This window comes from Leisingera sp. ANG1 (genome assembly GCF_000203975.2).
Taxonomy (GTDB): domain Bacteria; phylum Pseudomonadota; class Alphaproteobacteria; order Rhodobacterales; family Rhodobacteraceae; genus Leisingera.
Map to the genome: position 1 here is coordinate 1 of NZ_AFCF02000014.1, position 55,662 is coordinate 55,662.

At 62.5% G+C, this 55,662-nt stretch carries 55 protein-coding genes and 1 tRNA gene (1 of these 56 only partly in view); 27 read left to right on the plus strand and 29 right to left on the minus strand.

Annotated elements, in window-relative coordinates; all coding sequences use genetic code 11:
• Positions 1-105 precede the first annotated feature (105 nt).
• Positions 106-729, minus strand: a complete 624-nt coding sequence (msrQ, locus tag GC1_RS19925) for a protein-methionine-sulfoxide reductase heme-binding subunit MsrQ (protein ID WP_019295076.1) — start codon at positions 727-729, stop codon at positions 106-108.
• Between the two features lie 17 nt (positions 730-746).
• The gene (msrP, locus tag GC1_RS19930; RefSeq protein ID WP_019295077.1) at positions 747-1,652 is read right to left on the minus strand and encodes a protein-methionine-sulfoxide reductase catalytic subunit MsrP; all 906 of its coding nucleotides are present in this window, start codon (positions 1,650-1,652) and stop codon (positions 747-749) included.
• A gap of 276 nt (positions 1,653-1,928) precedes the next feature.
• Here msrP and GC1_RS19935 point away from each other — a divergent pair, with 276 nt between their 5' ends.
• A complete protein-coding gene (locus tag GC1_RS19935; RefSeq protein ID WP_019295078.1) occupies positions 1,929-2,495 on the plus strand; it encodes a hypothetical protein in 567 nt (188 codons plus the stop codon).
• A 16-nt stretch (positions 2,496-2,511) separates the two neighbouring features.
• On the opposite strand, the gene GC1_RS19940 is transcribed toward GC1_RS19935, so the two are convergent.
• Complete coding sequence (locus tag GC1_RS19940) at positions 2,512-3,402, minus strand: helix-turn-helix domain-containing protein (RefSeq protein WP_019295079.1); 891 nt, start codon at positions 3,400-3,402, stop codon at positions 2,512-2,514.
• 171 nt (positions 3,403-3,573) lie between these two features.
• On the opposite strand from GC1_RS19940, the gene GC1_RS19945 reads away from it, so the two are divergent.
• Positions 3,574-3,864, plus strand: a complete 291-nt coding sequence (locus GC1_RS19945; RefSeq protein ID WP_019295080.1) for an antibiotic biosynthesis monooxygenase — start codon at positions 3,574-3,576, stop codon at positions 3,862-3,864.
• Between the two features lie 38 nt (positions 3,865-3,902).
• Positions 3,903-4,145 (plus strand): hypothetical protein, encoded by a 243-nt coding sequence (locus GC1_RS22560; protein ID WP_152614072.1) that lies wholly within the window; start codon positions 3,903-3,905, stop codon positions 4,143-4,145.
• A gap of 61 nt (positions 4,146-4,206) precedes the next feature.
• Here GC1_RS22560 and clpB read toward each other — a convergent pair whose 3' ends face one another.
• On the minus strand, positions 4,207-6,825 hold the full coding sequence (gene clpB / locus GC1_RS19955) for an ATP-dependent chaperone ClpB (protein WP_019295082.1): 2,619 nt from the start codon (positions 6,823-6,825) through the stop codon (positions 4,207-4,209).
• Between the two features lie 338 nt (positions 6,826-7,163).
• Between clpB and pyrF the strand changes: the two genes are divergently transcribed.
• Entirely contained in the window at positions 7,164-7,880 is a 717-nt protein-coding gene (pyrF, locus tag GC1_RS19960) for an orotidine-5'-phosphate decarboxylase (protein ID WP_029204701.1), read from the plus strand.
• A gap of 396 nt (positions 7,881-8,276) precedes the next feature.
• Here the strand turns inward: pyrF and GC1_RS19965 are convergent, their stop codons facing one another.
• Positions 8,277-8,699, minus strand: a complete 423-nt coding sequence (locus GC1_RS19965) for an NUDIX hydrolase (protein WP_019295084.1) — start codon at positions 8,697-8,699, stop codon at positions 8,277-8,279.
• A gap of 91 nt (positions 8,700-8,790) precedes the next feature.
• Between GC1_RS19965 and GC1_RS19970 the strand changes: the two genes are divergently transcribed.
• Positions 8,791-10,044, plus strand: a complete 1,254-nt coding sequence (locus tag GC1_RS19970) for a DNA polymerase IV (RefSeq protein WP_019295085.1) — start codon at positions 8,791-8,793, stop codon at positions 10,042-10,044.
• 11 nt (positions 10,045-10,055) lie between these two features.
• On the opposite strand, the gene GC1_RS19975 is transcribed toward GC1_RS19970, so the two are convergent.
• On the minus strand, positions 10,056-10,916 hold the full coding sequence (locus tag GC1_RS19975; RefSeq protein WP_019295086.1) for an N-formylglutamate amidohydrolase: 861 nt from the start codon (positions 10,914-10,916) through the stop codon (positions 10,056-10,058).
• Positions 10,917-11,079: 163 nt separating this feature from the next.
• Here GC1_RS19975 and GC1_RS19980 point away from each other — a divergent pair.
• The 4 genes from GC1_RS19980 to GC1_RS19995 all read left to right on the plus strand — a co-directional run bounded on the left by GC1_RS19980 (position 11,080) and on the right by GC1_RS19995 (position 13,689).
• Positions 11,080-11,154, plus strand: a tRNA-Val gene (locus GC1_RS19980).
• A 79-nt stretch (positions 11,155-11,233) separates the two neighbouring features.
• Positions 11,234-11,359, plus strand: a complete 126-nt coding sequence (gene ykgO / locus GC1_RS19985) for a type B 50S ribosomal protein L36 (RefSeq protein ID WP_005648635.1) — start codon at positions 11,234-11,236, stop codon at positions 11,357-11,359.
• Positions 11,360-11,591: 232 nt separating this feature from the next.
• Positions 11,592-12,608, plus strand: a complete 1,017-nt coding sequence (locus GC1_RS19990; RefSeq protein ID WP_019295087.1) for a Fe(3+) ABC transporter substrate-binding protein — start codon at positions 11,592-11,594, stop codon at positions 12,606-12,608.
• Between the two features lie 220 nt (positions 12,609-12,828).
• Positions 12,829-13,689 (plus strand): CobW family GTP-binding protein, encoded by an 861-nt coding sequence (locus tag GC1_RS19995; protein WP_019295088.1) that lies wholly within the window; start codon positions 12,829-12,831, stop codon positions 13,687-13,689.
• A gap of 72 nt (positions 13,690-13,761) precedes the next feature.
• Here the strand turns inward: GC1_RS19995 and GC1_RS20000 are convergent, their stop codons facing one another.
• From GC1_RS20000 to GC1_RS20025, 6 genes are all read right to left on the minus strand, one after another.
• Entirely contained in the window at positions 13,762-15,441 is a 1,680-nt protein-coding gene (locus GC1_RS20000; RefSeq protein ID WP_019295089.1) for an ABC transporter permease, read from the minus strand.
• Between the two features lie 155 nt (positions 15,442-15,596).
• Complete coding sequence (locus tag GC1_RS20005) at positions 15,597-16,814, minus strand: phenylacetate--CoA ligase family protein (RefSeq protein ID WP_029204702.1); 1,218 nt, start codon at positions 16,812-16,814, stop codon at positions 15,597-15,599.
• 17 nt (positions 16,815-16,831) lie between these two features.
• Positions 16,832-17,680, minus strand: coding sequence for an ABC transporter ATP-binding protein (locus tag GC1_RS20010; protein ID WP_019295091.1), 849 nt, complete (start codon positions 17,678-17,680; stop codon positions 16,832-16,834).
• 117 nt (positions 17,681-17,797) lie between these two features.
• Positions 17,798-19,081: an ABC transporter substrate-binding protein gene (locus GC1_RS20015; RefSeq protein WP_019295092.1), complete on the minus strand. Its 1,284-nt coding sequence runs from the start codon at positions 19,079-19,081 to the stop codon at positions 17,798-17,800.
• Between the two features lie 92 nt (positions 19,082-19,173).
• Positions 19,174-20,250 (minus strand): branched-chain amino acid ABC transporter permease, encoded by a 1,077-nt coding sequence (locus GC1_RS20020; RefSeq protein WP_019295093.1) that lies wholly within the window; start codon positions 20,248-20,250, stop codon positions 19,174-19,176.
• A 74-nt stretch (positions 20,251-20,324) separates the two neighbouring features.
• Positions 20,325-20,588 (minus strand): hypothetical protein, encoded by a 264-nt coding sequence (locus GC1_RS20025; protein WP_019295094.1) that lies wholly within the window; start codon positions 20,586-20,588, stop codon positions 20,325-20,327.
• A 102-nt stretch (positions 20,589-20,690) separates the two neighbouring features.
• Here GC1_RS20025 and GC1_RS20030 point away from each other — a divergent pair, with 102 nt between their 5' ends.
• Entirely contained in the window at positions 20,691-21,023 is a 333-nt protein-coding gene (locus GC1_RS20030) for an SHOCT domain-containing protein (RefSeq protein ID WP_019295095.1), read from the plus strand.
• Between the two features lie 27 nt (positions 21,024-21,050).
• Here the strand turns inward: GC1_RS20030 and GC1_RS20035 are convergent, their stop codons facing one another.
• Together GC1_RS20035 and GC1_RS20040 are read right to left on the minus strand one after the other, a co-directional pair.
• Positions 21,051-22,037, minus strand: a complete 987-nt coding sequence (locus GC1_RS20035) for a branched-chain amino acid ABC transporter permease (RefSeq protein ID WP_019295096.1) — start codon at positions 22,035-22,037, stop codon at positions 21,051-21,053.
• A gap of 102 nt (positions 22,038-22,139) precedes the next feature.
• Positions 22,140-22,958 (minus strand): ABC transporter ATP-binding protein, encoded by an 819-nt coding sequence (locus GC1_RS20040; protein WP_029204703.1) that lies wholly within the window; start codon positions 22,956-22,958, stop codon positions 22,140-22,142.
• An 88-nt stretch (positions 22,959-23,046) separates the two neighbouring features.
• Between GC1_RS20040 and GC1_RS20045 the strand changes: the two genes are divergently transcribed.
• Positions 23,047-23,232, plus strand: a complete 186-nt coding sequence (locus GC1_RS20045; RefSeq protein ID WP_019295098.1) for a hypothetical protein — start codon at positions 23,047-23,049, stop codon at positions 23,230-23,232.
• 53 nt (positions 23,233-23,285) lie between these two features.
• Here the strand turns inward: GC1_RS20045 and GC1_RS20050 are convergent, their stop codons facing one another.
• A complete protein-coding gene (locus tag GC1_RS20050; RefSeq protein ID WP_019295099.1) occupies positions 23,286-25,250 on the minus strand; it encodes an AMP-binding protein in 1,965 nt (654 codons plus the stop codon).
• 456 nt (positions 25,251-25,706) lie between these two features.
• Between GC1_RS20050 and GC1_RS20055 the strand changes: the two genes are divergently transcribed.
• The 4 genes from GC1_RS20055 to GC1_RS20070 all read left to right on the plus strand — a co-directional run bounded on the left by GC1_RS20055 (position 25,707) and on the right by GC1_RS20070 (position 29,043).
• Complete coding sequence (locus GC1_RS20055) at positions 25,707-27,608, plus strand: hybrid sensor histidine kinase/response regulator (protein ID WP_019295100.1); 1,902 nt, start codon at positions 25,707-25,709, stop codon at positions 27,606-27,608.
• Positions 27,605-28,309 carry a response regulator transcription factor gene (locus GC1_RS20060; RefSeq protein WP_019295101.1) on the plus strand — a complete coding sequence of 235 codons (705 nt, stop codon included), beginning with the start codon at positions 27,605-27,607 and terminating at the stop codon, positions 28,307-28,309. The genes GC1_RS20055 and GC1_RS20060 overlap by 4 nt, the downstream gene beginning before the upstream one ends.
• Positions 28,310-28,375: 66 nt before the next feature.
• The gene (locus GC1_RS20065; protein WP_019295102.1) at positions 28,376-28,774 is read left to right on the plus strand and encodes an MAPEG family protein; all 399 of its coding nucleotides are present in this window, start codon (positions 28,376-28,378) and stop codon (positions 28,772-28,774) included.
• Positions 28,775-28,815: 41 nt separating this feature from the next.
• On the plus strand, positions 28,816-29,043 hold the full coding sequence (locus GC1_RS20070) for a WGR domain-containing protein (protein ID WP_019295103.1): 228 nt from the start codon (positions 28,816-28,818) through the stop codon (positions 29,041-29,043).
• A gap of 72 nt (positions 29,044-29,115) precedes the next feature.
• Here GC1_RS20070 and GC1_RS20075 read toward each other — a convergent pair whose 3' ends face one another.
• On the minus strand, positions 29,116-30,315 hold the full coding sequence (locus tag GC1_RS20075; protein ID WP_019295104.1) for a hydantoinase/carbamoylase family amidase: 1,200 nt from the start codon (positions 30,313-30,315) through the stop codon (positions 29,116-29,118).
• A gap of 143 nt (positions 30,316-30,458) precedes the next feature.
• Here GC1_RS20075 and GC1_RS20080 point away from each other — a divergent pair, with 143 nt between their 5' ends.
• From GC1_RS20080 to GC1_RS20100, 5 genes are read left to right on the plus strand one after another with little or no spacing between them, the layout of a single operon-like run.
• Positions 30,459-31,109 carry a histidine phosphatase family protein gene (locus GC1_RS20080; protein ID WP_019295105.1) on the plus strand — a complete coding sequence of 217 codons (651 nt, stop codon included), beginning with the start codon at positions 30,459-30,461 and terminating at the stop codon, positions 31,107-31,109.
• A 21-nt stretch (positions 31,110-31,130) separates the two neighbouring features.
• Positions 31,131-31,745, plus strand: coding sequence for a glutathione S-transferase family protein (locus tag GC1_RS20085; protein WP_019295106.1), 615 nt, complete (start codon positions 31,131-31,133; stop codon positions 31,743-31,745).
• Positions 31,746-31,756: 11 nt separating this feature from the next.
• Positions 31,757-32,809 carry a saccharopine dehydrogenase gene (locus GC1_RS20090; RefSeq protein WP_019295107.1) on the plus strand — a complete coding sequence of 351 codons (1,053 nt, stop codon included), beginning with the start codon at positions 31,757-31,759 and terminating at the stop codon, positions 32,807-32,809.
• Entirely contained in the window at positions 32,806-33,072 is a 267-nt protein-coding gene (locus GC1_RS20095) for a SemiSWEET family sugar transporter (protein WP_019295108.1), read from the plus strand. The genes GC1_RS20090 and GC1_RS20095 overlap by 4 nt, the downstream gene beginning before the upstream one ends.
• The gene (locus GC1_RS20100; RefSeq protein WP_019295109.1) at positions 33,069-34,211 is read left to right on the plus strand and encodes a saccharopine dehydrogenase family protein; all 1,143 of its coding nucleotides are present in this window, start codon (positions 33,069-33,071) and stop codon (positions 34,209-34,211) included. The genes GC1_RS20095 and GC1_RS20100 overlap by 4 nt, the downstream gene beginning before the upstream one ends.
• Positions 34,212-34,280: 69 nt before the next feature.
• Here GC1_RS20100 and GC1_RS20105 read toward each other — a convergent pair whose 3' ends face one another.
• From GC1_RS20105 to mutL, 4 genes are all read right to left on the minus strand, one after another.
• Positions 34,281-34,604: a DUF3775 domain-containing protein gene (locus tag GC1_RS20105; RefSeq protein WP_019295110.1), complete on the minus strand. Its 324-nt coding sequence runs from the start codon at positions 34,602-34,604 to the stop codon at positions 34,281-34,283.
• Between the two features lie 87 nt (positions 34,605-34,691).
• A complete protein-coding gene (locus GC1_RS20110) occupies positions 34,692-35,996 on the minus strand; it encodes an adenylate/guanylate cyclase domain-containing protein (protein WP_019295111.1) in 1,305 nt (434 codons plus the stop codon).
• Entirely contained in the window at positions 35,997-37,379 is a 1,383-nt protein-coding gene (gene rmuC, locus GC1_RS20115) for a DNA recombination protein RmuC (RefSeq protein WP_019295112.1), read from the minus strand.
• Between the two features lie 31 nt (positions 37,380-37,410).
• A complete protein-coding gene (gene mutL / locus GC1_RS20120; protein ID WP_019295113.1) occupies positions 37,411-39,357 on the minus strand; it encodes a DNA mismatch repair endonuclease MutL in 1,947 nt (648 codons plus the stop codon).
• Between the two features lie 246 nt (positions 39,358-39,603).
• On the opposite strand from mutL, the gene deoC reads away from it, so the two are divergent.
• Positions 39,604-40,593, plus strand: a complete 990-nt coding sequence (deoC, locus tag GC1_RS20125) for a deoxyribose-phosphate aldolase (RefSeq protein ID WP_019295114.1) — start codon at positions 39,604-39,606, stop codon at positions 40,591-40,593.
• Between the two features lie 11 nt (positions 40,594-40,604).
• The gene (locus GC1_RS20130; protein ID WP_019295115.1) at positions 40,605-42,941 is read left to right on the plus strand and encodes an aldehyde dehydrogenase family protein; all 2,337 of its coding nucleotides are present in this window, start codon (positions 40,605-40,607) and stop codon (positions 42,939-42,941) included.
• Positions 42,942-43,203: 262 nt separating this feature from the next.
• On the opposite strand, the gene rpsO is transcribed toward GC1_RS20130, so the two are convergent.
• The 3 genes from rpsO to GC1_RS20145 all read right to left on the minus strand — a co-directional run bounded on the left by rpsO (position 43,204) and on the right by GC1_RS20145 (position 45,284).
• On the minus strand, positions 43,204-43,473 hold the full coding sequence (rpsO, locus tag GC1_RS20135; RefSeq protein WP_019295116.1) for a 30S ribosomal protein S15: 270 nt from the start codon (positions 43,471-43,473) through the stop codon (positions 43,204-43,206).
• A 165-nt stretch (positions 43,474-43,638) separates the two neighbouring features.
• Positions 43,639-44,649 (minus strand): calcium-binding protein, encoded by a 1,011-nt coding sequence (locus GC1_RS20140; RefSeq protein ID WP_237754650.1) that lies wholly within the window; start codon positions 44,647-44,649, stop codon positions 43,639-43,641.
• 113 nt (positions 44,650-44,762) lie between these two features.
• Positions 44,763-45,284, minus strand: a complete 522-nt coding sequence (locus GC1_RS20145) for a DUF1643 domain-containing protein (RefSeq protein WP_029204706.1) — start codon at positions 45,282-45,284, stop codon at positions 44,763-44,765.
• Here GC1_RS20145 and GC1_RS22985 point away from each other — a divergent pair.
• Positions 45,265-46,719, plus strand: coding sequence for a hypothetical protein (locus GC1_RS22985; protein ID WP_272946449.1), 1,455 nt, complete (start codon positions 45,265-45,267; stop codon positions 46,717-46,719). The two genes, GC1_RS20145 and GC1_RS22985, sit on opposite strands and share 20 nt — an antisense overlap.
• Positions 46,720-46,824: 105 nt before the next feature.
• On the opposite strand, the gene truB is transcribed toward GC1_RS22985, so the two are convergent.
• Entirely contained in the window at positions 46,825-47,751 is a 927-nt protein-coding gene (gene truB, locus GC1_RS20155; protein ID WP_019295120.1) for a tRNA pseudouridine(55) synthase TruB, read from the minus strand.
• Between the two features lie 137 nt (positions 47,752-47,888).
• Here truB and GC1_RS20160 point away from each other — a divergent pair, with 137 nt between their 5' ends.
• Positions 47,889-48,542, plus strand: a complete 654-nt coding sequence (locus tag GC1_RS20160; protein WP_019295121.1) for an RluA family pseudouridine synthase — start codon at positions 47,889-47,891, stop codon at positions 48,540-48,542.
• Between the two features lie 7 nt (positions 48,543-48,549).
• Here the strand turns inward: GC1_RS20160 and GC1_RS20165 are convergent, their stop codons facing one another.
• Complete coding sequence (locus GC1_RS20165) at positions 48,550-49,104, minus strand: helix-turn-helix domain-containing protein (RefSeq protein ID WP_029204707.1); 555 nt, start codon at positions 49,102-49,104, stop codon at positions 48,550-48,552.
• 105 nt (positions 49,105-49,209) lie between these two features.
• Between GC1_RS20165 and GC1_RS20170 the strand changes: the two genes are divergently transcribed.
• Positions 49,210-49,923 (plus strand): AzlC family ABC transporter permease, encoded by a 714-nt coding sequence (locus GC1_RS20170; RefSeq protein WP_019295123.1) that lies wholly within the window; start codon positions 49,210-49,212, stop codon positions 49,921-49,923.
• Positions 49,916-50,209 (plus strand): AzlD family protein, encoded by a 294-nt coding sequence (locus GC1_RS20175; RefSeq protein WP_019295124.1) that lies wholly within the window; start codon positions 49,916-49,918, stop codon positions 50,207-50,209. The genes GC1_RS20170 and GC1_RS20175 overlap by 8 nt, the downstream gene beginning before the upstream one ends.
• A gap of 203 nt (positions 50,210-50,412) precedes the next feature.
• Here the strand turns inward: GC1_RS20175 and GC1_RS20180 are convergent, their stop codons facing one another.
• Positions 50,413-51,852, minus strand: coding sequence for an aldehyde dehydrogenase family protein (locus tag GC1_RS20180; protein WP_019295125.1), 1,440 nt, complete (start codon positions 51,850-51,852; stop codon positions 50,413-50,415).
• 267 nt (positions 51,853-52,119) lie between these two features.
• On the opposite strand from GC1_RS20180, the gene GC1_RS20185 reads away from it, so the two are divergent.
• On the plus strand, positions 52,120-52,770 hold the full coding sequence (locus GC1_RS20185; protein WP_019295126.1) for a peroxiredoxin: 651 nt from the start codon (positions 52,120-52,122) through the stop codon (positions 52,768-52,770).
• A gap of 53 nt (positions 52,771-52,823) precedes the next feature.
• On the opposite strand, the gene GC1_RS20190 is transcribed toward GC1_RS20185, so the two are convergent.
• The 3 genes from GC1_RS20190 to pnp form a co-directional block, all read right to left on the minus strand.
• Positions 52,824-53,981 carry a rhamnan synthesis F family protein gene (locus GC1_RS20190; RefSeq protein ID WP_019295127.1) on the minus strand — a complete coding sequence of 386 codons (1,158 nt, stop codon included), beginning with the start codon at positions 53,979-53,981 and terminating at the stop codon, positions 52,824-52,826.
• A 51-nt stretch (positions 53,982-54,032) separates the two neighbouring features.
• Positions 54,033-54,911, minus strand: coding sequence for a glycosyltransferase family 2 protein (locus GC1_RS20195; protein ID WP_019295128.1), 879 nt, complete (start codon positions 54,909-54,911; stop codon positions 54,033-54,035).
• Between the two features lie 79 nt (positions 54,912-54,990).
• On the minus strand, positions 54,991-55,662 hold the end of the coding sequence (pnp, locus tag GC1_RS20200; RefSeq protein WP_019295129.1) for a polyribonucleotide nucleotidyltransferase. 1,473 nt of this gene lie beyond the right edge of the window; 672 of the gene's 2,145 nt are visible here — the last part of the coding sequence; its start codon lies off the right edge, out of view; it ends in the stop codon at positions 54,991-54,993.

Genomic DNA, 55,662 nt, shown 5'->3' on the forward strand with positions numbered 1-55,662 from the left:
ATCCACAAAACCAAAACCAGGAACCAATGAAAACAACTGCGACTCGGAAGCAAAACCGCCGCCAGGGAGGGCCGCCTCCCGGACCCCGGGACCAGATTCTCCGGACTAGGTCCGGCTGGGCGTTCCGGATGATTCCGGATGTTTGGACCGCTTCAGCACTGGCAAGCGCAGGGCCAAGAGAAGCAGGGTCAGCCCGAGGTAGATCAGCGGCTCGATCTGAAACCCTTTCGACAGCATCACAAAGTGCAGGCCCCCTAGCAGCGCAGCCGCATAAGTCAGCCGGTGCAGCCGCGTCCAGGTCCGGCCCAGCGCCCGCACGGACAGGTTATTCGAACTGAGCGCCAGCGGCAGCATCAGGACAAACGCCGCCATGCCGATGGTGATATAGGGCCGTTTCGCAATATCCGCGATGATCTGCCCCAGGATCTGCACATCCAGCACCAGCCAGACCAGCAGGTGGCACAGCACATAGAAGAAGCACAAAAGCCCAATTGCGCGGCGGAACTTCATCAGGTTCAGCCCCGCCAGCCGCCGCAGCGGCGAGACCGCCAGCGTCAGGATCATCAGCTGCAGCGCCAGTTCCCCGTATTCATGTTCCAGCGCCTTGATCGGCTCTACCCCCAGCCCGCCAGTGAGCCCTTGGTAAAACAGCCAAGGCGCGGGTAGCGCCCCGAGCAGGTAAACTGCCCAGACAGGCAGGCGGCGCAGAAGCTGATTCAGTGATCCCATCCGTTGTCGCCCCCCCATTAGAAGTATTCGGCCAGGTCCATGCCTTTGTACAGAGACGCGACCTCTTCCTCGTACCCGTTATACATCAGTGTCGGCTGGCGCTTGGCAAACAGCCCGCCGCCGATGCGGCGCTCGCTGGCCTGGCTCCAGCGCGGATGCGACACGTTGGGGTTCACATTACTGTAGAAACCGTATTCGCGCGGGTTGGCCATGTTCCAGCTGGTGGGGGGCTCCTGATCCGTCAGGGTGATCCGCACCACAGACTTGATCGACTTGAAGCCGTATTTCCACGGCACCACCAGCCGCAGCGGCGCGCCGTTCTGGTTGGGCAGCGGCTTACCGAAGATCCCGGTCGCCATGATCGACAGCGGGTGCATCGCCTCATCCAGGCGCAGGCCTTCGCGATAAGGCCATTCCAGCACCTTATAAGCCGTGCCGGGCATCTCCGACGGGCGGTAGAGGGTTTCAAAGGCAACGTACTTGGCCCCCTCCTGCACGCCTGCCATATTCAAGAGATCGGCCAGCTCAAATCCCTGCCAAGGCACCACCATCGACCAGGCCTCGACGCAGCGAAAGCGGTAGATGCGCTCCTCCAGCGTCAATTCCCCCAGGATCTGCTCAAGGGAATAGTCGCCCGGGCGATCCACCAGCCCGTCGATCTTCACGCTCCAAGGCTGGGTGGTCATCCGGCCGGCATAGGCCGCGGGATCACTCTTGCCGGTGCCGAACTCATAGAAATTGCAGTAGCTGGTCACCTCTTCCCAGCTGTTTGGCTCAAGCGCCTCTTCCGCCTGCGCACGGCCGCCCAGCGCTGCGGCCAGCCCGGCACCTGCCAGCCCGGCCATGATCCGGCGGCGGTTCCAGAAATCTGCTTCCGGGGTTGCATCGGCAAGGGTCAAGTCATTGGTCCAGCGGCGCGCCATCTGCGTCTCCTGATATTGCGGGTCTCTCCTGAGGTAACGGTCCCGGGCGCAAAACCCAAAACATATCCCGTCACGACTGCGCGAGAGATTTGTAACGTTGGAAGCCCTGCCAGTATCGAAGAAAATCCGGCCCAGGGCGCCCCTGCTGACGCAAATGTGAAGCGGCCCAGCGCCCAATGGCCGGAAAATGCGCTGTGGCCGGACATTTCCTCGCTGCACCCAGTGCACGGTTTCACTATGCTGGCTGGAAATCAAAACCGCTCCGGGCAGACTAAGATGAAATCCCTAATTGCACCGCTGATGATGCTTGCCGCCGCCGTCCTGACAGGCTGCGCCAGCGCCCCCACGGCCACCAGGACCGATGTCGAGGCCCTGTCCCTCGCCATCCAGTCTCTGGATCCGCAGGTGGATGCAGATGAGGCCCGCCGCGCGGCGGAGATCGCTTACAGCCACTCTGCCCGGCTGGCAGAGCAGTACAATGTCACCACCTCGCCGATCATCCACAACACGCTGGTGAACAGCGGCGTCAAGGAGCGCGGCATCTGCGTGCATTACGCCGAGGACATGCAGGCGCGTCTCAACCAGGAGAATTTCCAGACGCTATCGATGCTGCGCGCCATTGCCGAGCCGAAGAATGAGTTCCGCATCGACCATTCCACCGCGGTGATCGCGGCCAAGGGCGACGGTATTTACGAGGGCATCGTGCTCGACCCCTGGCGCTATGGCGGCAAGCTTTACTGGTCAGAGACCACCGAAGACCCGCGGTACAACTGGGAACCGAGGTTAAAAGTTCTGCGACGTAAGTATGAGCGCAAGATGGCCAAGGAGGCCGCGGCTGGTTAAGCCGCCTTCAGCGCAGCTAGAGACCTGCCGCCAAGGCTGCCGCCCGGAACTGGCCAGGCGTCAGCCCGTATTCCTTCTTGAAGGCGCTGATAAAATTGGATGTGCTTTCGTACCCCGCCGCCAGACCAATACTGGTAATCGCATCGTCGGTGCTTTCCAGCATCTTCCTTGCCTGATCCAGCCGGCGTTGCTTGCGCCATTTTGCGGGGGACGCACCGAAGATCCGCCGGAACTCCCGGTTGAAAGTTGGAACTGAGCGCCCGGACAGCGCCGCCAGGTCCGCGGTGCGCAAATCATGATCCAGGTAAGCTCGGGCGACATGAGCAACCGAGCGATGGTGCTGAGTGCCCAAACTGCCCGCGAGCGTATCGGCCAGCTTGCTGCGGTCATGCAGCAAGGCAAGCAGCATGATCAGTTCAACCAGTTTCAGGCGCGCCAGATCGGCATCCACCTGCAAGCTGTCGTAGACCTGCACGATGCCGCTCATGAAGGCTGCCAGGCTTTGACTCGCTGGAACGGTTGCCAGACCTGCCTGTTCAGCTGCCTGCCCGCCGCCCAATCGTGGCAGCACATCGCTGACCAGCGCCGGGGACAGAAAGATCATCATAGCTTCCAACGGGCCATCATGGCTGCGGAAATCAGACTGCAAACGAACATTCGGTGGAATGATGACAAGTTCGCCTGCTTGGATTTCAGTGCAGGCTCCGCCAGTGTCAAAAAAACGCTCACGCCCCTTCAGCAAGTAGCAAATACAGATTTCGCTGCAGACAAATTCCAAGTCCCGCAGATCTGCGTGCAAAACCTTATGCAACAGCCGGCCATGCCTGCTCGACAGGATTTCCCTGGTAAAGGAAAAGGCCGCCAAAGCCTCAGGAATAACAATCAGCTTGTTCTGTGTGCGGGTCACGCGACTGTTCCACAGGTTGTTCCGTGCAGGCCGCGGCAAGCAGCTTTTTACACATACCGCAAACTAATGAAGGTTTCTGATCCGATTGCAATATCCTTGATCGGATCGCGTTAGCGGCGGCTGGGCACTGCAGGCAAAGAACGGGTCATCCAATGAGAAAAGGAGACCCCGATGAGCATTTGGGTAACGCTTGAGATGGAAGTGGCCGAAGGACAGTTCGAAAAACTGGAACCCTTCCTGGCGGAACGATTGCCGGCAGTGCGCGGCTTTGACGGCGCCCTGTCAGTCACTGTCTATTATGACGAGGAAACACGCAGCCTGCTGATTGCCGAAGAGTGGCTCTCCAAAGCGCATCATGCCAGCTACATCCAGGCAATTTCCGAAAACGGCGTCATGAACCAGCTTGTCTCCTTCATGACTGCGCCTCCAAAGGTGCAGTACTTCAAGAGGCTGGTAATCTAGTGGCAGGAACCTGCGCCGGCATTTCGCGCCGTGATTTCATGGCCAGCACCGTTGCAACGGCTGTGGCAGTTGGCACGCTTCCATCAATTGCTTCAGCGGCAGCTACGGCAGAAGTGCGGTTCCGTTTCGTGAAACTCCGCAAGTCCAGCACCGCAGGGTATCTGCAGGAACTGCGCCAGAACCAGTCGTCCTTCAGCCAACTGGTACTGGAAGGTGAGGGCTATTGCCTGGTTCTCGCCGGCGAGCGCTCCCACACCGGTGCGCAGCGCCTGGAGCTGTAACGCACCTCTTCGCAAATCAAAGGCCCGCCATCTCTGGCGGGCCTTTCTCAATCTCTACCTCTCAATGCACCACGGCATCATCGGGTTTGGGCCGGTCCGACGTCCCCAGCCGGTCGCCGATGATCAGCCCGTCGCTGCCGGCCGAGACCGGAACGGTATCGCCGTCCTTGATCTCTCCCGCCAGCAAGGCCTCTGCCAGCGGATTCTGCAGCGCGCGCTGGATCACCCGCTTCAGCGGCCGGGCACCGAACACCGGATCATAGCCCTCATCCGCCAGCCATGTCTTGGCCGCCTCGTCCAGCTCCAGCGCGATCTTGCGCCCTGCCAGGCGTTTCAGCAGACGTGCCAGCTGAATCTCGACAATGCCGTCCATGTCACCCCGTGCCAGACGGTCGAAGATGATCGTCTCATCCAAACGGTTCAGGAACTCGGGCCGGAAATGCGCCCGGACCGCATCCATCACGTCACGCCGCGCGTCAGAGGCATCGGCGCCCTCCGGCAGCTGGCTCAAGGCCTGCGCCCCAAGGTTGGAGGTCAGCACGATCAGCGTCTGCTTGAAGTCCACGGTGCGGCCCTGGCCGTCGGTCAGAACGCCGTCATCCAGCACCTGCAGCAGCACGTTGAACACATCCGGATGCGCCTTTTCGACCTCATCGAACAGCACCACCTGATAGGGGCGGCGGCGCACCGCCTCAGTCAGCACCCCACCCTCGTCATAGCCGACATAGCCCGGAGGCGCGCCGATCAGGCGGGCCACCGAATGCTTCTCCATGAACTCCGACATGTCGATCCGCACCATCGCGTGCTCATCGTCGAACAGGAAGCCCGCTACTGCCTTGGTGAGTTCCGTCTTGCCGACACCGGTGGGCCCAAGGAACAGGAAGGAGCCCAGCGGCCGGTTCTCGTCATTCAGACCTGCCCGCGCCCGGCGCACCGCATTGGCTACCGCGGTTACAGCCGCGTTCTGCCCAATCACCCGGCGGTGCAGCTCATCTTCCATGCGCAACAGTTTCTCGCGCTCGCCCTCCAGCATCTTGGAGGTCGGGATACCGGTCCAGCGCTCGACAACAGCGGCGATCTGCTCGGGCCGCACGGCCTCCTCGACCATCAGCCCCTGCTCTTCCTTCTTCTCGGCATCCGCCAGCTGCTTCTCCAGCCCCGGAATGACGCCATAAGACAGCTCCCCCGCCTTGGCGAGATTGCCCTCCCGCTTGGCGATATCCAGTTCCGCGCGGGCACGGTCCAGCTGCTCCTTCAGGTCACGGGCAGAAGCCAGCTTGTCCCGCTCCGACTGCCACTGCGCGGTCATCTCGGCGGACTGCTCCTGCAGCTCAGCAAGTTCCTTCTGCAGTTTTTCCAGCCGGTCTCTGGAGGCGGCATCGTCTTCCAGCTTCAGCGCTTCTTCCTCGATCTGCATCTGCAGGATCTGCCGGTCCAGCGCATCCAGCTCCTCCGGTTTGCTGTCCACCTGCATACGCAAGCGGCTGGCCGCCTCATCCATCAGGTCGATTGCCTTGTCCGGCAGGAAGCGGTCGGTGATATAACGGTTCGACAGCGTTGCCGCCGCCACCAGCGCCGCATCGGCAATGCGCACACCGTGGTGCAGCTCATACTTCTCCTTGATGCCACGCAGGATCGAGACGGTGTCCTCCACCGTCGGCTCCGTCACCATCACCGGCTGGAACCGGCGGGCCAGCGCCGCGTCCTTCTCCACATACTTGCGGTATTCATCCAACGTGGTCGCACCAACGCAATGCAGCTCCCCGCGCGCCAAAGCCGGCTTGATCAGGTTGGCCGCATCCATCGCACCGTCGGATTTACCGGCACCGACCAGCGTGTGCATCTCGTCGATGAACAGGATGATCTCGCCCGCAGCCTCAGTGACCTCAGTCAGCACCGCCTTCAGCCGCTCCTCGAATTCGCCGCGGTATTTCGCACCGGCAATCAGCGCCCCCATGTCCAGCGACAGCAGTTTCTTGTCGCGCAAGCTCTCCGGCACATCGCCGTTGATGATGCGCAGCGCCATGCCCTCGGCAATTGCGGTCTTACCCACGCCCGGCTCACCGATCAGGACGGGATTGTTCTTGGTCCGGCGAGACAGCACCTGCATCGAGCGGCGGATTTCCTCGTCGCGTCCGATGATCGGGTCGATCTTGCCCTCGCGCGCCGCCTCAGTCAGGTCGCGGGCGTATTTCTTCAGCGCGTCATAGCCTTCCTCAGCTGTTGCCGAGTCAGCCGTGCGCCCCTTGCGGATATCGTTGATGGCTTCATTCAGCTTTTGCGCGGAGACCGCACCAGCCTCCAGCGCGTCCTTCGCCTTGGACTTCACCATGCACAGCGCCATCAGAAGACGCTCGACCGGCACAAAACTGTCGCCCGCCTTCTCGGCAATCTTTGCGGCCTCATCCAGCACCTTGGCGGTCTGCCCGTCCAGATAGATCTGGGCCGCGTCACCGCTCACCTTGGGCAGCTTGGCAACGGCGGCCTCCACCGCCTCCACGACACGGGCAGGCGCACCGCCCGCGCGGGAAATCAGGTTGCTCGCCAGCCCCTGATCGTCATCCATCAATGCTTTCAGAATATGCTCCGGCACCAGCCGCTGGTGCCCCTCGCGCATTGCAATGGTCTGCGCTGCCTGCACGAATCCCCGTGCACGCTCCGTGAACTTGTTCAAGTCCATCTTGCTCTCCTTTTTCAAGCGCCCTGTCTTTGGCAGCGCCCGCTAGGCGGCACGCCCCGGTCCGGGCCTCAAGGTTCAATTTGGGAAGCGATCCTGCCGCTTCAACCCATACTCGCCGGAAAAGGTGAGCAAATCCCTGACCTGCGTCAACTTTATACCCGGACGCCCCCCCCAGGCGCAGCCGCGCCGCGCACCAGCGCGGCGCCATGCCCAAAACTGTAATCTGTCCCGCCGGGACAGCTTCAGTTGCGGGAGCACCCCGCTGCGCCTTGCCGAACCGCCGCCCCTTGCGTATGAAACGCCAGTTTCACGCCGAACCGCCACCAAAGGACCCCGCCATGACCCAAGCCCCGCGCGCCGACGACCGCCTGATTGTTGCCATGGATGTCCCCAATGCGCTGGACGGTCTGAAACTCGCCGAACAGCTCGGCGATGCGGTCTCCTTCTACAAAATCGGCCTTGGCATGCTCACCGGCGGCGGCCTGGCGCTGGCCAATGAGCTCAAGCAGGAGCACGGCAAGCGCATCTTCCTCGACATGAAACTGTTCGACATCGGCGCCACCGTGGAAAGCGCAGTGCGGGGCTTGGCGCAGTTCGACCTCGACTTCCTCACCGTGCATGGCGACCCCTATGTGGTGCGCGCGGCCAAGGAAGGCGCGGCCGGCAAGGACCTCAAGATCCTCGCCGTCACCATCCTGACCTCGCTCGACCGTCAGGACCTGGACGGGGCGCTGATCAAGGACGGCGCAGTGCAGGACCTGGTGCTGGAACGCGCAGGCAATGCCTTTGCCGCGGGCGCCGACGGCGTCATCGCCAGCCCGCAGGAGGCCGCCCTGATCCGCGCCCTGCCCGAGGCTGAAGGCAAGCTGATCGTCACCCCAGGCGTGCGCCCGGCCGGTGCGGACCTGGGCGACCAGAAGCGCGTCGCCACCCCGGCCAGCGCCATTGCAGACGGCGCTGACCATATCGTGGTGGGCCGTCCGATCTGGAAAGCGGACAGCCCGCGCGCCGCAGCCGAAGCCATCCTGGCGGAGCTGGCAGGCGTAAAGGCGTAACAAGCCATACCGCTTCCGGCACAGACAGCAACGGGTGTATCGCCTTGCTGCAAGCTCTCCTCCCATCAGATTGCCTAAAAATTAGGCAGAAAGAAAAATGTGCGGCAGGTGCACCATTTCCCGGCCAGGCGCCTTACCGCCCGCCGGTGACGTAACGTCAAGTTGCTCTTTTCGCTGACGAAACCCGCAGTCAGGGCTATTTCTGCGCCAAATCGTCCTGTGCCTCAAAAAGCACACCCGCCAAACCCGCAGCCAATGCACGGCCCCGCAAACTTTGCGAAACAGCGCCATGTGGGAGATTCTCATATTGAGACACTCCCCAGACGGGCTTTTCTTCCTGAGACCCGTCACCTTTCCCCCCGCACACCAGCGGGGGATCTTTCTTTTCAGCCGCAGTCACACTGGCCGCACCGCAAGATATTCCCGCAGCCGGTCCGCAAAATGCGGTACTGCCATCGGGTGTGCGCAATAGGTCTCTGGCGCCATCAGCGCCCAGCCCTGCCCCTCATCCCCGAACCGAACCGCGCTGACTGTCTCAGCAGGCAGATGCGCAGCAAAGAACCAGACCCGCCCGTGCGGCCGCTGGTACGCTCTGGACCAGATCAGCAGATCAGGCTTCAGCACCAACCCCACCTCTTCATAGGTCTCGCGCAGCGCGCAGGCTGCCGGGCTTTCACCCGACTCACGCCCCCCGCCCGGCAGATCCCAATGCCCGGGATAGGGAATATCCGGCTTGTCATCGCGCTGGATGACCAGCAGATCCTGCCCCAGAAACACCGCCAGCTTTGCGCCGGCAAAATCTTCGCCTGCTGTTGTCATGATCTGTCACTTGGCAACCGGCCGCGCTAAAGACAAGCCTTCCGCCGCAAGTTAAACTTGCCCATCCAGGACCACAGCCCGCCGTCCCTCAATGCACGCCCTTTGCCGAGACTGCCTCAGCCAGATCGCCCCTGCCCGGCGCTGCCCCCATTGCGGCAGCCCGCGGATCAAGGCGCATGCGGAGCTGTTTGCCCTCACCATCGCCCACATGGATTGCGACGCCTTCTATGCCAGCGTCGAAAAACGCGACAATCCGGAGCTCGCCACCAAGCCGGTGATCATCGGCGGCGGCAAGCGCGGCGTGGTTTCCACCGCCTGCTATGTCGCCCGTATCCGAGGCGTGCGCTCTGCCATGCCGATGTTCCAGGCGCTGAAGCTCTGCCCTGACGCCGTGGTGATCAAGCCGCGGATGAGCGTCTACGTCGAGGTCAGCCGCGAGATTCGCAAGATGATGAACGAACTGACCCCGGACGTGGAGCCGCTGTCGCTGGACGAGGCCTTCATGGACCTCACCGGCACCGAAAAGCTGCACGGCGCGCCGCCCGCAGTGATGCTGGCCCGGCTGGTCAAGCGCATGAAGGATGAGCTGGGTGTCACCGGCTCCATCGGCCTTTCACACAACAAGTTCCTGGCCAAGGTTGCCTCCGACCTCGACAAGCCGCGCGGCTTTTCGGTGATCGGCAAGTCCGAGACGGGTGATTTCCTGCGTGAAAAACCAGTGCGGCTGATCTGGGGCATCGGCCCTGCCGCCCAGGAAAGCCTGGACAAGGCCGGCATCCGCACCTTCTCCGACCTCTTGCGCTGGGACCGCGAGGCCCTGCACGTCCGCTTCGGTTCCATGGGCGACCGGCTCTGGCATCTGGCCCGCGGCCAGGACCGGCGCCGGGTCTCGGCGCATGAGCCGATCAAGTCGATCTCCAATGAGACCACCTTCTTTGAGGATACCGCCAGTCTGGAGGTGCTCGACGGCCACCTGTGGCGGCTGGCTGAGAAAGTGTCGGACCGGGCCAAGGCGCGGGAGCTGGCGGGCCGGGTGGTGACGCTCAAGCTGAAACGCGCCAACCATTCGGCACTGACCCGGCGCGTGACCCTGCGCAGCCCGACCCAGATTGCAGACCGCATCTACCGCACCGCCCGCGGCCTGCTGGATCAGGTCGGCGACGAAGGCCCCTACCGGCTACTGGGCTGCGGGATATCAGACCTGGTTCCCGAATCGCACGCTGATGAAACCGGCGACCTCTTGGACCCGAATGCGGGCAAACGGGCAGAGGCCGAACGCGCCACGGATGCCATCCGCAAGAGATTCGGCGACAGCGCCATCCTGAAAGGCCGCGCCCTGCGCTGAAGGTGACGCAGCTACTCCGCTGCCAGCGGCAGCTCCTCCCGCCCGATTGCCGCAATTTCGGCCACCACTTGGCGCAGCAGCTGCTGCAGCGCTTCAAAATTCGCATTGGGCCGGATATTGGCCTCGTCCATATAAAGCGCCCGGTCGATCTCGATCTGCACCGCGTGCTGGCGCCGCGAAGGGCGGCCATAAGTCTGGGCGATATAAGCCCCGGCAAAGGGCGTGTTGCGCGCCACCTTCAGCCCGGCTGCGGCAAAAGCCGCCTCAATCCGGTCAACAACTCTGCTGTCCGCGGCTGCCCCGAACCGGTCGCCCAGCACGATCTCCGGCCTGCCCGTGCCTTGCGGTGCCATCGCCTCCACCGCTTCGTGCGGCATCGAATGGCAATCCACCAGAATCGCCTGCCCGAACTGCCGGTGCGACTGATCCAACAGCCCCTTCAGCGCCTTGTGGTAAGGCTGCCAGCAGTCCTTGATCCGCCGCTCCGCCTCCGCCCGCGGCAGCTTGCCGCTGTAGATCGCCCGGCCATTGGCCACCACCCGCGGAATCACCCCAAGTCCAGAGGCCACCCGCGGATTCTGGCCGCGCCGCTGCACCCCTTCGATCACCGCCGGGTCCAGCTCATCCGGCGCGCGGTTCAGATCCAGATAGGCCCTTGGCTTCAGGGCCCGCAGCAGCGGCGCCCCAAACTCCGGCGCTGCCCGGAACAGCTGGTCCACAAAGGCATCTTCTGAGCTGCGGATCTCTTTCCGCCCCAGAATCGACTGTGACAGAAAGGAATCGGAATAGTCCGCGCCGCTGTGCGGAGAGGCAAAAACCACTGCCGAGGCCAGTTTCTGCGGGGAAATCACGGAAAACGCTGTATCAGGCATCCTTGCTCCGGTGCTTCTTGTGCAAGAAACAGCATATCGCGGAAATTTCTGCGGTCAAAAGCTCTTGCGCACGCCGGCGACTCTATTTATAGACCCCCTCACCGGCGCGGCACCCCGCGCCCCTTTCACTTCTAAGGGGCAGGAACGCAGCGCAGGCCAGAGTGGGCGATTAGCTCAGCGGTAGAGCACTTCGTTGACATCGAAGGGGTCACAAGTTCGATCCTTGTATCGCCCACCATTCAATTCACTGCTTCGGCTCCGGCCCAAGCACCCGCTAACCCAGGCGCTGGTTCGCGCCGCAGACAAGGAGAGAGACCATGAAGGTCAAGAACTCGCTCCGTTCGCTGAAGAACCGGCACCGCGATTGCCGGGTTGTGCGCCGTAAAGGCCGCGTGTATGTGATCAACAAGACCCAGCGCAAGTTTAAAGCGCGCCAGGGCTAAGATCCACCACAGCGACATGCAGAAAACCGCATCATCCGATGCGGTTTTTTTGCGTTTGGGGGGGTCAGTCCGGACAAGCGATGCAAAGACAGAGCGCGTTCCGGGCCTGGCAAGGCAACAGCTGATTGCGACTTTCTGACTGTTTCAGTCGGAAATTCATTGCATCTGCCGCCAGATGCTTTAATCGACTGTTTCAGTCGGAAAACTGATCTAACCAAGAACGGGACATCCAATGCTGAAAGCCACAACCGTAATGGCCGGGGCGCTGAGCGCAGCTGTTGCCACCGCCGCTGCTGCCCAGGGCGAGCTGAACATCTACTCCTCGCGCCACTATGACACCGACGAGCAGCTCTATTCGAACTTCGAAGAGGCCACCGGCATCACCATCAACCGCATCGAAGGCAACGCCGATGAGCTGATTGCCCGGATGAATGCCGAAGGCGAAAACTCCCCTGCTGACATCCTGATAACCGTCGACACCTCGCGCCTGACCCGCGCCAAGGAGGCGGGTGTCCTGCAAAGCATCGACAGCGACGTGCTGGAAGCCCGCGTCCCCGCCTACCTGCAGGATCAGGACAACCAATGGTTCGGCTTCAGCCAGCGCGCGCGCATCATTTTCTACGACAAGAATGAGGTGGCAAACCCGCCGCAGACCTATTTGGATCTGGCCGACCCTGCCTACAAAGGCAAGGTTTGCATCCGGTCGTCCAAGAACACCTACAACCAGACCCTGCTGGCCTCGATCGTGACCCACCACGGCGCTGAAAAAGCCCGCGGCTGGGCCGAGGGCGTGGTCGCCAACATGGCCCGCGATCCGCAGGGCGGCGACACAGACCAGATGCGCGGCATCATCTCCGGCGAATGCGATATTGCCGTTGCAAACAGCTATTACTTTGCCCGCTCGATCCGCAAAGACGTCAAGGGCATCTCCGAAAACCGCGATCAGATCGGCTGGCTGTTCCCCTCCCAGAACGCGGAAGGCGCACATATGAACCTGTCGGGCGGTGGCGTGGCCGTACATGCTCCGAACAAGGAGAACGCCATCAAGTTCCTGGAATACCTTTCCAGCGATTCCGCCCAGGCGTATTTCTCGGCCGGCAATGACGAATACCCGGCGGTGTCCGGTGTCGGCCTGGCCCCGTCGATCGCGGCCCTTGGCCATTTCAAACCGGATGACGTGAACCTATCCGAGGTCGCCAAGAACCTGCCCGAGGCACAGAAGATCTTCAACGACGTCGGCTGGAAGTAACGCCAGCCTTCAAAGAAACTGGAAAAGCGCGGCTCTGGCCGCGCTTTTTTTGCCTGTACGTTTCCCAAATGGCACAGCAGCCGCCAGTTTGGCGAAAGTTCGAAGCAATCCCAGCTTTTCCTAGACCCGCCACCACCACATGCCTATAGGTTCGCGCATCTTGAAATTAGGGGGGAAACATGCAGTCGGGAGCACGCCGCGCTCTGGAGGAACAGAGCCTATGAACCGGTTGCCAGTAACGATTATCAGCGGCTATCTGGGCGCGGGCAAGACAACGCTGATCAACCGCCTCCTGGCAGAGGATCACGGGTTGAAACTGGCCGTGATCGTCAATGACTTCGGCGCGGTCAACATTGATGACGCCCTGATCCAGGACACTGAAGGCGGCAAGATCGCCCTGACCGACGGCTGCGTCTGCTGCACCATGGGGGATGACCTGTCTCTGGCGCTGCGCACCGTACTAAACCGCCCGGAACAGCCCGACCACCTGGTGATCGAGGCCAGCGGTATCTCCGATCCCGTTGCCATCGCCAATTCCGTCCTGAATGAATCCGGCCTCAGCTACGGCGGCATCGTCTCCCTGGTGGATGCGGAAAACGCCGCGACCCTGCTGAACGATCCGCTGGTAGCCCCGCAGGCAGAACAGCAGATCCGCACGGCCGATCTGGTGATCGCTACCAAATGCGATGACCTGAATGCAGAGCTTTCAGCACTTCTGGCCAAGGCCGGCGCCCGCACCCCCACCGTGCTCAACACCTCTCCGGTGGCAGAACTTCTGTTTGACGTGGTGCCGCTGCCCAAGGGCCGCGCGGTCGCGGCGCACCCCTCCTATACCACCTGGCAGCACCGCAGCAGCACCGTTCTGGACCGCCGCACGCTGGGGGACAAACTGGCAGAGCGGCCAGCCGGGCTTTACCGGATGAAAGGTTTCGTGCTGACCACCGGCGGCGCCTATGAGTTGCACGTCGTGGGCCGCCATGTGGAGGCCAAACGCTGCGAGGCGGAGGAGACGCTGCTGGTCGGCCTCGGCCCTGCAGACCGGATTACCCGCGACGAAATCGAGGCCTGGTGGGCGGCATAAGCCGTCCCCTTTGCAGAGACGCGCCAGGAAAATTCGAATTTTCCTGGCAAGAATTTTCCAAAATTCTTGCGCCTACCGCCGCCGCCCAACCTGGCGGCAGATCAGGATCACCGGCAGCAGCCCCACCGCCATGATCACCAGCGACGGCACTGCCGCACCTTCCAGCCGCTCATCTGCGGCCAGCCGGTGCGCCTGCACCGCCAGCGTGTCGAAATTGAACGGCCGCATGATCAGCGTTGCCGGCAGCTCCTTCATCACATCGACAAAGACAATCAGCAGCGCCGTTAGCAGGCTGGGTGTCAGGATCGGCAGATGCACCCGCCGCAGCATCCCCATCGGCCCCTGCCCCAGCGACCGCGCCGCGGCATCCATGTTCGAATGCATCGTCGCCTGGCCGCCCTCATAGGCGCCAAGCGCCGCCGCCATGAACCGTACCCCATAAGCCGCCACCAGCAGCCAGATTGAACCTGTCACCAAAAGCCCGGTACGGATCCCGAAGGCTTCGCGCATCCAGGCGTCCAGCGCGTTGTCAAAGGCGGCGAAAGGCACGATCAGCCCCACCGCAATCACCCCGCCCGGCACCGCATATCCCAGCCGAGCGAAATAGGCCGCGGTCGCGGACAGCCGCCCGGGCCGCAGCCGCTGGTAAAAGCCCAGGCACACCGCCGCCGCCACGGTCAGCACCGCCGCCGCCGTGGCCAGGGTGATCGAATTGGTTGTGAAATCGATGTAACGGCGGCTGAACAGGTTTTGTTCGGAGTCAAAACTCATCGCGAACAGCACCGCCACCGGCAGCAGGAAGCCCAGCACCACCGGCACGGCGCAAAAGAACACGGCAATCGCCGCCTTGATGCCGCCCAGCTCGGCTGGCGCCATCTGGCTGTGATGCTTGCCCGCGTGATGGTATTTCGCCCGCCCGCGCGTCGCCCGCTCCACCACCGCCAGCGTCAGCGCAAACCCCAGCAGGCACAGTGCCAGCTGCGCCGCGCCGCCGCGGTCGCCCAGCGAGAACCAGCTAGTGTAGATGCCGGTGGCAAAGGTCTGCACCCCGAAATAACTGACCGTGCCAAAGTCCGCGATGGTCTCCATCACCGCCAGCAAAACGCCCGAGGCAATGGCCGGCCGCGCCATCGGCAGGCTGACCAGCCAGAACGCTTGCCAGGAATTCTTGCCAAGCGCCCGCGCCGCCAGAAAGGCGCCTGCGCTCTGCTGCATGAAGGCCGCCCGCGCCAGCAAGTAGACATAGGGGTAAAGCACCAGCACCAGCATCGCCGCCGCCCCGCCGGTGGAACGGATCTCCGGGAACCAGTAGTCCCGCGGCCCCCAGCCGGTCACCTCGCGCAACGTGGACTGCACAATGCCGGGATGATCCAGGATATGGGTATAGGCATAGGCCAGAACATAGGCCGGAAAGGCCAGCGGCAGCACCAGCGCGACTTCCAGCAGCCGGGCACCGGGGAACCGGGTCATCGTCACCAGCCAGGCGGCGCCTGTGCCGATTGCAAAGGTGCCAAGCGCCACCAGCGCCACCAGCGCCAGCGTCGTCAGCGAATAGCCCGGCAGCACAGTCCCGGCCAGGTGGCTGATCGTCTCCGTGCCGCCAAAGGCCGCCGCCAGCGCCACTGCCACCATCGGCAGCAGGCAGGACAGCGCCACCGCCCAGGCCAGCACAGCAAAGACACTGCCCCCGGTTCTGCCGCCGCGGCGGCGCCCGTGCGGCGCGTATTCTATGGGATCATCGGCAGCGGTCATGTGCGGCAGTCTGGGTCCAGCTGATAGGTCTCACCGCCCTATTTCGACTATTCCAGTCAGAAATTCCAGCCGAAAGCGCGGCACGGACCGGCCCTTCCAAAACAGCAAACGGGCGCCGGATAACGGCGCCCGCATCAACTGCTTCCATGACGGTCTCAGTCGTAGGTCCGCTGATCCTCAATCACCAGACCGTCCTTGGGCAGAGCATCCGGCGCCACCACTTCGACCTTGCCCTTGAGCTTCAGAACCTCGATCACCGACCGGGCAAAGACCGCCTCGTCGCCGCCCTTGGCTTCGATCTGCACAGTCATCGCATCCATCTCGCCGTCGCGGCTGGCAATCACCCGCGCCTTGACGATCTCGTCATGCTTCTCAACCAGCGCAGCCACCTGCTCCGGGCGCACGAACATGCCCTTGATCTTGGTGGTCTGATCTGCCCGGCCCATCCAGCCCTTGATCCGCATGTTGGTGCGGCCGCAGGGCGAGACACCCGGCATCACCGCCGACAGATCACCAGTGGCAAAGCGGATCAGCGGGTAATCGGGATTAAGCGTTGTCACCACAACCTCGCCGACCTCACCCGCCGCCACCGGGTTGCCGGTGCCGGGGGTGACGATCTCGACGATCACATGCTCGTCGACAATCATCCCCTCCATTGCCGGGCTTTCATAGGCGATATTGCCCAGATCGGCAGTGGCATAGCACTGCAGGCAGGAAATCCCGCGGTCGAGGTACTCCTGGCGCAAGCTGGGGAACAGCGCACCGCCCCCCACTGCGGCCTTGGAGAACATCAGCTCCACGCCCATGGCATCGGCCTTGTCCAGGATCACCTTCAGGTAATCCGGCGTCCCTGCATAGGCGGTGGCACCTACATCATGCGCCGCCGTCACCTGCAGCTCGGTCTGGCCGGTTCCGGCCGGCAGCACCGCGGCGCCAACCGCCCGCGCACCGTTTTCAAAGATCATGCCGGCAGGCGTCAGATGATAGCCGAAACAGTTCTGCACCACATCGCCCTGGCCGATGCCAGCTGCATGCAGGAACCGTCCCATGCGCCACCAGTCGCCATCCACGCCGCCCGGCTCATAGATCGGGCCCGGACTCTGGAAGATATGGGCAAAACCGGTTGCGGGCTTGACGGTGAAGCCGCCAAAGGGCGGATGCGCCGCCTGTGCGCGGCTCAGTTCGGATTTGCGCAGCACCGGCAGCGCGGCCAGCGCCTCCACCGAGGTCACGGCTGCGGGCTCCACCCCGTCCAGCAGGCTGGCGTAGCCGGGGGCGGATTTGGCGCGGGCGATCTGCTCCGGCAGCGCCTGGGCCAGGCCGGCGGCGCGTTCATCTGCGCTGCGGGTTTCAAGCGTGTCAAAAAAGCTCATCACATCATCTCCCCGCATCAGCTCAGCCACCTCTTGCGGCGGCGGTAGGACCGCACGTCGCGGAAGCTCTTGCGCCCTTCGTCCGACATGCCGAGGTAGAATTCCTTCACGTCCGGGTTCTCCCGCAGCTCTGCTGCAGGCCCGTCCATCACCACCCGGCCGGATTCCAGGATGTATCCGTAATGGGCATAACGCAGAGCGACGTTGGTGTTCTGCTCCGCCAGCAGGAAGGTCACGCCTTCCTGTTCGTTGATCGACTTCACGATCTCGAAAATCTGCTCCACCAGCTGCGGCGCCAGCCCCATCGAGGGTTCGTCCAGCAGGATTGTCTCCGGCCGCGACATCAGCGCGCGGCCCATCGCCACCATCTGCTGCTCGCCGCCCGAGGTATAGCCTGCCTGCGATTTCCGGCGCTCCTTCAGGCGCGGGAAGTAGTGATAGACCATTTCCAGGTCTTTCTGGATATCGGCACCGCTGTCGCGGCGGGTATAGGCACCGGTCAGCAGGTTTTCCTCCACCGTCAGGTGCTCAAAGCAGTGGCGGCCTTCCATTACCTGAATGACGCCCTTCTTCACCAGCTCCGCCGGATCCTGCTCATGCACATGCGCACCGCGGTATTTGATCGAGCCCTTGGTGACCTCGCCGCGTTCCGAATGCAGCAGGTTTGAGATTGCCTTCAGCGTCGTGGTCTTGCCGGCCCCGTTGCCGCCCAGCAGCGCCGTGATGCCGCCCTTGGGCACATTCAGGCTCACGCCCTTCAGGACGAGGATCACGTGATTGTAGATCACCTCGATATTGTTGACCTCCAGCAGGGTCTCGGCCTGCACATCGGAAGTATCGGCGGCGGTGTTCGCTGCATCCAGCATCAAAGCGTGTCCTCATACCTGTCCCGGTTCTTCTCCGGGACCCTGTTTGCGTGGCGCGGCGGCTCCCCGCCGCACCGTTTCTTCCCGGCCCCGCCAAGGCAGGGCCGGACAGAGCCCTTAGCTGCAGCCGGGCTCGATGTTGTTCTCAGACGCGTAGGCGGCGGAGTCTTCTTCGATCAGCTTGCCGATCACTTCGGTGTCGGACGGTTTGAAGTCCGAGATCAGCGACCAGGTCTTGCTCTCCGCATCCCACTGGGTCACGCCCACCAGGCCCGGGCCGCCGTGGTTCTCGCAGGAGACGTTGAAGGTCGGGCCGAAGTTCGGCATCCCCAGCGCTTCCATCTTGGCCTCATCGATCACCAGCGCTTCCATGCCGTCGCGCATCATCGCCGCGGTGATGTCCGCAGTGCCGTGAATCTCCTGCGCGGTCTTGGCGGCCTCTGCTGCCAGCATCGCCGCGTACATGCCGCGGTTATAGAGCACGTTGCCCACCTGATCGCCGGCGCCCGCGGCCTTGCCCGCATCAACGACGTACTTCTGGATGTCGTCAAACACCGGGAAGTCACGGCCCACGTTGTGGAAGGTCACCGCCTTGTAGCCGTCGGCCTTGGCGCCTGCCGGCATCACATCATGCTCGGCACCGGACCACCACACGCCGATGAAGTTCTCCATCGGGAAGCGGATGTTGGCGGCTTCCTGGATCGCCACCTGGTTCATCACGCCCCAGCCCCACATCACGACGTTGTCGGGACGGTCACGGCGGATCTGCAGCCACTGCGATTTCTGCTCCTGGCCGGGATGGTCGACCGGCAGAGCAATCAGCTCAAAGCCGTGCTTCTTGGACAGCTCTTCCAGGGTGCGGATCGGCTCCTTGCCATAGGCGGAATTGTGGTAGATCAGCGCAATCTTCTTGCCGCTGATGTCGCCGCCATTGGATTCCAGCAGGTAGTTCACCACGCCCGAGGCGCCGTTCCAGTAGTTGGCCGGGTAGTTGAACACGTGGCTGAACACTTCACCGTTGGCAGCCGAGGTCCGGCCATAGCCCATAGTGTGCAGCGGGATGTTGTCCGCGGTCACTTTGGGGATCAGCTGATAAGTGATGCCGGTGGACAGCGGCTGATAGATCAGCGCGCCCTGGCCCTTGGTGGACTCGTAGCATTCCACACCCTTTTCGGTGTTATAGCCGGTCTCGCATTCGATCACCTTGGCCTTGACGCCGCCGATGCCACCATCGCGCTCATTCAGCAGGGTGAAATAGTCGTTGTAGCCGTCCGAGAACGGGATGCCGCCCGCCGCATAAGGCCCGGTCCGGTAGCTGAGGTCCGGGAACACCAGGTCCGCCATTGCCGGACCGGCTGCCATCGCGGCGCCCAGCGCCAGTGTGGTCAGTGTCTTTTTCATCGGCTTAAATCCTCCCTTTGGTCTTATCCGATGGTTTCCAAAAACGGGGGTGGTCTTGCTTTTCTCCCCGCCAGCTCTCGAGGCCGCCCGCATCAGTGCGGGAAAGGCCACAGTCTCAGTTTCTCCTTGGCGACGCGCCACAGCTGCGCCATGCCGTGCGGTTCCGCGATCAGGAAGACGATGATCAGCGCCCCCACAATCACCAGCTGGAAATGCGCCACGATATCGGTGGGCCAATTCAGAAGATCGACGCCAACCACCTTGAGGATCACCGGCAGCAGCACCAGGAAGGCCGCACCTGCGAAGGATCCGAAGATCGACCCCAGCCCGCCCAGGATCACCATGAACAGCACCAGGAACGATTTCTGGATGCCGAAGGCTTCGCCAACCTCGACCGCGCCCAGGTACACGGCAAAGAACAGCGCGCCGGAGATGCCGATGAAGAAGCCGGAGACCGCAAAGGCCGTCAGTTTCGCTTTCAGCGGGTTCACCCCGATGATTTCGGCAGCGATATCCATGTCGCGGATCGCCATCCAGGTCCGGCCCACGGTGCCGCGGGTCAGGTTGCGGGCAATCAGCGCGCAGACCGTCAGGAAGATCAGGCAGAACAGATAGGTGGCCCAGGCCGGCGCATTGGGACCGGTGATGATGATGCCGAAGGTGTCACGCTCCGGCGCGTTGATCTGGCCCGAGGCGGAATAGTTGTAGAACCACGGCACCCGGTTGAACAGCCACACCAGGAAGAACTGCGCCGCCAGCGTCGCCACCGCCAGGTAGAACCCCTTGATGCGCAGGGACGGCAGGCCGAACAGCACACAGACAAACGCGGTGATACCGCCCGCCAGGATCACATGGATGAACATGCTGACTTCCGGGAAGGCGGTCATCAGCTTGTAGCAGGCATAGGCGCCCACCGCCATGAACCCGCCGGTGCCAAGGCTGACCTGCCCGCAGTAGCCGACCAGGATGTTCAGCCCGATCGCCGCGATCGAATAGATCAGGAAGGGCAGCAGGATCGCATTTGCCCAGTAGTCATTGATCAGGAAGGGGATAAGGCCAAAGGCCACCGCCAGCACCACATAGTACCGGTAACGGTCGAACTTGATCGGAAACGTCTGGCTGTCATCGGCATAGGAGACTTTGAAATCCCCGGCTTCACGGTAGAACATGTCTCAGATGCTCCCTTTCTGTTGCGCGTTGACACTCTTGCCTGCGCGGATACTGTTGCTGGTTGCTGCGGCGCTCATTCGATTTGCCCCCACTGGGCCTGCGCCGCGTCGCGCTGATCGCGCGTCATCCGGTTCGAAGGTTTGGCATAGCCGCTGCGCTCGCTGCCGCGCACCAGCCGCAAATAGGCGATGATGCCGGTAATCAGCCCGGCCGAGGCCAAGAGCGCCGCAGTCACCATCTGGGTTTCGCTGTAGCTTTCCGCCGTCAGCGCCAGATAGCCGAAGGCCCAGAAACCGGCCCAGGCAATCACGTTGATGACGGCGATCAGCTTGGTCATACCGCACCCCCGGCGTTAACCACTTTGTCAGATTTCCCGGCTTGGACACATTTTGCCCACTTCTTTGTGGAACCCTGTTCGCGGGTAGAGTGAGTGGAACAAATGACCGTGATTTTCGAGGAAATCCGGCGGCTGGAGGCCGCGCGGAAGAAGGGTGACATATCCGAGGCCGAATTTGCCAAGGCCAAGGGCCGGCTGCTGGAAACGGTGGAAGACGCAACCGTGCTGCCGCCCTTTGAGTTCGAACCGCCGCGGCGGCAGGCTGCCAATACCGGCCCCGGCCCCTGGGGGACGGTGCTGATCGGGCTCTTGATGGCCGCCCTGCTGACCTTTGTGGCCGGGCAGTTGATCGGCAACATCACCATCGCCTTCACTCTGGTCGCCACGGTCTGCGCCGCCATCGTTGTCGCCGCCTTCCGCCGGCTCGAGGGCTGAGTGTTCCCGGAGCAGATCATATGAGCCTCAGACCCGTTCAATGATCTTCTCCCCGAACAGACCCTGCGGACGGAACACCAGGAACAACAGCGCCAGCACATAGGCAAACCAGTTCTCAGTCGCGCCGCCCACCAGCGGGCCAACCGCGAATTCGAACAGTTTCTCGCCCACACCGATGATCAGGCCGCCAACAATCGCGCCGGGGATCGAGGTGAAGCCGCCCAGCATCAGCACCGGCAGCGCCTTCAGCGCGATCAGCGACAGTGAGAACTGCACGCCGGACTTGGTGCCCCAGACGATGCCCGCAACCAGCGCCACGAAACCTGCGACCGACCACACCAGAACCCAGATGAAGTTCAGCGAGATGCCGACCGACAGCGCCGCCTGGTGGTCATCCGCAACCGCGCGCATCGCCCGGCCCTGCTTGGTGTACTGGCTGAAGGCCACCAGGCCCGCCACCAAGAGCGCCGCGATCACCGTCGCCACGATATCCAGATTGTCGATAAAGAAACCGTAGCCGAAGATGTTGAAGGTGGTCTCGTCGATCCACAGGTTGATGCCCTGCGGCAGGCCGACGTCCAGCGTCTTGATCTCGGAGCCCCACATCAGATCGGCGACGCCTTCCAGGAAGTAGGCCAGCCCGATGGTGGCCATGAACAGGATGATCGGCTCCTGCCCGACCAGATGCTTCATCACCAGCACTTGCACCAGCCAGGCCAGCAGCACCATCACCGCGACCGTCAGGGCAATCGCAACGACGCCAGGAACATTCCATCCGAAGTGGGTGACATGGCCGCCAAAGACCGCGTTGATCAGATGCGAAAACGGCACCTGCCCTTGCATGATCCCCACCAGCGTCATCGCCGCAAACAGCGCCAGAACACCCTGGGCATAGTTGAAGATGCCGGAAGCCTTGTAGATCAGGACAAACCCCAGCGCGACCAGCGCATAGAGAACGCCCGCCATCAGGCCATTGAGCGTCACTTCCATCGCAAAGACGAGTTGTTCGGGCATTAGAGGCTCTCCTCGGAATTCTGCGCTGCGGCGGTGCACAGGAGGTGCACAGGGGGTGTACGGGTGTCACCCTGCCGGCGGCGGGTGTTGCTGCATTGCAACTCAGTCATGGCTGACCCCCAGGTAGGCGTCGATCACATCCTGGTTATTGCGCACCTCATCCGGGGTGCCATCACCAATTTTCTTGCCGTAATCCATCACCACGACCCGGTCGGAAAGGTCCATCACAACGCCCATGTCGTGCTCGATCAGGGCGATGGTGGTGCCGAACTCATCGTTCACATCCAGGATGAAGCGGGACATGTCCTCCTTCTCCTCGACGTTCATGCCGGCCATCGGTTCGTCCAGCAGCAAAAGCTTCGGTTCCGCCGCCAGCGCCCGCGCCAGTTCGACCCGTTTCTTCAGGCCATAGGGCAGCCGCGCAACAGGGGTCTTGCGGATGTGCTGGATCTCCAGAAAGTCGATGATCCGCTCCACCACTTCGCGGTTCTCGGTCTCTTCGGCCTCGGCCTTCCCCTTCCACAGGGCCTGCGAAAACAAGCCTGTTTTCATATAGTTAAGGCGGCCCGTCATAACGTTGTCCAGAACGCTCATACCTTCGAACAACGCGATGTTCTGGAAGGTGCGGGCGATGCCCTGGCGCGCCACCTCATAGGGGCGCATCGGCGGGCGTTTCTTGCCGTGGAACAGCACTTCGCCTTCCTGCGGCACATAGAAGCCGGAGATCACATTCAGCATCGACGACTTGCCGGCACCGTTCGGGCCAATGATCGCGCGGATCTCGCCCTCGCGGATGTCAAAGGAGATGTCCTGGATCGCCACCACACCGCCAAAGCGCAGGGTGATGTTCTTCATCTCCATCACCACACCGCCGATGGTGCGGCCGTCGTCAGTCACATAGCTTAAGGAATTGTCAAGCATAACAACGGCCTCCATATTTCTGCCGCATAGAAATTTTAAGATTTCCATGCGATACTTGTTCAAAACGAGCAGCAAGGAGATCGACGTTATGTTCGGCGAACTTGAGCATTCCTGCCTTCTGAAGATGGCACTTGAATGCAAGCAAATGGGCCTCAGCCAATCCGAAAGCCTGGCCTCCATCATGGAGCAGACTCACGGGTTCAGCTCCCCCTTCAAGATCCAGCAGGTGGTCAACACGGCCTACAATCCCGGCCTCAACCCCGACCTGATCTGAGGGTGACCCGGCCTGCCCGGCACGGGGCAGGAAATTATCCGGTGAAACGTGCATCATTCCGCGGCCACCTTGTGAACCGCTCCCGGTTTCACGTCCGCGTCGACAATGGTCAGCGTCGCTTTGATCGAACCCTTGCGGCCGTCCTCATAGGTCACTTCCGTCACTGTCGAGACCTTTTCCGAGCCGTCGTACAGCGCGGTAATGATGTCGTCGAACTTCTCTTCCACGATGCGGCGGCGCACCTTGCGGGTACGGGTCATTTCACCGTCATCGGCATCCAGTTCCTTGTGCAGCACCACAAAGCGGTGCACTTGGCAGCCCGACAGCATCGGGTCCTCCGCCACTGACTTATTCACCGCCGTGACATGCGACCGGATGGTCTCCAGCACCTTCGGATGACCTGCCAGCTCCTGATAGGAGGCATAGGCGATATTGTTGCGTTCCGCCCAGTTACCCACGGCCGTCAGGTCGATGTTGATGAAAGCCACACAGCGGTCGCGGCCATTGCCAAACAGCACCGCTTCCAGAATGTCCGGATAGAACTTCAGCTTGTTTTCCACATACTTGGGCGCAAACATGCTGCCGTCGGCCATCTTGCCCACGTCCTTGGCGCGGTCGATGATCCGCAGATGGCCGGAGCCTTCCTCGAAGAAGCCCGCATCGCCGGTGGCAACCCAGCCCTCAGCATCCTTGGTTGAGGCGGTGGAGTCCGGGTTGTTGAAGTATTCAACAAAGGTGCCGGGCGAGCGGTAGTGGATCTCGCCGCTGTCGTCGATCTTGATCTCGACCTCCGGCGCCGGCACGCCAACGGTGTCGGCCCGCACCTCGCCATCCGGCTGGACGGTGATGAACACGGTGGCCTCGGTCTGGCCGTAAAGCTGTTTCAGGTTGATGCCCAGCGAGCGGTAGAAATCAAAGATCTCTGGCCCGATCGCCTCGCCGGCGGTGTAGCCCACACGGATGCGGCCATAGCCCAGCGTATCCTTCAGCGGGCCATAGACCAGCACATTGCCCAGCGCGTATTTCAGCCGGTCCATCAGGCCCACAGGGCGGCCATCCAGAATGTCGCCGCCGACTTTCTTGGCGTGCGCCAGGAAGTGGTGGAACATCTTGCGCTTCAGGGCGCCTGCGTCCTCCATCCGGATCATCACATTGGTCAGCTGGCCTTCGAACACCCGCGGCGGCGCAAAGAAATAGGTCGGCCCGATCTCGCGCAGGTCGGTCATCATGGTGTCCTGGCTTTCCGGGCAGTTCACGCAGAAGCCGCACCAGTAGGCCTGGCCGATCGAGAAGATGAAGTCGCCCACCCAGGCCATCGGCAGGTAGGAGAGAATGTTTTCGCCTTGGGTCAGATGATCGAACTCTGAAGAGTTCTTGGCGCTTTGGATCACGTTGCGGTTCGACAGCACCACGCCCTTGGGCTTGCCGGTGGTGCCGGAGGTATAGAGCATCACGCAAGTGCTGTCGTAGTCCAGCTTGGCCTGGCGCGACTGCAGCTCACCGATCAGCTCATCATGGGCGGCGCGGCCCTGATCCTGAATGTGGCTGAACTGGTGCAGCTGGGTGTGGTCGTATTTCCGCATGCCGCGCGGATCGAGATAGATCATATGCTCGAACTGGTGCAGCTGATCCTGGATCTCGATCACCTTGTCGGCCTGCTCCTGATCGCCAACGATCACAAATCGCGCGCCGCAGTGACCCAGCACATAGGCCATCTCCTCGGCTACCGCGTCCTGATAGAGCGGCACCGGCACAGCGCCCACCGCTTGAGCGGCAACCATCGACCAGTAGAGATAGGGACGGTTGCGGCCGATGATGGCGACGAAATCGCCCTCCCTCACGCCAAGGTTGATAAGGCCCAGCGCCAGCGCCTCGATTTCCTTTGCCGTTTCGGACCAGGTCCAGCATTGCCAAATGCCGAATTCCTTTTCCCGGTAGGCCGGCGCATCCCCGAATTGCGCCGCATTGCGTTGAAGCAGCGCCGGCAGGGATTGCATACCCTGGGCGCCCGTCTGCATCTGAGCCAACTTTCTCTCCTCCCTTTCCGGCGTTACTGCCGGACTGGCCGCTGCCCGCGGCTCTGGCCCCGATTAGGGACAGCGGTAGAGTAGCCCGTCAACTTTTTCCTGATGTTTTCCCAAATCTTACGAATTGTAACAGCCCGTTTCGCCTTATTTTTAAGGCTGTTACGCTAGCCTCCGTAAGGTTGCATGAGCGAAACCTTGCAGCGCAAGGTAACAGTCCGCCCGCATTCGCGCGGGATACGAACGAATGGACAGTGTTTCGAATCAAGCTTTACTGGTGGATTTATGAAACTTTTGATCAGCCTGCCTACCGCTGAGAAACGGCACCCAAAAACTTTCAACAACCATAAGGGGATCATTGTCTTAACGCCGCGGCACCGGGACACCCCGCGGCCGAATGGCAATTTGCCCTGAACCTGCCCCGGTGCTAGCCATGATCCGGGGAGAGCCATGAACCGGACAAGCAAACAACACGCCGCAATGACCACCGCCGGGCTGAACCTGATCGCCCAGGCGCTGTCGATCTATGACAACGACCTGCGGCTGTCGGTCAGCAACCGGCGCTTTCAGGAAATGTTCAACCTGCCGGACCACCTGGTGCAGCCCGGTGCCTCCTTTGCCGAGACAATCCGTTTTCTCGCTGAAGCCGGGGAATATGCGCCGGAAAGTGACATAGAGGAGATCGTTCAAAGCCGGGTTGAGCAGGCGCTGGATTTCGTGCCGCATTACCTGGAACGCGAGCGGCCCAACGGGCAGATGATCTCGATCGAAGGCTCGCCGCTGCCGCAGGGCGGCTGGGTTACGGTCTATACGGATATCACCCGCGCCAAGCGCGCCGAGCAGCTGCTGCGCACCCGCTCCGAAGAACTGTCGGAGAAACTGATTACCCATACTGAGGAACTGTCCGCCGCCAACCGGCAGCTTGAGGCCGCCAACACCGCACTGGAAGAGACCAAGCGCCAGCTGACGGAAATTGAGGGCCGCACCCGCCTGACAACGGAAATGATGCCTGCCCATATCGCCCATGTGGATGCGGACGGTTATTACACCTATACCAACCGCCGCCTCAGTGCAGTGTTTCCGGGGCGCCCGTCGGATATCCTGGGCATGTATATTTCGGATGCATTGGGGGAGGCCGCATTCGAGCGGATCGAGCCGCATCTGCTGGCCGCCTACAAGGGCGGCAGCCCGGTTTTCGAGTTCACCGAAAGCCACGGCAGCCGCCGCATCAGGGTCGCCTTCACCCCTGACCAGCAGGGCGGCGTCTATATCCTGTCTATGGATGTGACCGAGGAAACCCAGGCCCGCGTGGCGCTGCAGCAGGCACGGCGCCGCGAGATGGCGGCGCAGATGACCAGCGGTCTGGCACATGATTTCTCCAACCTTCTAACCATCATTCTGGGCATGCAGGGCAAGCTGGAGAAAATGGGGCTGGGCGGCGAAGCCAGCGATCTGGTGCAAGGCACCCTATCTGCAGCGCGGCGTGGCGGGCGGCTGTTGAACCGGATTGCCGAGATGACCAGCCAGCGCACCCTGCGCCCGCAAGCGACGGATATGCACGCGCTGCTGGACGAACTGAAAGTGCTGGCATCACCTTCGCTGCCGCAAGGACTGGGGCTCAGCATTCTCGACAACCTGCCGGATCAGGCGCTGCTGTTGGACGCGGGCAAGCTGCAGGACGCGCTGTTGAACCTTATCCTGAACGCCCGCGACGCTTGCGGCACTTCCGGCCAAATCACGGTCAGTGCCCACTCGGTCGGCCAGACGTGGGTTGAAATCACCGTCACCGATACTGGCCCTGGTTTTTCGCCGGAAGCACTGGAAAAAGCTCTGAACCCGTTCTTCACCACCAAGGGCAGCGAGGGCTCCGGCCTAGGCCTGCCGATGGTCTATGACATGGCAAAACTCGCGGGCGGCGACATGCGGATTGGCAACGGCATCAGCGGTGCCGCGATCACCTTGCGCCTGCCATACCGCCCGGCCCCGGATGCCGGCGGCGGCATGGCGCTGCTGGTTGAAGACAGCGAGGAACTGCGGGCCGCCTTCCGCGATATGCTGATCGACCTCGGCTATTCGGTGATTGAGGCTGCCAGCGTGGACGAGGCCTGCGCACTGACCGCCGACCTGCCGGACATCGCGCTGGTGCTATCGGATATCATGCTGGAGGGCAGCGCAACCGGCGTTGATTTGGCCGTCCGGCTCGACGGCTCCGGCCTGCCCTGCATCCTGATGACGTCCTTGCCCGTCAGCGATCCGCTGTTCCGCAAGGCATTGAAATGCGGTCCGGTTTTGCGCAAACCTTTCACCATCCACCAGCTCTCTGAGCTGATCCAACCGGAGCCCGCCGTATGACATCGCCCCTGGTCACCATATTGGATGATGAGCCGGAAATCCGGCAGATCCTGACCGAAACGCTGGAGGACGCAGGCTTTCGCACCCAAAGCTTTGCACGCGCGCGGGAATTCGAGGCCGCGCTGAACCGGGTGACGCCGGACGTCTGCCTGGTGGACCTGTCGCTGCCCGATACCGACGGGCTGGCACTGGTGCACCGGCTGGCGCTGGAACAGGGAGCGGCAGTCATCATCATTTCCGGCCGGGCGCAGGTGCAGGACCGGGTGACCGGCCTGGAACTGGGCGCTGACGATTATATCACCAAGCCCTTCGACCCGGCAGAGGTCGTGGCCCGCGTCCGGGCCCGCCTGCGTGCTGGCCCGCGAACCGCAGCGCCCGCCAGCAACACCGCAAGGTTTGCCGGCTGGACCGCCCATTTCGACCGCTACGTGCTGGAGGATTCCGAGGGCTCCGAGACCCCGTTCTCCCATGCCGAAGGTGAGGTGCTGCGGCTGTTCCTGGACAGCCCCAAACGGCTGATCTCCCGCGCACAGATGCAGGAGATGCTGGGTGGCGCGGCCGGTGACAGCTTTGACCGGGCGATGGACGTGCGCATTTCGCGCCTGCGCACCAAGCTGCGCGAAGATCCTAAGAACCCGCGGCTGATCAAGACGATTTACGGCGCAGGCTATATCTTTTTGGGCGATGTCGACTGGGCCTAACCCCGCTCAGGTAGAAAAGCACCCAGACCGCACTACGCTCCTGTTGATAGACAAAAGGAGCGAAAGATGACGCAGTTGCAGTATTTTACCGCCCTTTCGGGGCTTTGGGTGGCGCTGGCCTGGCTGCCCTATATCCTTGACCGGGTCATGGTCCGCGGGCTGATGGGAGCAATGGCCAATCCCGGCCCCAGCGACCTGCCGCAATCGCTGTGGGCGCAGCGCGCGCACCGGGCGCATATCGTTGGGGTAGAACTATTTGCCGCCTTTGCGCCGCTTTCCGTTCTGGCGATGCTGGTGCTGCCGCCAGAGGATCAGCCCGGCACCTTGGGCCTCAGCTTCTTCCTCGGCATGGCAGCGCATTATGTCGTCTACGCCATCGGCATTCCGGTGCTGCGCACGCTGGCCTTTGCGGTGGCGGCGCTGTCTTCCGCGCTGCTGGGGCTTACGCTGCTGGGCACTGCATAGAGATTCTTGCCCGGGCGAATCACTTGGCATAGAATCACCCCATGGCCACCTGTCTGCTCTACCGCCAAGCCCCCTCGCGCCCGTCGCGGTTCTACCGCATTGAGCTGGCGATGAATCTGTTCTCCGAAGTCTCCGTGCTGCGGGAATGGGGCGTGGCCGGCGGCAACGGGCAAAGCGTGATCAATATCTACGCCAACCTGCGCGAGGCTTCGCTGGCCGCTGACAGGCACCGCAACCGGATGATCAAGCGCGGCTACGGCCGGGCCTGACCCGCGCCGCTCCAGCGGCGCCCGGCCAAACTGTGACGGGCCTCTGACAGGAGGCCGGGAACAGGCGGGAGATCACCCGGCCAGGGCGCGGGCAGCGCGGTCCAGAACTTGCAGCCCCAGCACCAGGTCCTCCTCGTCCGTATCCTCGTCAAAGGCATGACTGATACCGCCAATCGACGGCACAAACAGCATCCCAGCAGGCATAACCGTTGCCAGATTGGCCGCATCATGCAGCGCGCCGGAGGGCATCTTCTGCCACTTGCCGGGTGCCAGAGCCTGCGCTGCCTCGGCCAGTTCCGCCTGAAACCGTGCATCCATCGCCGCCGGTTCTATACCCATCACCGGGCCAAGCTCAGCCTTTACACCTTGATCCGCAGCAATCTCCCGCGCGGTCTCCTTGATGATGCCCTCCATACTTGCCAGCCGACCGGCATCTGCATCCCGCCACTGCATGGAGAACTCCACCCGCCCCGGAACCACGGAGGACGCATTGGGGTGCAGCGCCACATGGCCGATGGTCCAGACCGTGGCGGGTGTCACCACATTCGAAAAACGGCTGTTTAGAGCCGCATTGAAGGAAGACAGCGCCTGGAACGCGTCCCGGCGCAGGTGCATCGGCGTAGTGCCTGCATGGTTCTGCCGACCCTCAAACGTGATCCGCATATCCCGGATGCCGGCAATGTCCGTCACCACCCCGATCCTCAGGCCGGTTTCCTCCAGATAAGGGCCCTGCTCGATATGCATTTCAAGGAACCCGGTGAACCTGTCATGCGGCAGGAAATCCCCGGCCAGATCCGCCATCTGCGCCCGCATGTCTGCAAGGCTGTTGCCCTGAGTGTCAGCAAACCCGTCCGCCTCTTCCAGTTCCAGCTTGCCGGTCCAGACATCAGAGCCGGTCAGCACCCCGAACCGCCCCTCTTCATCCTGGAAGCTGACGCAGGAAATGAGCGGCCCGCCATCCTCCTTGGCGGCGCGGGCAGCCTCAAGCCCGGCAATCACGCCCAGCGCCCCGTCCAGCCAGCCGCCTTCGGGCTGGGTGTCACTGTGCGACCCCAGCAGCAGGCTCTTCCCGGCCGCCAGTCCGAAAAGGTTGCCGAGCGGGTCGAAATGCGGCTCTAACCCGGCGCCTTTAATACGTTCCGCCAACCATTTGCGCGCGGCGATGTCAGCGTCCGAGTAGGCCTGCCGCACCACGCCCTTGCCCGCACCTGACGCGCCAAAGCTACGCAGCTTATGCAGGTCATCAAGAAATCTCTGAGGATCAAGGGGCATGGCAAATCTCCAATCTGGCAGATGCACACTGCGCCATGTCTTTCGCGCCTACAATGAATTTGGCAGACGCAGTTTCAAGCCGCCCTTCCCTCTGCCTGCAAGCTCCCCTAAGACTCCCCCGGTAACAACGGAGCCGCTGCCCCATGTCCCACATCACGCTGATCCGCCACGGCCAGGCCAACACCCAGGCCCGCGACGAGGCCAGCTATGACCGGCTCAGCGATCTGGGCCACCAGCAGGCGGCCTGGCTGGGCGACCACCTGCGGGCCAGCGGCAGCCATCATCCGCGTGTCTATTGCGGTACTCTGACCCGCCATATCGAGACCGCAGCCTCAATGGGCTTTGCAGAACCGGTACAGGACGCGCGGTTGAACGAGATGGAGTATTTCACCCTTGCCGAGGCGATGCGCGATCAGCACGGGTTGCCCATTCCAGAAGAGCGTGAGGGGTTTGTCGACCATCTGCCAAAGGTCTTCGCCGCCTGGGCAGCCGGCGAAATTGCAGAGCCTTACGAGAGCTGGTCGCAATTCGAAACCCGCACCCGCCAAGCGCTGGAAGAGATCGCCGTAGGCGACGGCCCGGCCTTGGTGGTGACGTCTGGCGGGCTGATCTCCATGGCAATGCGGCAGGCGTTGGGGCTGGACACCGCAGGCATGGCCCGGATTGCCCTGGCGGTGATGAACACCTCCATGCACCGGCTGTTCCCCATCGGCGGCCACTGGAGCCCGGTTTTGTTCAATGCGGTGCCGCATCTGGAAGCGCCGGACCGGCATTTTGCCCAGACACATCTCTGAGACATAAACGGGAGGGACGACATGCAGCTCTACTATGCCCCCAATACCATCTCGGTGGCCGTCGCCATCGCGCTTGAAGAAGCCGGTATAGACTATGAGGCGGTCAAGATCGACTTTGCCGCCAAGGAACAGACCGGTGCGGCCTATGCCCAGATCAACCCCAAGGGCCGGGTGCCTGCGCTGGCGGTCGAGGGTGGCATCCTGACAGAAACCGGCGCGCTGCTGGAGTACATCGCTGACATGGCTCCGGAGGCGGGCTTGCGGCCGCAGGACCCGGTTCTGCTGGCACGGATGCGCGAGGTGATGTTTTACCTCGCCTCCACCATGCATGTGAACCACGCGCACCGCTTGCGCGGCGCCCGCTGGGCCAAGGAGCGGACCAGCTGGAAGGACATGCAGAAGATGGTGCCCCAGACCATGGCCGCCTCCTGCGGCTACATCAGTCAATCCGGACTGCGCGGCCCGTTTGTACTGGGGGACGAGGTCAGCCTCGCCGACTGCTACCTTTACGTAGTTTGCACCTGGCTGGAAGGTGACGGGGTGAACACCGCGGATTTCCCGAAAATCCAGAACTTCATGACGGCAATGGAACAGCGCCCATCCGTGCGCGCGGTCTATGCCAAGGGAATGCTTTGAAGGACATGACAATGACGCATCTGTGGGTACGGGCCGAGCAGCGCCCCAACGAAGACCGGGTGGGCCTGACGCCCGAAGGCGCCAAGGCTCTGCAGGCCGCGGGAATCAAGGTCACGGTCGAAGAAAGCTCTGTCCGGGCAATCCCGCTGCAGGGCTACATTGATGCAGGCTGCGAGATTGCGGCGGAGAACTCCTGGCCGCAGGCGCCTGCGGACGCGATCATCTTCGGTCTGAAAGAGCTGCCCGAGGATGGTACCCCGCTGCCGCACCGCCACATCATGTTCGGCCATGCCTTCAAGGGCCAGCACTCCGGCAAGGCTTTGCTGGAGCGGTTCAAGTCCGGCGGCGGCACGCTTTATGATCTGGAATACCTGGTCGACGAGACCGGCCGCCGGGTTGCCGCCTTTGGCTACTGGGCGGGCTATGCCGGCGCCGCGGTGACGCTGAAAGCCTGGGCCGCGCAGCAGCGCGGAGAACTCTGCGGCCCGGTTGGTGTCTACGGCGGCAAGGATGCCTTGCTGGCAGACTTGGGCGCGGAGCTTGACGCCCTGAACATGGACCGCCCCACCGCGATCGTGATCGGCGCGCTTGGCAGGGTTGGCACCGGTGCGGCGGATCTATGCGAGGCGATGGGAGTCGCTGTCACCAAATGGGACATGGCGGAAACCGCCAGCGGCGGCCCGTTCCCGGAGATCCTGGCCCATGACCTGTTCCTGAACTGTATCTTCGCACGTCCGGGCACCCCGGTCTTTGTCCCGCGAGAGGCCCTGACGGCGGACCGCAAGCTGACCGCCATCGGCGATGTCGCCTGTGACCCGGACAGCGATTACAACCCGGTGCCGGTCTATGACCGCGCAACCACCTGGGAGGCCCCAGCACTGCGCGTTGCCGAAAACCCGATGCTCGACGTGATGGCAATCGACAATCTGCCGTCGATGCTGCCGGTGGAGAGCTCCCAGGATTACGCAGCTCAGCTGCTGCCCTCGCTACTGACGCTAACCGATCTGGATAGCGGCGTGTGGGGCCGGGCCAAGGCCACATTCCTGGAGCACTTGCCCCAATGAACGCGACATACATCGGATTTCTGGCGGCCCTCCTCGGCACCATCTGCTGGCTGCCGCAGGCCTGGAAAGCCTGGGCAACCCGGGACACCGCCGGTCTGTCCCTGCCTGCAAACCTGATGTTTCTCGGAACCGTCAGCCTGTGGCTGATCTATGGGCTGCTGGTGGGTGATGCGCCCATCATCCTTGCCAATGCCTGCACCATCGTCATTGTTCTGGCGATCATCGCGGCGATCCTGAAATACAAGAAAGGGACTGACACATGACTATTCACTGGTGCGGCACCGGCCTGTCGGCAATCCCCGGCTTGCGCCGTCTGCTGGAAGCGGGCCATGACGTGGCGGTCTGGAACCGGACCACCGACAAGGCGCGCGAGGCCGTGGGCGACCTGACCACCAACATCCACGCCTTCAGCATCGCCAACCTGGGCCAGATGCTGAGCCCTAAGGACGTCATCGTCTCGATGCTGCCCGGCGACTGGCATGTGCCGCTGGCGGAGCTGGCCATCGAGCACGGCGCGCATTTCGTCTCCTCCTCCTACATCGCGCCGGAAATGCGGGCGCTGGACCAGAAGGCCAAGGATGCGGGCGTCTGCCTGATCAACGAGGTTGGCCTGGATCCGGGTATCGACCATCTGATGGCCCATGCGCTGGTCGCGGATTACAAGGCCTCCGATGCCTTCGACCCGGCTAACGAGATCAGCTTCATCTCCTACTGCGGCGGCATCCCCAAGACCCCGAACCCATTCCGTTACAAATTCAGCTGGTCGCCGCTTGGCGTGCTGAAGGCGCTGCGCTCGCCGTCGAAGTCGATCCGCGATTTCAAGGAACTGGATGTCGCCCGCCCGTGGGATGCGATCTCCTCCTATGAGGCACCGCTGCCCGCCCCCGAAAGCTTCGAGGTCTACCCGAACCGCGACTCGATCCCCTTCATGGGCCAGTACGAATTCGGCGAAGACTGGAAGGTGAAGGAATTTGTCCGCGGCACCCTGCGCCTCAACGGCTGGGCCGATGCCTGGGCGGATGTCTTCAAGGAGGTCGAGACCCTCTCCGGCCCCGAGGGCGATGCCCGCTTGAAGGAAATGTCCGACCAGTTCTGGGCCGAAAACGCCTATGACGAGGGTGAGGCGGACCGGGTGGTGCTGTGCGTGGGCCTGAAGGCCGAGAAAGACGGCGCCGAGATCTGGCACAAGACCTATGTGATGGACGCCTGGGGCGACGCGCGCGGCACTGCAATGGCGCGCCTGGTCTCCTATCCGGTATCTTTTGCCATCGAGGCCGCGATGAACGGCAAGATCGCCGCAGGAGTCCATGCCGCGCCCAGCGACCCTGCCCTGGTCGAAAAGTGGATGGGTGAGATCGGCAAACTGGCGCAGCACCTTGAAGTCGTTGACAGCAAGGCCTGATCACAGGCTGAAACAACGAAGGGCGCCAGATTGCGGCGCCCTTTTGCTGTGAAGAACTGCGCGGCCGGATCAGCGGCCGATCACATCATCCTCGACATCGTTCACGTCGATCCCCAGCGCTTCCAGCCCGGCTTCCAGATTGTCGGCCAGGTGCGGCGTGCCAAGCAGGTAGTCCACGGTCGGCGTGGTGGCTTCCTGGCGGGCGGTATAAATCGCCTCACCCAGCTCCTCCGGTTCGAAACTGCCGCGGCCGACCCACATGATGCCGACCAGCTCCGATTGCTGGTCCTCGCTCATCCGGTCGATGAAGGCGCGCAGCTCACCCTCAGCCCGGCCCAGCTCCCGGGCCATCATCGCCACCTGTGCCACCTTGCGGACTGAGATCTCCAGCATTGCTCCATTCCTTCTGTTCGCAGCCTCAGCATATCAAACCGCAGGCAAAACGCCTAAGTCTTTGATCTGTGGCAAATGGAGCGGCGGTTAGCCTTGTGCCTGGCCGAAAAGCGCGAGCCCCTTGCTGCGTCCGCGCAAGACCTCCTCCGGCAGAGAAGCCCAGCCCTCTTGCGCTGGCTCTTTGCCAGCAGCTTGGAGCAAGTCCGCTGACGCAATCACGGCCATGCCCTGCGCCTTGGTCAGCTGCTCCAGCCGCGCGGCGGTGTTCACCGTGTCGCCAAATACCGAGTACTCCAACCGCTCTGGCGTTCCGGTCACCCCCGAAAACACCTCTCCCCAGTGCAGCCCGATCCCAACACCCAGGCCGGCATCCCCTGCCTGGTCCCGAGTGTGACGCCAGTCCTTCATTTGCGCCAATAGCCCCTCGGAGCACTCCAGCGCCCGGGCCGCAGCGCGCTCGCCTTCGAACAGGATCATCGCCGCATCGCCGATGTATTTGTCGATCAAACCTCCAGTCCGGGCAGACACCTCTTCCACCCGGGTCCTGAACTCCGTAATCAGGCGGCTTACCTCCTGCGGCTCTCGCCCCTCGCACCAGGTGGTGAACCCGCGGATGTCAATGAACAGTATCGCCATTTTTTGCTGCCGGCCTGCCTGCATCTCCGCCAGCCCGCCGCCCGCAAGGCGGTCTGCCAGCTGCGCCGGCAGGTAGCGGGTCAGGTTTGCTTTCTGACGGGCTTCGTCGAGTGAGCGATGCAAAAGCCCGCGCATCCGCAGCGCAGCCACCACCAGAACACCGCCTGCCAGGCACAGCATGACCAGGCGCATGAAGTTGGGCGGCGAGTCCAAGGTGAGCCTGATCCTTTCTATCAGGTCCGGCGCGGCCTCAGGCGGCTGCCACAGGATCATCCAGCCAAACCCGGCCGCAATCAGCAGTAGCATCACGGCCAGCCGCAATGGGTTCAGCCTGAGGACGCCAAAGGCCAGCACGACAGGGGCCATCCACACGGCTGGCATTGCAAAGACCGCCCCGCCCGGCACGCCGGTGTTCAGCAGCGACAAAAAGGTGTTCAGCAGCAGAAAGGCGCAATCGGCAAATACCGCCAACCAGATCATCCAGGGCTTGAACAACTGTTTGCTGATCGCCCAATAGATCAGCACGCCCACCGCCAGGTAAGATAACATGGTGGCTGTTGCCAGCCCGACCTGACGCCGCAAATGCGGTTCCTCAATCACCCGAACGGCCTCAATGGCCAGCACCATCGCCAGCATCAGGCCCAGCGCCACGGCTATCCTCAAGAGCGCAACGATGCGTTCCGCTTCAACTTCCGCTGCGCGCAACAGGGCTGTTTCCTGCGGCTTCAGAGCCTTCAGCGCCGGCAGCAGCTGCATCTACTCTTCCGCCAGAAGCGCCACCTGGCGCGGCTCGACCTCCACCTGGCCAGGGTCCTCCAGCTCAGCCCCGTTGGCGACTACGCCCATTGCCTCGAACCTTCGGGCCGAGGGCAGCACCCGGGCTTCCAGCGAGCCAACCGCCTTGTTGTAGTTGTTGACCGAGGACGACAGCGAGCGCCCGACCGAGGCCAGGTTCTTGGAGAAAGTCGCCAGCCGGTCGTAAAGCTCCTTGGCGGTCTTCTGCACTTCAACAGCGTTCTCCGCCATCTTCTCCTGCTGCCAGCCGTAAGCAATCGATTTGACCAAAGCCATCAGCGTGGTCGGAGTGGCGATCAGAACTTTGTTTTCGAAAGCATATTCGATCAGGCCTGGGTCCGCTTCCGCCGCAGCCGAGACAAAGGTTTCGCCGGGGATGAACATCACCACGAAATCCGGCGTCTCGCCCAGTGCGCTTTGATAGGACTTGGAGGCCAGCTGCCGCACATGGGTCTTCACATGGTTTGCGTGGCGGGCAAGTGCCGCCTGCTGAGCGTCGGGCGTCTCCGCCTCCAGCGCATCCAGATAGGCCTCCAGTGGGGTCTTCGCGTCCACCACGATGCTCTTGCCGCCGGGAATGCGCACCACCGCATCAGGCCGGCGCAGGCCCTCGTCGGTGCCGACGCTTTTTTCCAGCTCGTAATCCACATGCTCAGCCATGCCGGCCATCTCGAACACCTGCCGCAGCTGCATCTCGCCCCAGCGGCCGCGGGTCTTGGGCGCGCGCAAGGCCTGCACCAGCTTGCGGGTCTCGCCACCCAGCGCAGCCTGGCCTTCGGCCAGATGCTTCACCTGAGTCTGGATCGCGCCATAGGCCTCATTGCGGGCCTGTTCGATCTCCTTGATCCGTTCACCGAACTGGCCCAGCTTCTGGTCCAGCGGCTTCACCAGATTTTCGATCGCGGTGTGGCGCTTGGCCAGATCCTCATCCGCTGTCTTGCTGTGGGCCTGAAACCGTTCGCTGACCAGGCTCAGGAAGCTTTCGGAGTTCTGCTTCAAAACGCCCGAAGCCAGCGAGGCAAACTTGTGCTCCATCTGCTGGTTCATGTGCTGCAGTTCTTCCAGCCGCGCGGCGTGCTCTGCCTTCAGCGCCTGCACCTGCGCCTCGGCCTGATAGCGGCCAGCGCGCTCATTCTCATGCACGCGGCGCAGGGTGGCCAGCTCGTCCGTCAATTCCGGCAGCCGGGTCGCTTCTGCCTTCAGCCCGGCAATATGGCTGCGCTGATCTGCGTTCGCCTGCTCCAGCTGCCGCGCCGTGCTGCGCAGCCGCAGCCCCGCCAGCGCCAGAAGCGCGGCCAATCCGGCCAGCGCGTAGATCGCCCATTGGGCCTGTTCCAGTGTCACTGCTCGTCCTCCCTTAAACGGGGGTTCTTGTTCATGTGCGCCCGAACAGGCGCTCGATATCTGCCAGTTTCAATTCCACATAGGTCGGGCGGCCATGGTTGCACTGGCCGGAATGGGGCGTTGCCTCCATTTCCCGCAGCAGCGCATTCATCTCCTCCCCCCGCATCCGGCGGCCGGAGCGGATCGAGCCATGGCAGGCCACCCGGCTCAGGATCGCCTCGACGCGCGCCTGCACCAGCTGGCTTTCGCCTTGGTCCGACAGCTCATCCAGGATGTCCTTGATCATCGCCTCGGCATTCACTTCGCCGAGGATCGCCGGGGTTTCCCGCACCGCAATGGCATTGCCACCGAAGGCCTCAATGCCAAGGCCAAATTTCGCCAGCTCATCCGCCACACCCAAAAGGCAGGCGCAATCATTGTCGCTCAGCTCAACGATCTCCGGGATCAGCAGCGCCTGTGCGGCGACGCCATTCTCCGCCATTTGCCGTTTCAGCTTCTCATAGACCAGCCGCTCGTGCGCGGCATGCTGGTCGACAATCACCATGCCGTCGGCGGTCTGGGCGATGATGTAGTTCTCGTGCACCTGGCCGCGCGCCGCACCCAGCGGCAGGGCCTCGGCCCCGGGCGCGGTGGCCTCGGGCGCATCCGCAGGCTGAACCGGGGCCATCGGGACCTCCGGGGTTTCAGTCACTTGGCCGCTGTAGGCGCCAGCCAGCTCTGCAAAGCCCGGAGACGCCAGCGGCTGGTAGGCGGGTGCGGGCGCAAAGCTCTCCGGCTGCTGCGCCGCATAGGATGCCGTCCGCGCACCGTAAGAGGGCCGGTCCATCTGATAGATCCTTGGCGCACCGTTCGCCGTGGGCTGCTCCGCCTTCATCGCGCCCAGCGTGGCGCCTGCCACAGTGGTTGAAGCCCGGTGACCGGCTTCTGCCAGTGCATGGCGCAGGGAGGAGACGATCAGCCCACGCGCAAGGCCGGGGTCGCGGAACCGGACTTCGGATTTCGCAGGATGCACGTTCACGTCCACCAGCTGCGGGTCGCAATCAATGAACAGCGCCGCCGCCGGATGCCGGTCACGGCTGAGGAAATCGAAATAGGCTGCCCTGAGCGCCCCGGTTAGCATCTTGTCCTTCACCGGCCGAGTGTTCACAAACAGGAACTGCGCCACCGCCGCGCCGCGGGAATAGGTCGGCAGCGCCGCATAGCCATAAAGCCGGATACCCTCGCGGGTGGCGTCGATCTTCAGCGCGTTTTCCGCAAACTCCCGTCCCAGCACCGAGGCCAGCCGCCCGTGCAGCGCATCGAAAAGGTCGCCTGACAAGGGATCGGCGCGGAAGGTGACCCGCCCCTCGCCGCCGCCGGATACATCGCGCAGGGTGAAGCCCACCGAGGGCTCCGCCATCGCAAGCCGCTTTACCGTGTCCCCGATCGCCTGCGCCTCGGCCCGGTCGGTGCGCATGAATTTGAGCCTTGCTGGCGTCGCAAAGAACAGGTCGCGCAGCTCAACAATGGTGCCCGCCCGCAAGGCTGCCGGCTTCACCGGCTCCTGCTTGCCGCCCGACACCCGGATCTGCGCCGCCTCATGGCCCTCGGCCCGGCTGGTGATGGTCAGCCGCCCGACAGCACCCAGAGAGGGCAGCGCCTCGCCCCGGAAGCCGAAGGTGTGGATGTTCAGCAGGTCAGAGCCGTCGATCTTGGATGTCGCATGGCGGCTCAGCGCCAGCGGCAGGTCCTCCGGTGTCATGCCGCAGCCGTCATCCGTTACCCGGATCAGCGTCTTGCCGCCATCTGCAATCTCCACCGTGATGCGGGTGGCACCCGCGTCAATGGCGTTTTCTACCAGTTCTTTCACGGCGGAGGCGGGGCGTTCCACCACCTCGCCCGCGGCAATCCGGTTGATGGCGCTATCGTCCAGCTGACGGATGATTGGCCGGACGTTTGAGGCGGTATTTTCGCCGATATGGGGTTTTGCACTGCTCATACCCCTAAATTTAGCATGTATGACCGATTCTGCCACCGGAATGCACTGCAGCCCCGCAGCAGTAGCGCAAAAGAGGATTACTGCCGCCAGCCGGCACTGGCCAAGCAGCATTCCGCGCGGCCACTGGCCCTGCCCCTTGCATTTTTTGTCCATTTAGTCAAAAAACATGCCCGTCTGCGAGGCCGCTCGCTTGCCAATATGCCGCACCCGTGCGATTTTCGCACGGAACTCTTCCGAGGAATTCCAATGGATAGCCAAACCGCTGAACGAAGCGCGCAGCTGCCGCAGCTGGCAGAGCCGCGCAATCCGGGCATGGAGCTGGACCTGGACTGGGTCGCAGCCGTGCAGGCCAACACGTCGGCCATCGAACGCCGCTGCACCACCCTGCCGGGCCGCCGCAGTGTCAAGAAGGACCACCAGGCCGCCTGGCTCTTGAAGGCGATCAGCCTGATCGACCTCACCACCCTGTCCGGTGATGACACCGAGGGCCGGGTGCGCCGTCTGTGCGCCAAGGCGCGCCAACCGGTCAGCGCGGGACTTTTGCGCACGCTGGGAATGGAGGGCCTCACCACTGGCGCAGTCTGCGTCTACCACGACATGATCCCGACCGCGGTCAAGGCGCTGGAAGGCACCGGCATCCCGGTTGCCGCGGTTTCCACCGGCTTCCCGGCCGGCCTGTCGCCGTTCCATCTGCGGGTCGCGGAGATCGAGGAAAGCGTCAAGGACGGCGCCGAGGAGATCGACATCGTGATCACCCGCCGTCATGTGCTGCAGGGCAACTGGCAGGCGCTGTACGACGAGATGAAAGCCTTCCGCCAGGCCTGCGGCGACGCCCATGTGAAAGCGATCCTGGCTACCGGCGAGCTGGGCAGCTTGCGCAACGTGGCGCGTGCCTCGCTGGTCTGCATGATGGCGGGCGCCGATTTCATCAAGACCTCCACCGGCAAGGAAAGCGTAAACGCCACCCTGCCCGTGTCGCTGGTGATGATACGCGCCATCCGCGACTATTACGACCGCACCGGCTACCGCGTCGGCTACAAGCCGGCAGGCGGTATTTCCAAGGCCAAGGATTCCCTGGTCTATCTGGCGCTGATGAAAGATGAGCTGGGCGACCGCTGGCTGCAGCCCGACCTTTTCCGCTTTGGCGCCTCCTCGCTGCTGGGCGATATCGAGCGCCAGCTGGAACACTATGTCACCGGGGCATACTCCGCCGGCTACCGCCACTCCATGGGCTGAGGGCTGAACAGATGACCATCAAAGAGATTTTCGACACCATGGAATACGGTCCCGCCCCCGAAAGCGCTGCCGAGGCACTGGCCTGGCTGGTTGATCAGGGCAGCCGGTTCGGCCATTTCATCAACGGTGAGTTCACCGCCCCCGGCGACGGCTTTGACAGTAAGAATCCAGCCACCGGCGAAGTGCTGGCGACACTGACGCAAGCAACGCAAGCGGATGTGGATGCGGCGGTTGCGGCCGCACGCAAGGCGCAGGGCGGCTGGGCCGGTCTGGGTGGCGCAGGCCGCGCCAAGTATCTTTATGCCATCGCGCGCCTGCTGCAAAAGCACGCCCGCCTGTTTGCGGTCCTGGAAACCCTGGACAACGGCAAGCCGATCCGTGAGAGCCGCGACATCGACATCCCGCTGGCGCAGCGGCATTTCTACTATCACGCCGGCATGGCCCAGCTAATGGACAGCGAATTGCCGGATGCCGAGGCCCTCGGTGTCTGCGGCCAGATCATTCCGTGGAACTTCCCGCTGCTAATGCTGGCGTGGAAAATCGCTCCGGCCATTGCCATGGGCAATACCGTGGTGCTGAAGCCTGCGGAATATACATCGCTGACTGCGCTGCTGTTTGCGGACATCTGCCGCCAGGCAGGCCTGCCCAAGGGTGTGGTGAACATCGTCACCGGCGACGGAGCTGTGGGCGAGATGATCACCGCAGCCGAAGTGGACAAAATCGCCTTCACCGGTTCCACCTCCGTTGGCCGCAGGATCCGCGAAGCCACTGCAGGCAGCGGCAAGGCGCTGACGCTGGAGCTGGGCGGCAAGTCGCCCTACATCGTGTTTGACGACGCTGACATCGATTCCGCCATCGAAGGTCTGGTGGATGCAATCTGGTTCAACCAGGGCCAGGTCTGCTGCGCAGGCTCGCGCCTGCTGGTCCAGGAAGGCATCGCGGAGCGTTTCCACAACAAGCTGAAGGCCCGCATGGACGGGCTGCGTGTCGGCAATCCGCTGGATAAATGCATCGACGTGGGCGCCGTGGTGGACCCGGTGCAGCTCGACACCATCAGCAGCATGGTTGCGGCCAATACAGCCGGCAGCATGCACCAGGCGCAGGTCGAGATGCCCGCAGGCGGCTGCTTCTACCCGCCGACCCTGATCGAAGGGCTGTCCCCCGCCGATCCGCTGATGCAGGAGGAGATCTTTGGCCCAGTTCTGGTCTCCTGCACATTCCGCACCCCGGCAGAGGCGGTGGAGCTGGCCAACAACACCCGCTATGGCCTCGCAGCAACCATCTGGACCGAGAACGTGAATCTGGCGCTCGACATGGCGCCGAAGCTGGCGGCGGGCGTGGTCTGGGTCAACGGCACCAACATGTTCGACGCCGCTGCCGGTTTCGGTGGCGTGCGCGAAAGCGGCTTCGGACGCGAAGGCGGCTGGGAGGGGCTTGCCGCCTACACTCGCCCGAGGACCAAGGCCAAGCAATTGGCCAAAGTCGAGGCGTTTGCTGGCAATGGCGCCCCCGTGGACCCGCTGGACCGCACTGCCAAGCTGTATGTTGGCGGCAAGCAGGCGCGCCCGGATGGCGGCTACAGCCAGGCCGTCCACGGCAAGTCCGGCGCACTTCTGGGCCACGTTGGCCTTGCCAACCGCAAGGACGTGCGCAACGCGGTTGAGGCTGCGGCGGGCGCCGGCAAGTGGTCCAAGACCACCGGTCACTTGCGGGCGCAGATCCTCTATTACATCGGCGAAAACCTCTCGGCCCGCGCAGAAGAGTTCGCGGCCCGCATCGACGCGATGACCGGCAAGAAGGGCGGCACGGCAGAGGTCGAAGCCTCGATCCAGCGCCTGTTCTCCGCTGCGGCCTGGGCCGACAAATACGACGGCCAGGTGCATGGCGTGCCGATCCGCGGCGTGGCGCTGGCAATGAAAGAGCCGGTGGGCGTGATCGGCGCGCTCTGCGCGGATGAGGCGCCGCTGCTGGGTCTGGTCTCGGTGATGGCGCCAGCCATTGCCATGGGCAACCGGGTGGTGCTGGCGGCCTCCGAGCCGTTCCCGCTGGCGGCAACCGATTTCTACCAGGTTCTGGACACCTCGGACGTGCCCGGCGGTGTGGTCAACATCCTGACCGGCAGCCATGCGGAGCTGGCGAAACCGATGGCGTCGCATCTGAATGTCGACGCGGTCTGGAGTTTCTCGTCTTCCGACCTGTCTGCTGGGATCGAGGCCGCGTCTGCGGGCAACCTCAAACGCACCTGGGTCAACAACGGAACTGCAACCGACTGGACACAGGACCAGACGAAGCGGTTCCTGCAGGAAGCCACTGAGGTGAAGAACATCTGGGTTCCTTACGGCGAGTAAGCCCCTTCGGCATCCTGCAAAACAATACGCCGCTCCAACCGGGGCGGCGTTTCTTTTCATGCCCTCCCTGGTCTGCAAGTACCTGCCTTGCGGCGGACCGCACCCACCCGTGCGCAGCACGGGCCACTCCCATGGCCAAAGGCTGCCCGGCGCCGCCGGGGAGCCAGCGGACGCGGGAGCACTTCGCGGCTTGACGCCTCTAGAAGAAAAGAAAACGCCCGCTCCTTTCGGAACGGGCGCAGAAAATCCGGATAAGCGCGGATTAGCGGCGGATGCCCAGACGCTTGATCAGGTCCTGGTAACGGGCCTCATCCTTGCCTTTGGTGTAGTCCAGCAGCTTGCGGCGCTGAGCAACCATTTTCAGGAGGCCACGGCGGCCGTGGTTGTCCTTCTTGTGGGTTTTGAAGTGCTCAGTCAGGGTGTTGATGCGCGAGGTCAGGATTGCAACCTGGACTTCCGGGGAACCGGTGTCGCCTTCTTTGGTTGCGAATTCTTTCATCAGGCGCGCTTTTTCTTCCGCAGTGATCGACATCGGGGTCTCCTTCATAAGGTTAGAGTGGATGGCTCAGGCCGGGATGTCGTCCAGCACAGGCCCGTGGAGAAATCCGCCGCAGAATCGCGGCAGATGCGGGCGTATATGATGTTTCCGCTGCAAAGGCAAAGATTATGTGCCTGGTGCAGGGATGCAGGCATCTGGCTATTGCGGCAGCATCCCCACAGCCGCCGCTGAATCCGTGTCAATCAGCACCAGATCCGCCGCGGTCAGCGCCCCGGCGCCAGACACCCGCAGGGCCGGTTCCCCATCCACCAGTATCAGCTGCTCATCTTCCGCGCCCGGATTTTGCTGCACCTCGACCGAGGGTTCCGCGCCGCTCTCAATATCCCAGACCAGAACCAGCTGATCCTCTGCAGCATCATAATCCATCAGTTGAACGGCCTCTGCCGTGCCGGTCCAGCTGCCTGCAGTAAACTGGTCCGCGCCTGCGCCGCCGGTCAGCACGTCGCCAGCCCCGGCAATCAGCGTGTCGTCGCCGCCGCCGCCGTTTACAAAATCCTGCTCAGTGCCATCCCCGGCGCCAGATACCACGTCATCGCCAGCACCGCCAAACAGCACGTCTTCGCCGCCACCGCCCGTCAGGCTATCATCACCATCATTGCCATGCAGCGAATCCGCCCCTTCGCCGCCCTCCAGCCAGTCGCCGTCCTGACCGCCGTGCAGCACATCATTGCCGCCGCCGCCAAGCAGGCTGTCTGCTCCAAAATGCCCGTACAGCCTGTCAGCCCCCTCGCCGCCGTCCAGAGCATCGGCGCCGTCCTCGCCATGCAGCAGGTCGCTCCCGGAGCCGCCATACAGGCTGTCGTCTCCGGCGTCGCCATGCAGCACATCATTGCCCGTGCCGCCATCCAGCCAGTCGTCGCCGCCATAGCCTGCGATCTGATCTTCTCCGCTGCCGCCGCTGATGCTGTCAGGCAAGCCGCTGCCCGCCAGCACGTCTCCGCCATCCGTGCCGGTCACAGTTTCGCTGCTACTGGCGCCGGACACTGTATCCCCGCCGCCGCTGTCTGCCGCCGCTTCGCCGCTGGGCTCGATGTAGCCGCCGTCCAAACCATCATCTTCTGGTTCCGGACCGGAGGACGTGCCACCAGCCTCATCCTCAGCAGCGGTGTCCGTCAGAACCGCTCCGCCCACTGCCATCAGTCCCAACATGCTCGCCAGCCACAACATTGCCACTCAACCCCAACACGCAAATTAAATTGCGCCCACACTCTCACATTGCCGCGGCGCATTCAAAACAAAAGGAGAACACCGGTTAACGGAGTTCAGCTGATTGCGCCTGCCAGCCATGGCTGCGGTTGCTGGCTGTAGGCGATGTAGAGCGGGTGCTTGGGGTGGCCGGCCTTGCTGAGACCAAGATGATGAAGCGGCTTGCCGGATGCCCGCAACGCAGCCTCCACCCGCACACCCTGGCCGCGATGTGCGCCGTGGGTGCCCCAGGCGCAGATCACCATATCCGCCCATGCCAAGCCCTCCAGAATGGCGGCCAAGTTATCCGGCCCCTCCGGCGCCTCCAGCCTGCGCATCTCCCGCGGGTCGGTCACCCGGCAGGCAAAGATGTTGGTGGCCCGGAACCCGCCGAAACCCAAGGCGCGGGCGCGGCGCTCGCAGCGTTCGATGGTCGGGTCGTTCTGGACCTCGGTTGCGGTCGAGGGGTTCAGCATCACAAACATCACCCGCCGCCCGGCCGGGTCCCAGATCCGGGTCAAGCTGTAGCGGTAGTTTTCGCAATCGGAATAGACGGCGGTGGAGGGCGCGTCGCCCTTGGTGTGGCTGCGGGTGATCATGGCGGCGGTTTTAGAACGGCACAGATTGCATTCCAAGGGCGTTTCCTGCAGCCTCCGGCAGAACCGCGGACGTATTTTTACCGCGATGGCTTTATTCAAATTTAATGATCCGGGCGACATGGAACTTCTGATTTTTCTTGCACTTGCAGGCTCTGCCATTGCTGTTGGCTTCGACGGAGCCGAAAACTCCGGAGAAGAAACGGCTGAACCGGACACACCAATTGAACCGGAAAAACCTGTTGAGCCGGAAACACCTGTTGAACCTGACCCGCAGCCCCAGGCCGCCAATTTGTCCGGCACCGCTGGAACGGATGACACGCTTAACGGCGGAAATGGAAACGACACGCTGACGGGCAATGCCGGTGATCAGGATCTGCTGACGGGCGGCAGCGGTGATGATGAACTGCGTCTAGGTGCAGGCAATACTGCCACCGGCGGCGAAGGCGCGGACCGCTTCATCCTGGACGATGAGGGCAGCCGTGAAACAGTGATCGAGGATTTTGAACTGGGTACCGACCAACTGGCACTGACACCGTATCATTCGGGTAACGTAAGGCTGATCGAGACCGAAGACGGCAACGGCCTGCGCTTTATCGACACTCTCAACAACCAAACGATCCTGACCCTGCCAGGCGTTTCGCTCGCAGAGGGGGAGGTTATTGAAGTGGATTTTCTGCGTGGGAATGGAGACATTGAACGGACTGAACAGTTTGAAAACCTTGGCTTCAGCGCCCCCATTGCCCTGGATGCGATCCGCGGCACTTCGGGCAGTGACACACTGGACGGCACCGCAGGCGATGATGTGATCTTTGGCGAAGACGGCGCTGACACGCTCACGGGCGGTGACGGCAATGACTCGCTGTTCAGCGGGAGCGGCACGGTCTTCTACGACAACTCCTACAACCATTTTCCGGGCGATCTGACCCATGTGGGTGACAACGATGACGTCCTCGACGGTGGCACTGGAGATGACCGCCTGTGGATCGGTCCCGGGACAACGGCCACCGGCGGCGCAGGGGCGGACACCTTCCACGCCTTTGCAAATGTGTATGAGGCCGGAACTCCGGCGGCGGAAATCACCGATTTCGATCCGGCGGAAGATCAATTGCGGATCGATTTCCCGGTTATTGCCGGCTTCGGGTCCATTCCCAGCTACAGCTTCGAAGATGCCATAGACGGGCTGAGCGTCAGTTACGACGCGGATCAGGACAGCACTCAGATCGCCATGGACGGTATTGCCATCGCATCATTGCCCGGGGATCAGTCAGGGGTCAGCATTGCTTTCCATGACGACTACTCCACCAGCGAGGACCGTTGGCGTGATGCGTCGGGTAACCAGATCAGCGCCGAAGAGGGCGCTCAGGCCAGTATCATCCTGACCGCACAAGAGTATTACTCCGTATTCGGAGACAACGGAACAGCCAGGCCAGCCTAGGCAAGACCGCAGAATACCCCAAGGATATTAGGTCAGCCTTGCTGCCCAAATGTTTCGCGCGCGAAACATCCGGTCAACGCTGCTGACCCAAAAAGATACGCTTTGTTAACCAGCGCTGCCGTCCTGGTTGAAGACCCGGGAGGGATGCAGGCTGCCGGATTTGTAGACGCCGACCGCAACCGCATGGCCGTCGAGCGACGCCCAGGCCTCATCGCCGTATTCAACCTCATCATTGGGCATCACCATGCCCGGGTTGCCGTTGCGCAGCTTCACCGCGCCCTCTGGCGTGCATTTGACCTCCGGCAGATCGGCCAGGCCTTCTTCCAGCGGGCGCAGATAAGTGTCCAGCTCCGGAGTGCGGGCCAAGCGGTCGATCTCTTCCAGCGAAATCCCGTCCTCTGCCGCATCAAAGGGGCCGGACCAGATCCGGCGCAGTTCCTTGACGTGGCCGTGGCAACCCAGCGCCGCGCCCAGGTCCCGGGCGATGGAACGCACATAGCCGCCCTTGCCGCAGGTCATTTCCAGCACCACGTGGTCCGCATCGGGGCGATCCAGCATGATCAGCTCCTCGACCCACAGCGGGCGGGCCTCGATCTCCACATCCTCACCATCGCGGGCGAGCTTGTAGGCGCGCTGGCCGTCGATCTTGACCGCGGAGAACTTGGGTGGCACCTGCATGATCTCGCCCAGGAAGGGCAACAGCGCCTCCTTGATCTGCGCGTCGCTGGGACGTTCGGCGCTTTCGGCAATCACCTCGCCCTCGGCATCGTCAGTGTTGGTTGCCTCGCCCAGCCGCACGGTGAAGGTATAGGCCTTCAAGGCGTCGGTGATATAGGGAACCGTCTTGGTCGCTTCGCCCAGCGCCACCGCCAGAACGCCGGTGGCCTCCGGGTCCAGGGTGCCTGCATGGCCGGCCTTCTTGGCCTCCAGCGCCCAGCGCACCTTGTTCACAACCGCGGTCGAGGTCAGCCCCGCGGGCTTGTCCACCACCAGCCAGCCGGAAATATCGCGCCCTTTGCGTTTGCGTGCCATGCATCGTCCCCATGTGTCAGTGAGGCGCGCCGGTTACCGGATCGCCGGGACAGTGTCAATTTAACAAAGACCAGGCAGGCGGGAAAGCGGCGCCGGACTGCTTGCCCTTGCCAGGATCCCGCAGTAGGCAATCGCCCATGGCCGTATCAAGCGAATACACCCCGCCGCAGGACCCGCTGGAGATCCTGCACCACGATGCCGAACTGCTGGCGGTGAACAAGCCTGCAGGCCTGTTGTCTGTGCCGGGGCGCGGGGAGCATCTGGCCGATTGCCTGATCAGCCGGATCCAGGCAGCCTTCCCCGAGGCCCTGCTGGTGCACCGGCTGGACCGGGATACCTCTGGTGTGATGGTCTTTGGCCTGACCCCTCATGCGCAGCGGCACCTGTCGATGCAGTTTGAAAAGCGCACCGCGAAGAAGGTCTATGTAGCACGGGTCGCGGGCCGGCTGGAGCCGCGCAGCGGTACCGTGGACCTGCCGCTGATCGTCGATTGGCCGAACCGGCCCAAGCAGATGGTCTGCCACGAGACCGGCAAGCCTGCCGTCACCGACTGGCGGGTGATGAAATATGAGGACGCTGCCACGCGGGTGCGGCTGACCCCCAAAACCGGGCGTTCGCATCAGCTGCGGGTGCATATGCTGTCACTTGGGCACCCGATCCTGGGCGATCCGCTCTATGCCACTGGCGCCGCGTTGGAGCATCCGCGCCTGATGCTGCATTCAGAGGAGCTGCGGATCAAGCATCCTGACAGCGGCGAGTCGCTGAAATTCCGGGTAAAACCCCTGTTTTAGAGCCTGATCACGGCGCTTCCATCACCATCAGGAACACGGTGTCCGCTTGCTGCGCCTCGTAGGTATGGGGGTGATCCCCCGGATAGGTAAAGTAATCGCCCGGCCACAGCTGCTCCTCCTGCCCTTCCGGCCCAGCCCGCATCTGCCCGGAACAAATCAGCATATGCTCCACCGTGCCGCGCGGATGCGGCTGGGCGCGGCGGATCTCTCCCGGCTGCATCACCACCCGGTAGACATCCCGGCGCACATTCGGCGGGCAGCGGGACAACAGGACCGCGGCGAAGTCCGACTGTTCGGATTCCAGTACCTCGCCCTCCTCCGCGCGGACCAGCCGGGTGGCAGGCGCCTCGGTTTCAAACAGCAGGCTTAGCGGGATATCCAGCGCTGCCGCCAACGCCCAAAGCGTCTCTACACTGGGGTTTCCATTGCCTGCCTCCAGCTGAGACAGGGTCGATTTTGCAATTCCTGCCTCGGCCGCGAGTGCCGACAGCGACTTTCCCGCGCGGCTGCGTTCGCGCTGGATGGCCGCGGCTATCATCTTGTGGGGCGCTGATGTGTTCATTATTTCATCCCATCGTTCACCTTGACGAACAATTCGTTCGTTCGGTAAAGAAGCCTCACGTTCGGCTTAAATGAACATCCCGCCTTTTTCCAGAGGAGCCTTGCAATGACCGTTCAGGACATAACTGCTCAGCCCCCTGCCCGCGGCCAGCTGCTGGCCGGGTTGCGGGACATCCTGCCGCTGGCAGTCGGCGTCGCTGTCTATGGCGTGGCCTTTGGCCTTTTGGCCGCTCAGGCGCAGATGAGCGGGCTGCAGACAGGTGTGATGGGGACCATCGTCTTTGCCGGGTCCTCGCAGATCATCGCGGTAGAGCGGCTGGTGGCAGGCGCCGGTGCGGGTGCCGCCCTGCTGGCGGGGCTTGCGCTGAACCTTCGGCTGTTGCTGATCACGGCCTCATTGCGGGATGAACTGGCCGGGCGCCCCTGGTGGCAGGTGCTGCTTGGTGTGCATCTGGCCACGGATGAGAACTGGGCGCTGATGCACGCAACGCGCGCCCGCGGCAGCATAGCGGGCTACTGGTATCTGGTGGGCGGCGGATTGGCGCTGGTCGCGGTCTGGGTTCTGGCCACGGTTGCAGGTGCGGGGTTCGCGGCGGCCGTACCGGAACCTCGCGCCTTGGGCATGGACTTTGCCTTCACTGCCGCCTTTATCGCCATCTTGCGCTCCTTATGGAGCGGCAACGCCATGCTGCTGCCATGGGCCGGATCCGTTGCCATCGTGTTGCTTGCAGGTTTGCTGTCTCCGCTGGATCCCACCTGGACACTGATCCTGGGCGGCGTCAGCGGTGCGGCCATCGCAGGAGCATTTGGCCATGACTGAGACGTGGACCCTGATCCTTGGCTTGGCAACGGCAACCTTTGCGGTGCGTCTGTCGGGCTATCTGCTGGGCCGGAGGCTGCCGGATCACGGCCCCTGGGCACGCGGGCTGCAAGCACTGCCGGGTTGCCTGATCCTGTCGCTGGTCACCTATCTGCTGATGCAGGGCGGACCGGATGAATGGATCGCTGGCACAGCCGCCTTTATGGTGGCGCTGATCACCCGCAGCCTGCCGCTGACAATGGGCACCGGAATTGCAGTAATCTGCCTGCTTAGAGCCAATTTCTGACCAGAACTCTCAGCACCCATTGAGGGTTAAGCACCGCTCAGCAGCCCCCTGCCCATGCGCAGCACGGGCCACGCCCGAGCCTGAATGCGGTCCGGCGCAGCCGGGCGGCCTGAAGGCGCGGGAGCACCGCCCCGTCGCGCACAATGGCGCAAAAAGAAAGCCGCCTCGGAAGGCGGCTCTCCATTGCTTCGAACGTATTAAGCTTACTCGGCAGCCCAGCCGCCGACAGCTTTCACTTCCAGGAAGTCCTCAATGCCCCATTTGCCGCCTTCGCGGCCCTTGCCGGACTGTTTCATGCCGCCAAAGGGCGAGCCTGCCGAGCGGGACTTGCCGTTCATCTCCACCATGCCGGACCGCAGCGCACGGGCCATGCGGTTGGCGCGGGCGCCATCCTGGGTCTGCACGTAGTTTGTCAGGCCATAAGGCGTGTCGTTGGAGATCTCGATCGCTTCCTCTTCGGTCTCGAAAGGAATGATCGACAGCACCGGGCCGAAGATCTCCTCCCGCGCGATGGTCATCTGGTTGTTCACATCGGCAAAAACCGTCGGCTTCACGTAGAAGCCCTTGTTCAGCCCGTCCGGACGGCCGGTGCCGCCGGCAACCAGTTTGGCGCCTTCGTCGATACCCGCCTGGATCAGGTCCTGGATCTTGTTCCACTGCAGTTCATTGACCACCGGGCCAATGTGGCGGCCTTCCTGATCGGCCGGGCCGACCTCCACCTTGGCTGCCACTTCCGCAGCCTCGGCAACCACGCGGTCATAAATGCTGTTCTGAACCAGCATCCGGCTGGGCGCGTTGCAGCTCTGGCCGGTGTTCTGCATCATGTGCAGCACGCCGCGCTTCACGGCCTTTTCATCGGCATCTTCAAAGATCACGTTGGCGCCTTTGCCGCCCAGCTCCAGATCCACCTTCTTGAGGGTCGGTGCGGCGGCCTGGGTAATGGCGACGCCTGCGCGTGTAGAGCCGGTGAAGGAAATCATGTCCACATCCGGATGGGTGGTCAGCTGCGAGCCGACCCCCGGGCCGTCGCCGTTCACCAGGTTGAAGACGCCCGCAGGGAAACCGGCTTCATCCATCAGCTCTGCAAAGATCATTGCGTTGAGCGGGCTTTGTTCCGACGGTTTCAGCACCATGGTGCAGCCAGCGACTGCGGCGGCGCCGACCTTGAGTGTCACCTGATTCATCGGCCAGTTCCAAGGCGTGATCAGGGCGCAGACGCCCACAGCCTCGTGAATGATGCGGTCGTTGGGGCTCCGGTCATTCAGCGGTGCGTCAAAGGGAAACTCCTTGGCCGCGGCGATAAAGTTGCGCAGGTGCCAGCTGCCGGCGCCAACCTGCGAGGTGCGCGACATGTCGATCGGCGCGCCCATTTCCAGCGACATTGCCTGGGCAAGGTCCTCGGCACGGGCCTCATAGACGTCGATCAGCTTCTCGACCAGCGCGATGCGCTCTTCCACCGGCGTCGCCATCCAGCCTGGCAGCGCCGCCTTGGCAGCGGCCACCGCGGCGTTGGTGTCGGCTTCAGAACCCAGCGAAATCACTGCACAGGGTTCTTCGGTCGAGGGGTTGATCACCTCGAAATCATTTGCGGCGGCGGGGGCGACCCACTGGCCGTTGATGTAAAAGTCACGTTTTTCGATCATCTGGGAACTCCCAATTCAGACGTATTCCTGGCACCGGCTTGCCGGTTTTGCGGCCACTCTGTCACTGCACCCAGAAGGGAGCAAGGGTCTTTGCTGCATAATTTGATCAAATTATAGCAAGCCCTGTCAAGACCCGTGCCAGGCAGCTGCCGGCCCGGCGAGCAGAGATATTTTGCGGTTTCCTTGCACGGCTACTTTATCGTTGCGTTAGAGTACTTAGGTAGCAGTCAAGACGACTCAATATTTAACTGACAAGGAGATACCGCCATGGGTTTGCGCATTAACGACACGGTCCCGGATTTTACCGCGGAAACGGATCAGGGCAGCATTACATTCCATGACTGGATCGGCGACAGCTGGGCGATTCTGTTCTCCCACCCCAAGGACTTCACCCCTGTCTGCACCACCGAATTCTCAGCGGTTGCGCAATTGGGCGACGAATGGGCCAAGCGCAACACCAAGGTGATCGGCGTTTCGGTTGATGGTGTCGAGGACCACAAGAAGTGGAAAAAGGACATCGAGGAATACGGCAAGGCTGCGCCGGGCTTCCCGATCATTGCCGACGACGGGCTGGCGGTGTCCAAGGCGTTCGACATGCTGCCTGCCGAAGCCTATCTGCCCGATGGCCGCACCCCTGCCGACAGCGCCACCGTGCGCTCGGTTTTCATTATCGGCCCGGACAAGCAGCTGAAGCTTTCGATGACTTACCCAATGACCGTGGGCCGCAACTTTGCCGAGATCCTGCGGGCACTGGACGGGCTGCAGATGACGGCCAAGGGCGTCGCCACCCCGGCGAACTGGGTGCCCGGCGAGGACGTGATTATCCCGCCTGCGGTTTCGAATGAGGATGCCAAGGCGAAGTTCGGCGACTTCGAGACCATCTTCCCCTACCTGCGCAAGGTGAAAGCGCCGGAATAAAGCTACCAGGATGCGGCCTTGTCAGCACGCTGGCGCGGCCGCATCAATCAGACTCAAAAGCCCTTGTGCCGCCTGATATCTTCGATTTCCTTCAAGATCACCCTGCCTTCAGGTCCATCAAGCGTCTTGGCAAAATCGTAAACCCTGTCGGAGTTTTCCTGGTCTGCTGATACCAAAGATTTCTTGAGGAACGCAAAGCCATGCTTCTTGTGAAGCAGGCTTGGCAGAACATAACTGACCCCGATACGCGCCGCGATTGTCAGCATGAGCTTTATAAGTTTTTCCCGCTCCTCTTTCGATCTTTCCGCGTCCAATCCAGGAACAGAACGCGTAAGAAACTCCTGGCTGACCGCGTCATCGAGATAGGTCAACGAGCGGGCCAGCTTGTTGATTTCGGCATTTGAGCAGCTCTGCAAAACCTCTGGCAAACTGCGAATGTCATAGGTTGCCCCGTGCGAGAATCCGTTTTTCAAAGCAAAGCGGGTCATACCAATTTCTCCCCGGCGAACCACCTTGTTCTTTTTCTTGGTCAGGGGATACTTTTGCCAATATTGCTTGTAGCGCTTGCTTCGCAGCAGTTTGGGACCAACGGACAACGCATAAGATCCGTAGTGAAAGTGACGCAATCCAGGATCAAATTCCCACTGTATCTGTTCATATTGATCCGGCGTCACCCGAGATATTCCAAAACTGGTCGCAGCTGCTGCGTAGTCCACACCCAGATCCTCGGCATCCTGCAACCAATTGCGGGACCCCGGCAACGGAAACCAGCTGGAATCGTTAAGAAGCACCAAGCGATCCAGAGTTTCCAGGCTGCCTTGAAGCGACAGAACACCGTCCCGGTAGCCGCCAAAGTCATAACCGACATTCGGTCGCTCCAGCAGGCGCCAGCAGTTTGCCTTCAGGTACTCCGCATCCTCGCCCGTAACAGGCAGATTTGAAACAACCAGAGGCGCATAGTTGTTTTCGCGGAGGTACCGGAGTGCCAGCTTATGGCTTTCGAGCAGCCCGCCTTGCGGGAAGATCAGGTAAATCGCAACACGCGATCCCGCTGGAACACCACCATCTGTCTGCCTGATCCGGCCAGCGAGAAACATGTCATAAAATCTGGCCCCGAACAAAAAGGAGCCGACATGACCAGGCAGACTGGGCAGCTGTTGAAACGGGCGCTTCAATTCCCGGGTAATTTTCCAAAGCGGGGGCAGTTTCATCGTCTCTGGCCTCTTTAATTATTAAAGACCCTGGTACTCGCGCACTGGCTGTTAGGCCCAAGGCGGAAGCTGGTCAGCCTTTTCCCGTCCGGGGCTGCTGAGTATAGCGCGGAAGTAATACCAGGCCTTGGCCCGTTTGCGGGCCGACAGGAGGTTAACCGGCGAGATCAGCTGCAGTACAGCCTCTCCCAGAGCACGCAGAAAGCCGAAAGGCTGGCCATGCTTGCGGGCGGCATAAACCCGCGACTGCCCCATGTACCAGGCCTTGAGCGCTGCAGTTCTAGCGGAACGCTCGGTGGAATGGCCCAGCAGGTGACGGACTTGCGCGCCGTAGACATACCGAAGCGGGCCGCATTCTGCCTTCAGCCGCAGGCTAAGATCATCGTCCTCGTGAAACAGAAAAATCTTGGGGTCAAAGCCGCCGACCTTGTTAAATGCCGCCTTGCGCACCAGCAAAGCACCGCCGGACAGAACGGGCACCTCTCCATCCTGTTTCGCGGCATCGCGGCTTAGCCAAAGCGATTTCGCAATCAGCTTGCTGCGGCGTTTGAAGAACAGCGAACCGTCGCCTTTGACGATCCGGGTGTTAAAGGCTGAAGCTTCAGGATGGGCATCAGCAGAAGCCAGCAGGTGCTCCAGCGTGTCCGGGAAAAGCTCAGCATCCGGGTTCACAAAGAACAGAAATTCGGTATCTGCCAGCTCCGCACCCTGGTTGCAGGCGCGGCCAAATCCGGCGTTTTCAGAGTTGGCAATGAAGCGGGCGCCATGGTCTGTGGCCAGGATCCGGGTTGCCTCCGCGTCGCGTGAAGCGTTGTCGACGAGAACCACGGGAATCCCGGACGGGATGGAGCGCAGCAGATTCTCGACAATCACCGAGGAGTTATAGGTGACCGTGATGATGGAAATTCGGGAATTCAAAGGCTGGTCCATGAGCGTCCCGGCAGAAATTGAATAGCCCGGGGCACGGCTTATGCGCGCCCCGGGCTGTTTATGTGTGGTCAGAGAGGGATTAGTCCTGCTCTGCCTTTTCTTTCTTCTCCGGCGCGATTTCTTCGCCGGTTTCCTGATCAACGATCTTCATCGACAGGCGGACCTTGCCGCGGTCGTCGAAGCCCAGCAGCTTAACCTTCACTTCCTGGCCTTCCTTCAGAACGTCTGACGGATGGTTCAGGCGGCGGTTTTCGATCTGGGAGACATGCACCAGGCCGTCGCGCTTGCCGAAGAAGTTCACGAAGGCGCCGAAGTCGACGATCTTCACGACCTTGCCGGTGTAGATCTGTCCTTCTTCCGGCTCTGCCACGATCGAGTAGATCATGTCGTAAGCCTTCTTGATGGCCTCGCCGTTCGGGCTGGCGATCTTGATCACGCCATCGTCGTTGATGTCGACCTTGGCGCCGGACACTTCGACGATCTCGCGGATCACCTTGCCGCCGGAACCGATCACTTCGCGGATCTTGTCGGTCGGGATCTGCATGGTTTCGATGCGCGGTGCGTGGACCGAGAACTCGGACGCTTCGGTCAGAGCTTTCGCCATCTCGCCCAGGATGTGGATACGGCCGTCTTTGGCTTGTGCCAGGGCTTTCTCCATGATCTCGGGCGTGATGCCGGCAACCTTGATATCCATCTGCAGCGAGGTGATGCCGTTTTCGGTGCCTGCCACTTTGAAGTCCATGTCGCCCAG

Bases quoted from the DNA above. Each gene is read 5' to 3' on its own strand.
- GC1_RS20105 (WP_019295110.1), bottom strand. From the start codon at position 34,604: ATGCTGGAGATCTCAGTCCGCAAGGTGGCACAGGTGGCGATGATGGCC.
- GC1_RS19965 (WP_019295084.1), bottom strand. From the start codon at position 8,699: ATGACAACAGCAGGCGAAGATTTTGCCGGCGCAAAGCTGGCGGTGTTT.
- rpsO (WP_019295116.1), bottom strand. From the start codon at position 43,473: ATGTCGATCACTGCGGAAGAAAAAGCGCGCCTGATGAAAGAATTCGCA.
- GC1_RS20085 (WP_019295106.1), top strand. From the start codon at position 31,131: ATGCAGCTCTACTATGCCCCCAATACCATCTCGGTGGCCGTCGCCATC.
- truB (WP_019295120.1), bottom strand. From the start codon at position 47,751: ATGGCACGCAAACGCAAAGGGCGCGATATTTCCGGCTGGCTGGTGGTG.
- GC1_RS20025 (WP_019295094.1), bottom strand. From the start codon at position 20,588: ATGACCAAGCTGATCGCCGTCATCAACGTGATTGCCTGGGCCGGTTTC.
- GC1_RS20100 (WP_019295109.1), top strand. From the start codon at position 33,069: ATGACTATTCACTGGTGCGGCACCGGCCTGTCGGCAATCCCCGGCTTG.
- GC1_RS20045 (WP_019295098.1), top strand. From the start codon at position 23,047: ATGTTCGGCGAACTTGAGCATTCCTGCCTTCTGAAGATGGCACTTGAA.
- msrQ (WP_019295076.1), bottom strand. From the start codon at position 729: ATGGGATCACTGAATCAGCTTCTGCGCCGCCTGCCTGTCTGGGCAGTT.
- ykgO (WP_005648635.1), top strand. From the start codon at position 11,234: ATGAAGGTCAAGAACTCGCTCCGTTCGCTGAAGAACCGGCACCGCGAT.
- GC1_RS20040 (WP_029204703.1), bottom strand. From the start codon at position 22,958: ATGCTTGACAATTCCTTAAGCTATGTGACTGACGACGGCCGCACCATC.
- GC1_RS20055 (WP_019295100.1), top strand. From the start codon at position 25,707: ATGAACCGGACAAGCAAACAACACGCCGCAATGACCACCGCCGGGCTG.
- pyrF (WP_029204701.1), top strand. From the start codon at position 7,164: ATGACCCAAGCCCCGCGCGCCGACGACCGCCTGATTGTTGCCATGGAT.
- GC1_RS20050 (WP_019295099.1), bottom strand. From the start codon at position 25,250: ATGCAGACGGGCGCCCAGGGTATGCAATCCCTGCCGGCGCTGCTTCAA.
- GC1_RS20080 (WP_019295105.1), top strand. From the start codon at position 30,459: ATGTCCCACATCACGCTGATCCGCCACGGCCAGGCCAACACCCAGGCC.
- GC1_RS20010 (WP_019295091.1), bottom strand. From the start codon at position 17,680: ATGCTGGATGCAGCGAACACCGCCGCCGATACTTCCGATGTGCAGGCC.
- deoC (WP_019295114.1), top strand. From the start codon at position 39,604: ATGGATAGCCAAACCGCTGAACGAAGCGCGCAGCTGCCGCAGCTGGCA.
- GC1_RS20075 (WP_019295104.1), bottom strand. From the start codon at position 30,315: ATGCCCCTTGATCCTCAGAGATTTCTTGATGACCTGCATAAGCTGCGT.
- GC1_RS19995 (WP_019295088.1), top strand. From the start codon at position 12,829: ATGAACCGGTTGCCAGTAACGATTATCAGCGGCTATCTGGGCGCGGGC.
- GC1_RS20165 (WP_029204707.1), bottom strand. From the start codon at position 49,104: ATGAACACATCAGCGCCCCACAAGATGATAGCCGCGGCCATCCAGCGC.
- GC1_RS20060 (WP_019295101.1), top strand. From the start codon at position 27,605: ATGACATCGCCCCTGGTCACCATATTGGATGATGAGCCGGAAATCCGG.
- GC1_RS20130 (WP_019295115.1), top strand. From the start codon at position 40,605: ATGACCATCAAAGAGATTTTCGACACCATGGAATACGGTCCCGCCCCC.
- GC1_RS19945 (WP_019295080.1), top strand. From the start codon at position 3,574: ATGAGCATTTGGGTAACGCTTGAGATGGAAGTGGCCGAAGGACAGTTC.
- GC1_RS20000 (WP_019295089.1), bottom strand. From the start codon at position 15,441: ATGACCGCTGCCGATGATCCCATAGAATACGCGCCGCACGGGCGCCGC.
- GC1_RS20020 (WP_019295093.1), bottom strand. From the start codon at position 20,250: ATGTTCTACCGTGAAGCCGGGGATTTCAAAGTCTCCTATGCCGATGAC.
- GC1_RS20015 (WP_019295092.1), bottom strand. From the start codon at position 19,081: ATGAAAAAGACACTGACCACACTGGCGCTGGGCGCCGCGATGGCAGCC.
- GC1_RS20090 (WP_019295107.1), top strand. From the start codon at position 31,757: ATGACGCATCTGTGGGTACGGGCCGAGCAGCGCCCCAACGAAGACCGG.
- GC1_RS20145 (WP_029204706.1), bottom strand. From the start codon at position 45,284: ATGATCACCCGCAGCCACACCAAGGGCGACGCGCCCTCCACCGCCGTC.
- GC1_RS20070 (WP_019295103.1), top strand. From the start codon at position 28,816: ATGGCCACCTGTCTGCTCTACCGCCAAGCCCCCTCGCGCCCGTCGCGG.
- GC1_RS22560 (WP_152614072.1), top strand. From the start codon at position 3,903: ATGGCCAGCACCGTTGCAACGGCTGTGGCAGTTGGCACGCTTCCATCA.
- GC1_RS20005 (WP_029204702.1), bottom strand. From the start codon at position 16,814: ATGAGCTTTTTTGACACGCTTGAAACCCGCAGCGCAGATGAACGCGCC.
- GC1_RS20185 (WP_019295126.1), top strand. From the start codon at position 52,120: ATGGGTTTGCGCATTAACGACACGGTCCCGGATTTTACCGCGGAAACG.
- GC1_RS19975 (WP_019295086.1), bottom strand. From the start codon at position 10,916: ATGCCTGATACAGCGTTTTCCGTGATTTCCCCGCAGAAACTGGCCTCG.
- GC1_RS20160 (WP_019295121.1), top strand. From the start codon at position 47,889: ATGGCCGTATCAAGCGAATACACCCCGCCGCAGGACCCGCTGGAGATC.
- GC1_RS20030 (WP_019295095.1), top strand. From the start codon at position 20,691: ATGACCGTGATTTTCGAGGAAATCCGGCGGCTGGAGGCCGCGCGGAAG.
- GC1_RS20195 (WP_019295128.1), bottom strand. From the start codon at position 54,911: ATGGACCAGCCTTTGAATTCCCGAATTTCCATCATCACGGTCACCTAT.
- GC1_RS20175 (WP_019295124.1), top strand. From the start codon at position 49,916: ATGACTGAGACGTGGACCCTGATCCTTGGCTTGGCAACGGCAACCTTT.
- GC1_RS20180 (WP_019295125.1), bottom strand. From the start codon at position 51,852: ATGATCGAAAAACGTGACTTTTACATCAACGGCCAGTGGGTCGCCCCC.
- clpB (WP_019295082.1), bottom strand. From the start codon at position 6,825: ATGGACTTGAACAAGTTCACGGAGCGTGCACGGGGATTCGTGCAGGCA.
- GC1_RS20140 (WP_237754650.1), bottom strand. From the start codon at position 44,649: ATGTTGGGACTGATGGCAGTGGGCGGAGCGGTTCTGACGGACACCGCT.
- GC1_RS19990 (WP_019295087.1), top strand. From the start codon at position 11,592: ATGCTGAAAGCCACAACCGTAATGGCCGGGGCGCTGAGCGCAGCTGTT.
- msrP (WP_019295077.1), bottom strand. From the start codon at position 1,652: ATGGCGCGCCGCTGGACCAATGACTTGACCCTTGCCGATGCAACCCCG.
- GC1_RS20110 (WP_019295111.1), bottom strand. From the start codon at position 35,996: ATGCAGCTGCTGCCGGCGCTGAAGGCTCTGAAGCCGCAGGAAACAGCC.
- GC1_RS20170 (WP_019295123.1), top strand. From the start codon at position 49,210: ATGACCGTTCAGGACATAACTGCTCAGCCCCCTGCCCGCGGCCAGCTG.
- GC1_RS20095 (WP_019295108.1), top strand. From the start codon at position 32,806: ATGAACGCGACATACATCGGATTTCTGGCGGCCCTCCTCGGCACCATC.
- GC1_RS19970 (WP_019295085.1), top strand. From the start codon at position 8,791: ATGCACGCCCTTTGCCGAGACTGCCTCAGCCAGATCGCCCCTGCCCGG.
- GC1_RS20035 (WP_019295096.1), bottom strand. From the start codon at position 22,037: ATGCCCGAACAACTCGTCTTTGCGATGGAAGTGACGCTCAATGGCCTG.
- GC1_RS20190 (WP_019295127.1), bottom strand. From the start codon at position 53,981: ATGAAACTGCCCCCGCTTTGGAAAATTACCCGGGAATTGAAGCGCCCG.
- GC1_RS20065 (WP_019295102.1), top strand. From the start codon at position 28,376: ATGACGCAGTTGCAGTATTTTACCGCCCTTTCGGGGCTTTGGGTGGCG.
- mutL (WP_019295113.1), bottom strand. From the start codon at position 39,357: ATGAGCAGTGCAAAACCCCATATCGGCGAAAATACCGCCTCAAACGTC.
- GC1_RS19935 (WP_019295078.1), top strand. From the start codon at position 1,929: ATGAAATCCCTAATTGCACCGCTGATGATGCTTGCCGCCGCCGTCCTG.